55 protein-coding genes and 1 pseudogene (1 of these 56 cut by a window edge) are annotated in these 57671 nt (G+C 60.2%); 31 read left to right on the top strand and 25 right to left on the bottom strand.

Going from position 1 to position 57671, the window contains the following annotated elements; translation table 11 throughout:
- Positions 1-173 precede the first annotated feature (173 nt).
- The 14 genes from DC363_RS14435 to DC363_RS14370 all read left to right on the top strand — a co-directional run bounded on the left by DC363_RS14435 (position 174) and on the right by DC363_RS14370 (position 11947).
- Positions 174-614, top strand: coding sequence for an Hsp20/alpha crystallin family protein (locus DC363_RS14435; RefSeq protein ID WP_108641859.1), 441 nt, complete (start codon positions 174-176; stop codon positions 612-614).
- Between the two features lie 27 nt (positions 615-641).
- Positions 642-1043 carry an Hsp20/alpha crystallin family protein gene (locus DC363_RS14430; protein WP_108641858.1) on the top strand — a complete coding sequence of 134 codons (402 nt, stop codon included), beginning with the start codon at positions 642-644 and terminating at the stop codon, positions 1041-1043.
- Between the two features lie 38 nt (positions 1044-1081).
- Positions 1082-1567: an Hsp20/alpha crystallin family protein gene (locus DC363_RS14425; RefSeq protein WP_108641857.1), complete on the top strand. Its 486-nt coding sequence runs from the start codon at positions 1082-1084 to the stop codon at positions 1565-1567.
- A 54-nt stretch (positions 1568-1621) separates the two neighbouring features.
- A complete protein-coding gene (locus tag DC363_RS14420; RefSeq protein ID WP_108641856.1) occupies positions 1622-2995 on the top strand; it encodes a DegQ family serine endoprotease in 1374 nt (457 codons plus the stop codon).
- 99 nt (positions 2996-3094) lie between these two features.
- Positions 3095-6013, top strand: coding sequence for an ATP-dependent Clp protease ATP-binding subunit (locus DC363_RS14415; RefSeq protein ID WP_108641855.1), 2919 nt, complete (start codon positions 3095-3097; stop codon positions 6011-6013).
- Between the two features lie 77 nt (positions 6014-6090).
- Entirely contained in the window at positions 6091-7263 is a 1173-nt protein-coding gene (locus DC363_RS14410) for a flagellar biosynthesis protein FliA (protein ID WP_108641854.1), read from the top strand.
- Between the two features lie 13 nt (positions 7264-7276).
- On the top strand, positions 7277-7912 hold the full coding sequence (locus DC363_RS14405; RefSeq protein ID WP_108641853.1) for an HdeD family acid-resistance protein: 636 nt from the start codon (positions 7277-7279) through the stop codon (positions 7910-7912).
- Between the two features lie 38 nt (positions 7913-7950).
- Entirely contained in the window at positions 7951-8460 is a 510-nt protein-coding gene (locus tag DC363_RS14400) for an NADH dehydrogenase ubiquinone Fe-S protein 4 (protein WP_108641852.1), read from the top strand.
- A gap of 102 nt (positions 8461-8562) precedes the next feature.
- Positions 8563-9549, top strand: coding sequence for a YfdX family protein (locus DC363_RS14395; protein WP_108641851.1), 987 nt, complete (start codon positions 8563-8565; stop codon positions 9547-9549).
- 126 nt (positions 9550-9675) lie between these two features.
- Positions 9676-10263 carry a nucleotide exchange factor GrpE gene (locus DC363_RS14390; protein ID WP_158270884.1) on the top strand — a complete coding sequence of 196 codons (588 nt, stop codon included), beginning with the start codon at positions 9676-9678 and terminating at the stop codon, positions 10261-10263.
- Positions 10264-10266: 3 nt separating this feature from the next.
- Complete coding sequence (gene htpX / locus DC363_RS14385; RefSeq protein ID WP_108641849.1) at positions 10267-11193, top strand: protease HtpX; 927 nt, start codon at positions 10267-10269, stop codon at positions 11191-11193.
- 43 nt (positions 11194-11236) lie between these two features.
- Positions 11237-11572, top strand: a complete 336-nt coding sequence (rpoZ, locus tag DC363_RS14380; RefSeq protein WP_108641886.1) for a DNA-directed RNA polymerase subunit omega — start codon at positions 11237-11239, stop codon at positions 11570-11572.
- Between the two features lie 18 nt (positions 11573-11590).
- Entirely contained in the window at positions 11591-11698 is a 108-nt protein-coding gene (locus DC363_RS14375; RefSeq protein ID WP_108641848.1) for a CBS domain-containing protein, read from the top strand.
- A 39-nt stretch (positions 11699-11737) separates the two neighbouring features.
- Positions 11738-11947 (top strand): CBS domain-containing protein, encoded by a 210-nt coding sequence (locus DC363_RS14370; RefSeq protein WP_146180798.1) that lies wholly within the window; start codon positions 11738-11740, stop codon positions 11945-11947.
- A 304-nt stretch (positions 11948-12251) separates the two neighbouring features.
- Here the strand turns inward: DC363_RS14370 and DC363_RS14365 are convergent, their stop codons facing one another.
- Genes DC363_RS14365 through DC363_RS14300 form a run of 15 tightly spaced genes read right to left on the bottom strand, consistent with a single transcriptional unit; the run spans position 12252 to position 23730 of the window.
- On the bottom strand, positions 12252-13328 hold the full coding sequence (locus DC363_RS14365; protein ID WP_108641846.1) for a TrbL/VirB6 family protein: 1077 nt from the start codon (positions 13326-13328) through the stop codon (positions 12252-12254).
- A 12-nt stretch (positions 13329-13340) separates the two neighbouring features.
- Positions 13341-13751 (bottom strand): hypothetical protein, encoded by a 411-nt coding sequence (locus DC363_RS14360; RefSeq protein ID WP_108641845.1) that lies wholly within the window; start codon positions 13749-13751, stop codon positions 13341-13343.
- Entirely contained in the window at positions 13748-13942 is a 195-nt protein-coding gene (locus DC363_RS14355; RefSeq protein ID WP_076535516.1) for a DUF4177 domain-containing protein, read from the bottom strand. Before DC363_RS14355 ends, DC363_RS14360 begins: the two co-directional genes overlap by 4 nt.
- Entirely contained in the window at positions 13939-14925 is a 987-nt protein-coding gene (locus DC363_RS14350; protein WP_108641844.1) for an ATPase, T2SS/T4P/T4SS family, read from the bottom strand. The genes DC363_RS14355 and DC363_RS14350 overlap by 4 nt, the downstream gene beginning before the upstream one ends.
- Positions 14926-14929: 4 nt before the next feature.
- Complete coding sequence (locus tag DC363_RS14345) at positions 14930-16309, bottom strand: TraB/TrbI/VirB10 family type IV secretion system protein (RefSeq protein WP_108641843.1); 1380 nt, start codon at positions 16307-16309, stop codon at positions 14930-14932.
- The gene (locus tag DC363_RS14340) at positions 16306-17001 is read right to left on the bottom strand and encodes a TrbG/VirB9 family P-type conjugative transfer protein (protein WP_108641842.1); all 696 of its coding nucleotides are present in this window, start codon (positions 16999-17001) and stop codon (positions 16306-16308) included. Before DC363_RS14340 ends, DC363_RS14345 begins: the two co-directional genes overlap by 4 nt.
- 1 nt (position 17002) lies before the next feature.
- Positions 17003-17656, bottom strand: a complete 654-nt coding sequence (locus DC363_RS14335) for a VirB8 family type IV secretion system protein (RefSeq protein WP_108641841.1) — start codon at positions 17654-17656, stop codon at positions 17003-17005.
- Between the two features lie 16 nt (positions 17657-17672).
- Positions 17673-18482 carry a type IV secretion system protein gene (locus DC363_RS14330; RefSeq protein WP_108641885.1) on the bottom strand — a complete coding sequence of 270 codons (810 nt, stop codon included), beginning with the start codon at positions 18480-18482 and terminating at the stop codon, positions 17673-17675.
- Positions 18482-19636: a lytic transglycosylase domain-containing protein gene (locus DC363_RS14325; RefSeq protein WP_196778434.1), complete on the bottom strand. Its 1155-nt coding sequence runs from the start codon at positions 19634-19636 to the stop codon at positions 18482-18484. Before DC363_RS14325 ends, DC363_RS14330 begins: the two co-directional genes overlap by 1 nt.
- A complete protein-coding gene (locus DC363_RS16990) occupies positions 19626-19793 on the bottom strand; it encodes a hypothetical protein (protein WP_170317860.1) in 168 nt (55 codons plus the stop codon). The genes DC363_RS14325 and DC363_RS16990 overlap by 11 nt, the downstream gene beginning before the upstream one ends.
- Positions 19790-22153: a VirB4 family type IV secretion/conjugal transfer ATPase gene (locus DC363_RS14320; RefSeq protein WP_108641839.1), complete on the bottom strand. Its 2364-nt coding sequence runs from the start codon at positions 22151-22153 to the stop codon at positions 19790-19792. The genes DC363_RS16990 and DC363_RS14320 overlap by 4 nt, the downstream gene beginning before the upstream one ends.
- Positions 22143-22421 carry a VirB3 family type IV secretion system protein gene (locus tag DC363_RS14315; protein WP_008327373.1) on the bottom strand — a complete coding sequence of 93 codons (279 nt, stop codon included), beginning with the start codon at positions 22419-22421 and terminating at the stop codon, positions 22143-22145. Before DC363_RS14315 ends, DC363_RS14320 begins: the two co-directional genes overlap by 11 nt.
- Positions 22414-22707: a TrbC/VirB2 family protein gene (locus DC363_RS14310; RefSeq protein WP_012187323.1), complete on the bottom strand. Its 294-nt coding sequence runs from the start codon at positions 22705-22707 to the stop codon at positions 22414-22416. The genes DC363_RS14315 and DC363_RS14310 overlap by 8 nt, the downstream gene beginning before the upstream one ends.
- Positions 22704-23318 carry a lytic transglycosylase domain-containing protein gene (locus tag DC363_RS14305; protein WP_108641838.1) on the bottom strand — a complete coding sequence of 205 codons (615 nt, stop codon included), beginning with the start codon at positions 23316-23318 and terminating at the stop codon, positions 22704-22706. The genes DC363_RS14310 and DC363_RS14305 overlap by 4 nt, the downstream gene beginning before the upstream one ends.
- A gap of 43 nt (positions 23319-23361) precedes the next feature.
- Positions 23362-23730, bottom strand: coding sequence for a hypothetical protein (locus DC363_RS14300; RefSeq protein ID WP_093363101.1), 369 nt, complete (start codon positions 23728-23730; stop codon positions 23362-23364).
- A 209-nt stretch (positions 23731-23939) separates the two neighbouring features.
- On the opposite strand from DC363_RS14300, the gene DC363_RS14295 reads away from it, so the two are divergent.
- The 3 genes from DC363_RS14295 (at position 23940) to DC363_RS14285 (ending at position 24964) form a co-directional block, all read left to right on the top strand.
- A complete protein-coding gene (locus DC363_RS14295) occupies positions 23940-24191 on the top strand; it encodes a hypothetical protein (protein ID WP_108641884.1) in 252 nt (83 codons plus the stop codon).
- Positions 24192-24315: 124 nt separating this feature from the next.
- On the top strand, positions 24316-24573 hold the full coding sequence (locus DC363_RS14290; RefSeq protein WP_108641837.1) for a helix-turn-helix domain-containing protein: 258 nt from the start codon (positions 24316-24318) through the stop codon (positions 24571-24573).
- 166 nt (positions 24574-24739) lie between these two features.
- Positions 24740-24964 (top strand): hypothetical protein, encoded by a 225-nt coding sequence (locus DC363_RS14285; protein WP_108641836.1) that lies wholly within the window; start codon positions 24740-24742, stop codon positions 24962-24964.
- Positions 24965-25067: 103 nt separating this feature from the next.
- Here DC363_RS14285 and DC363_RS16985 read toward each other — a convergent pair whose 3' ends face one another.
- The 3 genes from DC363_RS16985 to DC363_RS14270 all read right to left on the bottom strand — a co-directional run bounded on the left by DC363_RS16985 (position 25068) and on the right by DC363_RS14270 (position 27864).
- Entirely contained in the window at positions 25068-25823 is a 756-nt protein-coding gene (locus tag DC363_RS16985) for a hypothetical protein (RefSeq protein WP_196778433.1), read from the bottom strand.
- Between the two features lie 121 nt (positions 25824-25944).
- Positions 25945-26424, bottom strand: coding sequence for a thermonuclease family protein (locus DC363_RS14275; RefSeq protein WP_108641835.1), 480 nt, complete (start codon positions 26422-26424; stop codon positions 25945-25947).
- A 141-nt stretch (positions 26425-26565) separates the two neighbouring features.
- Entirely contained in the window at positions 26566-27864 is a 1299-nt protein-coding gene (locus DC363_RS14270) for a peptidoglycan-binding domain-containing protein (RefSeq protein WP_108641834.1), read from the bottom strand.
- A gap of 201 nt (positions 27865-28065) precedes the next feature.
- Here DC363_RS14270 and DC363_RS14265 point away from each other — a divergent pair, with 201 nt between their 5' ends.
- From DC363_RS14265 to DC363_RS14215, 11 genes are all read left to right on the top strand, one after another.
- A complete protein-coding gene (locus DC363_RS14265) occupies positions 28066-28920 on the top strand; it encodes a BrxR family helix-turn-helix transcriptional regulator (protein ID WP_108641833.1) in 855 nt (284 codons plus the stop codon).
- Positions 28917-29561 carry a DUF1819 family protein gene (locus DC363_RS14260; protein ID WP_108641832.1) on the top strand — a complete coding sequence of 215 codons (645 nt, stop codon included), beginning with the start codon at positions 28917-28919 and terminating at the stop codon, positions 29559-29561. The genes DC363_RS14265 and DC363_RS14260 overlap by 4 nt, the downstream gene beginning before the upstream one ends.
- Complete coding sequence (locus tag DC363_RS14255; RefSeq protein ID WP_108641831.1) at positions 29558-30160, top strand: DUF1788 domain-containing protein; 603 nt, start codon at positions 29558-29560, stop codon at positions 30158-30160. The genes DC363_RS14260 and DC363_RS14255 overlap by 4 nt, the downstream gene beginning before the upstream one ends.
- Before the next feature lie 4 nt (positions 30161-30164).
- The gene (gene brxC / locus DC363_RS14250; RefSeq protein WP_108641830.1) at positions 30165-33686 is read left to right on the top strand and encodes a BREX system P-loop protein BrxC; all 3522 of its coding nucleotides are present in this window, start codon (positions 30165-30167) and stop codon (positions 33684-33686) included.
- A complete protein-coding gene (pglX, locus tag DC363_RS14245) occupies positions 33686-37165 on the top strand; it encodes a BREX-1 system adenine-specific DNA-methyltransferase PglX (protein ID WP_108641829.1) in 3480 nt (1159 codons plus the stop codon). Before brxC ends, pglX begins: the two co-directional genes overlap by 1 nt.
- Positions 37158-39659, top strand: coding sequence for a BREX-1 system phosphatase PglZ type A (pglZ, locus tag DC363_RS14240; RefSeq protein ID WP_108641828.1), 2502 nt, complete (start codon positions 37158-37160; stop codon positions 39657-39659). Before pglX ends, pglZ begins: the two co-directional genes overlap by 8 nt.
- An 11-nt stretch (positions 39660-39670) precedes the next feature.
- Positions 39671-41779 carry a BREX system Lon protease-like protein BrxL gene (brxL, locus tag DC363_RS14235; RefSeq protein WP_108641827.1) on the top strand — a complete coding sequence of 703 codons (2109 nt, stop codon included), beginning with the start codon at positions 39671-39673 and terminating at the stop codon, positions 41777-41779.
- Positions 41780-41784: 5 nt separating this feature from the next.
- Positions 41785-42138, top strand: coding sequence for a hypothetical protein (locus tag DC363_RS14230; protein ID WP_108641826.1), 354 nt, complete (start codon positions 41785-41787; stop codon positions 42136-42138).
- Positions 42135-44264: a GmrSD restriction endonuclease domain-containing protein gene (locus DC363_RS14225; RefSeq protein ID WP_108641825.1), complete on the top strand. Its 2130-nt coding sequence runs from the start codon at positions 42135-42137 to the stop codon at positions 44262-44264. The genes DC363_RS14230 and DC363_RS14225 overlap by 4 nt, the downstream gene beginning before the upstream one ends.
- A gap of 234 nt (positions 44265-44498) precedes the next feature.
- Positions 44499-46823: a hypothetical protein gene (locus DC363_RS14220; protein WP_108641824.1), complete on the top strand. Its 2325-nt coding sequence runs from the start codon at positions 44499-44501 to the stop codon at positions 46821-46823.
- Between the two features lie 106 nt (positions 46824-46929).
- On the top strand, positions 46930-50127 hold the full coding sequence (locus DC363_RS14215; RefSeq protein WP_158270883.1) for an RNA-binding domain-containing protein: 3198 nt from the start codon (positions 46930-46932) through the stop codon (positions 50125-50127).
- A gap of 16 nt (positions 50128-50143) precedes the next feature.
- On the opposite strand, the gene DC363_RS14210 is transcribed toward DC363_RS14215, so the two are convergent.
- Entirely contained in the window at positions 50144-50830 is a 687-nt protein-coding gene (locus DC363_RS14210) for a thymidylate synthase (protein WP_158270882.1), read from the bottom strand.
- A 13-nt stretch (positions 50831-50843) separates the two neighbouring features.
- Complete coding sequence (locus DC363_RS14205) at positions 50844-51962, bottom strand: thiamine-phosphate kinase (protein WP_108641821.1); 1119 nt, start codon at positions 51960-51962, stop codon at positions 50844-50846.
- A 179-nt stretch (positions 51963-52141) separates the two neighbouring features.
- On the opposite strand from DC363_RS14205, the gene DC363_RS14200 reads away from it, so the two are divergent.
- Entirely contained in the window at positions 52142-52801 is a 660-nt protein-coding gene (locus DC363_RS14200) for a hypothetical protein (RefSeq protein WP_146180796.1), read from the top strand.
- Positions 52802-52968: 167 nt separating this feature from the next.
- Positions 52969-53298: pseudogene (locus tag DC363_RS14195) on the top strand (transposase); the annotation flags it as partial.
- Positions 53299-53438: 140 nt separating this feature from the next.
- Here DC363_RS14195 and DC363_RS14190 read toward each other — a convergent pair.
- Positions 53439-54404 (bottom strand): calcium/sodium antiporter, encoded by a 966-nt coding sequence (locus DC363_RS14190; protein ID WP_108641819.1) that lies wholly within the window; start codon positions 54402-54404, stop codon positions 53439-53441.
- Between the two features lie 207 nt (positions 54405-54611).
- Between DC363_RS14190 and DC363_RS14185 the strand changes: the two genes are divergently transcribed.
- The gene (locus DC363_RS14185; RefSeq protein WP_108641818.1) at positions 54612-55232 is read left to right on the top strand and encodes an exopolysaccharide biosynthesis protein; all 621 of its coding nucleotides are present in this window, start codon (positions 54612-54614) and stop codon (positions 55230-55232) included.
- Positions 55233-55276: 44 nt separating this feature from the next.
- On the opposite strand, the gene DC363_RS14180 is transcribed toward DC363_RS14185, so the two are convergent.
- The 4 genes in view from DC363_RS14180 to DC363_RS14165 are tightly spaced (at most 59 nt apart) and all read right to left on the bottom strand, a layout consistent with a single transcriptional unit that may run on beyond the window.
- Positions 55277-55603, bottom strand: coding sequence for a pentapeptide repeat-containing protein (locus DC363_RS14180; RefSeq protein ID WP_479685933.1), 327 nt, complete (start codon positions 55601-55603; stop codon positions 55277-55279).
- Between the two features lie 59 nt (positions 55604-55662).
- The gene (locus DC363_RS14175) at positions 55663-56454 is read right to left on the bottom strand and encodes a TniQ family protein (protein WP_108641816.1); all 792 of its coding nucleotides are present in this window, start codon (positions 56452-56454) and stop codon (positions 55663-55665) included.
- Positions 56451-57332, bottom strand: coding sequence for a TniB family NTP-binding protein (locus tag DC363_RS14170; protein WP_108641815.1), 882 nt, complete (start codon positions 57330-57332; stop codon positions 56451-56453). The genes DC363_RS14175 and DC363_RS14170 overlap by 4 nt, the downstream gene beginning before the upstream one ends.
- A 1-nt stretch (position 57333) precedes the next feature.
- Positions 57334-57671 carry the end of a Mu transposase C-terminal domain-containing protein gene (locus tag DC363_RS14165; protein WP_108641814.1) on the bottom strand. It continues 1297 nt past the right edge of the window, so only the last 338 of its 1635 coding nucleotides appear in the window; the start codon falls outside the window, past its right edge; it ends in the stop codon at positions 57334-57336.

Raw genomic sequence — 57671 nt, 5'->3', positions numbered from 1 at the left:
CGTCATCGACCGCGAGGTGCAGTATATGGCCTTGCGTCTCGAAATACGTGGTCGCCATGCGTCTTCGTACCGGATCGTATCCGATCCCCCTCCCTTCGCGACAGTCCCGCAACTCAACCGGTCCGCGCCCCGATGCGGACTTCTGATGTTGTGATCACGAAGAGGAGGAACAGATGTTGAATTATGGACTGGTCCCGGCCCAATGGGACCCCTTCGCAGAATTGCGGCAACTGCAATCGCAGATGAACCGCATGTTCGATACCGGCGCGCGCAGCGGCCGGAACGGCAACTGGCCGCCCGTCAACATGTGGCTGGGCGACGACAGCGTGGTCGTCACCGCCGAGATGCCGGGCGTCGCGCAGGACGATATCGACCTGACGGTGCGCGAAAACACCTTGATCATTGCCGGCAAGCGCAATTCCGCAACCGATGACGAGGAGGCCGCATGGCACCGCCGGGAGCGCCCTTTGGGCGAGTTCTCGCGCAGTATCCGCCTGCCTCTGCGCGTCGATCCGGACAAGGTCGAGGCGCGGGCGAAGAACGGAATCCTTGAGATCGAGATGGGCAGGCCCGATGCCGAGCGCCCCCGCAAGATCAAGGTCAAGGCAAGCTGATCAATCGCAACGAGAGGAGGAAAGACAATGGCTAATGAGATGACAAAAACCGGCGGTGACGTGGCACGGACCGAGAGCGAGGACACCCGCGATACCGGCCCGACCTTCCGCCCCGCAACGGACATTTTTGAAAAAGACGACGTGGTGACGGTGGTCATCGACTTACCGGGTGTGACGCCCGACAGCGTCGACGTCTCGGTCGAGAACCGTTCGCTGACCGTGCGTGGCACGATTGATGCACCCGCGCCCGAAGGCTACCGGCGCATCTATGCGGAATACGCGCCCGGAACGTTCGAGCGGGCCTTCAGCCTACCCGACACGATCGACGCAGGTGCGATCGACGCCGCGCACCGCGACGGCGTGCTGACGCTCACCCTGAAGAAGAGCGAAGCCGCCAAACCGAAACAGATCAAGGTCAAGGCCGCGTAAGCGGCCCATGACCAACCAGTGAAAAGGAGGAAAGAACAATGGTATTCAGTGATCTCATCCCCTGGGGCCGGGACCGCAATCGAGTGGCGGACCGGCGAGGTGACGACGACAACCCCCTGATGTCTCTCCAGCGCGACCTGAACAGCGTTTTCGAGGATTTCTGGGGTCGTTTCGACAACCCGTTCGGCGGGAGCCTGACGGCAGGTGGTCCGCGCACCGACATTTCCGAAACCGATCAGGCAATGCTGGTATCGGTCGATCTGCCGGGCCTCGACGACAAGGATATCGAGGTGAACGTCACCGATGACATGCTGACGATCCGCGGCGAGCGCGAGGAGAAAAGCGAGAAGGACGGCTTCGCCTCGCAGTCACGGCGCAGCTTCCACCGGATGATCCCGGTGCCGCCAGGCGTGGACCCAGAAAAAGCCGAGGCCGAATTCAAGCGCGGCGTGCTGACCGTGACCTTGCCCAAGACCGAAGAGGCCAAGGCGCGGGTCAAGCGTATCGACGTGAAATCCGGCTGACCCGGTGCGGGCCGCAAGGCCCGCGCCCACTGCCTTTGAAAGGAGAGAGCCATCATGCCCGTCATTCGCCGCCTATTTTTTATGCTGCTTGTGTCCGTGCCGCTTGCCGTCGGCCCCGCTGCCGCTCAGCAGAATGTTCTGCCAACTGTCGAAAACGGACTGCCGACGCTGGCGCCGATCCTCGAAGAGCTGACGCCCGCAGTCGTCAACATCTCGGTCACGACACGGTCATCTGTTGAGACGAACCCGCTTTACAACGACCCATTCTTCCGGCGCTTTTTCGACCTGCCGCAAATGCCTCCGGCCCGGCCCAGCCTCAGCGCCGGATCGGGCGTGATCGTCGATGCGCATGAGGGGTATGTTCTGACCAATCATCACGTCGTCGAAAACGGCGAAGAGATCGTCGTCACGCTCAAGGATCGGCGCCGTTTCGATGCCGAACTGGTCGGCAGCGATCCCGGCACCGATATCGCCCTGCTCAGGATCGAGCCCGACAACCTGACCGAGATCGAAATGGGATCATCCGACGCGCTGAGGGTCGGCGATTATGTCGTCGCCATCGGCAATCCCTTCGGCCTTGGTCAGACCGTCACGTCCGGCATTGTCAGCGCTCTGGGCCGAAGCGGGCTGAATGTCGATGGATACGAGGATTTCATCCAGACGGACGCCTCGATCAACCCCGGCAACTCGGGCGGCGCGCTCATCACGCTCGACGGACGGCTGGTGGGCATTAACACCGCGATCATCTCGCCCGCCGGCGGCAATGTCGGCATCGGTTTCGCGGTGCCCATCGACATGACCCGCGTCGTCATGGAGCAGCTGATCGAATACGGCGAGGTCCGGCGCGGCCGTCTGGGCGTGATGATACAGGATTTCACACCCGATCTGGCCGAGGCCCTGGGAACGGATGCCGAACGCGGCGCCATCGTGACCAAGGTCGAGCCGAATTCACCGGCCGAAGAGGCTGGCTTGCAGGCGGGCGATCTGATTGTCGCTGTCGATGGTATCCCGGTCGAGGGATCGGGCGATCTGCGCAACCTCATCGGCCTCAAACGATCCGGCTCCGACGTCGAGATCGCGTTCCTGAGAGACGGCGAACGCCGCGCCCTTACCGCCGAACTTGAGGAAGGGCAGACAGCCCGGACCCCCAGCCTGGACGTTGCAAAGCGTCTGGAGGGTGCCGAGTTGCGTGATCTGACGCCGAACGATCAGTTTTTTGCTGGAACAGAAGGCGTCCTGGTCGAAAGTATCGCGCCCGGCAGCCCTGCGGGCCGATCCGGCCTGGAACCGGGCGATGTCATCGTCGCGGTGAACCGGGAGACTGTAGCGAACCTGGCGGACCTGCGCCAGAAACTGGTCGGCATTGACGGTCCGTTCGCGCTGACCGTGCAACGGGGTGCCGCGCGCCTGTTTCTGGTGATCCAGTGAGGCGTGTCACACATGCGCGTTGGTGCAGATCAAGGCATGTGTAGCCGAAACAATTTATACTGAGAAAAGAGGCACATGACGACTCAGGAGGAAACGACAATGGCAAACGGAATCTGTGACATCTGCAAGCGCCGCCCGGCGTCATTCCGGGCGCAGGTCTCGGTCAACGGTGAACGCCAGTTGATGGAGCTTTGCGACGAGGATTACCGCAAACTGGCACGACAACAACGGCGGTCAAGCTCCCCGCTGGAATCGCTGTTCGGCGGCGGGTCGCTTTTCGACGAGTTCTTCGGCGACAGCCCTTTCGGCAACATGTCGCGCCGCCTCAGTGACGACAGCGACGGAACCGGCGGACAGCGTATCCCGGTTTCGAGCGGCAGCCGCAGGGGAAGCGGCGGCGCGGGTATCGCCGACCGGCTGAGCGAACAAGGCAACAAGCTGTTGCAGGAGGCTGCGCAGAAGGCGGGCGAACTGGGCCGGTCCGAGGTGGATACCGAGCATCTGCTGTTCGCGCTGAGCCACAGCGATGTGGTGAAGACACTGCTCGAGCAGTTCAAGATCGACATCGACGATCTGCGCCGCCAGATCGAGAGCGAGGCGCCGCGCGGCGAAGGCAAGGAAGGCGGAGAAATCGGTGTCAGCCCACGTCTGAAAGACGCGCTCAACCGTGCCTTCATCGCCTCGAACGAGCTGGGCCATTCCTATGTCGGCCCCGAGCACCTGCTGATCGGCCTCGCCGAGGAGGGCGAAGGTCTGGCCGCCGACATCCTGCGCAAATACGGACTCACCCCGCAGGCGCTGCGCCAGCAGGTGACCAAGGTGGTGGGTCGCGGGGCCGAGGAAGGCCGCGTCGATGCCCCGTCGAACACGCCTGACTTGGACGAATTCTCGCGCGATCTGACCAAGCTCGCCCGCGAAGGCAAGCTCGACCCGGTGATCGGTCGCGCGCGCGAAATCGAGACGACGATCGAGGTTCTGGCGCGGCGCAAGAAGAACAACCCGGTGCTCATCGGCGAGCCCGGCGTCGGCAAGACCGCGATCATCGAGGGCCTCGCACAGCGCATCGTTGCGGGCGAGGTGCCCGAGGCCCTGCGCGACAAGCGGCTGGTGGAACTGAACATCAACTCGATGGTCGCGGGATCGAAATATCGCGGCGAGTTCGAGGAACGCATCCAGAAGGTACTGAAAGAGATCGAGGCCAACAAGGACGATCTGGTCCTTTTCATCGACGAGTTGCACACCATCATGGGCGCGGGCCAGGGCGGTGGCGAAGGCGGGCTGGATGTGGCCAACACCTTCAAGCCTGCACTGGCGCGGGGTGAGCTGAACTTGATCGGCGCGACGACGCTCAACGAATACCAGAAACATATCGAGAAGGACGCCGCACTGGAGCGGCGGTTCCAGCCGGTCTATGTCGACGAGCCGAGTGTGGCCCAGACGATCATGATCCTGCGCGGCCTGCGCGACATGCTGGAAAGTCATCACAAGGTGACGATCACCGATGAGGCCATCGTCGCTTCTGCCGAACTGGCCGACCGCTACATCTCGGGCCGCTTCATGCCCGACAAGGCCATCGACCTGATCGACCAGGCCGCGGCACGGGTGAAGATTTCCGCCACCGCGCGACCCGTCGACGTGCAGGAACTGGAAGCCGAGGTCGCCCAGATCAAGCGCGAACAGGATTATGCCGCCGCGCGCAAGCAGTTCGACCGCGCCGCCGATTTGAAGCATGAACTGGAGGAAAAGCAGACCGAACTCGATGCGCTGCTGGAGACCTGGAAACGCGACCGCGCGTCGGCCAGGGCCGAGGTCCGCACCGATCACATCGCGCAGATCGTCTCCAAGCTGACCGGCATCCCGGTCACCGACCTGACCAGCGAGGAGCGCGAGAATCTCCTGAAGCTGGAAGAACGCCTGCACGAGCGTGTCATCGGCCAGAACGAGGCGATCGACGCGGTGGCCGACGCGGTGCGGCTGGCGCGCGCGGGTCTGCGCGACGGCCCGGCGCCGACCGCGACCTTCCTCTTCCTCGGCCCCACCGGCGTGGGCAAGACCGAGCTGGCCAAGGCTTTGGCCGAGGTCGTCTATGGCGACGAGGATGCGATGATCCGCATCGACATGTCGGAATACGGCGAACGCCACACCGTCGCGCGGCTGGTCGGTGCGCCGCCGGGCTATGTCGGCTATGACGAGGGCGGGCAGTTGACCGAGCGGGTGCGTCGCCGGCCCTATTCGGTGGTGCTGCTGGACGAGATCGAGAAGGCGCATGGCGATGTCTACAACATCCTGTTGCAGGTCTTCGACGATGGTCGGCTGACCGACGGCAAGGGGCGGGTGGTGGATTTCACCCACACGATCATCATCGCCACCTCGAACCTCGGCTCGGACATCATCCAGCGCAACCTGAAGAAGCGCGGCACGAAACAGTTCGACGAGACCAAGCAGCACGCCGAGCTGATGGAAGTTTTGCGCAGCCATTTCCGGCCGGAATTCCTCAACCGGATCGACGAGATCATCGTCTTCCATTCGCTCAACCAGTCCGAAATCCGCAAGATCGTCGGGCTGCAACTGGCCCGCGTGGCGCGCACGGCGCTGAACCAAGGGGTTGAACTCGACTTCGACGAATCCGTCACCGATCACTTCGCCGCTGTGGGTTTCCAGCCCGAATTCGGGGCCCGCGAATTGCGCCGCCTGATCCGCTCGGAGCTGGAAACCGAACTGGCACGCGCCATGCTCTCCGGCTCGGTCGAGGACGGCGACCGGGTGCGTGTGGCGTGGTCGGCCGAGGAACAGAAGATCACCTTCGAGAAATTGGAGGCGACCGACGTCACCGACGCGCCAGCGGCAGATGTGGCTGAGGATGCCGCGCCCGCAAAACCCGATGGCGGCGACAGGGACGGCGCGGCCGAGACGCCGGAGCACTCGGCTGACGCCGCCGCCGCCGATGATAAGGCGAAGCCCGGAAAGCCCGCGACTGCCGACGAGACGGACAAGGGAGGCGCCGACGCCACGACATGACGTGGCCGGGGATGCGGGGCGCGCGCGCACACTGCCTCGCATCCCTCGGCACGGATACTGCCTGTGAGGGAAGCCAGATGAACTTGATGACAGCTTTTCGCAATCTCGATTCTTACGGTCGGCGCCGCGCCCCCGAGGTGATCCGCCACGAGGCGGCGCTGCTGGAAAGGCGGCTTGTGCGTTTCCGCCCCGAACTCGTGCGGCTCGAAGTCTCGGTGTCGCAGACGCGCGGCAAGAAGCGCATCCGGGCCGATCTCCGCCTTGGGCTGCCCACGGGCGTGATCGCCGCGCGGGAGGAAGGATTCGGGATCGAACCGGTCCTGCACCGGGCCTTCGCGGCCCTCGGGCGCCGGCTCGACCGGCTCCTGTCACGCCTCGCGCGCGCGCCAGAATGGAAACGCCCGGCGCGGCGCGCCCGGACCGGCCGGCTGCTGCCGCCCGCGCCGGACCGGGCTGAGGCGGACCGGCGGGCGCTCTTTTTCGATCTGATCGAGGATCACCTCGATCACCTCTACAACGTGGTCAGGCGCGAGCTCACCTATCTCGAAGCCAGCGGTGCCGTGCCCGCCGGACGCCTGAGCGTGCGCAGCCTTGTCGCCGCCACGATCTTGAGCGGGCTCGAGCGTTTCGAGCAGCGCCCGACCGAGTTTTCGGTCGGCGACTGGCTGACCGGGCTGGCCTGGCGCACGATCGAGGCCGAGGCGCGCGCCGCCCGCCGCGCCGTCCCCGACGATGCCGCATCGCTGGATGAGACGCCGGACCAGCCGGCCGGCGAGCCGACCGCAGCGGATCAGGAGATGTTCGAGTTCTACCAGCCCGACGATCTTCTCCTACTGGAAGACCTGGTGGCCGACGAGGATGGCGAGGGCGCCGAGACCCTGGCGGTGCGGCGCGAGGCGGCGCTGGCGCTGCACCGGGCGCTGGCCGATCTGCCCGTGCTCTGGCGCAAGGTCGTCCAGCGGCTCCACATCGAGGACGAGACGCCGGAGCAGACGGCCGCGGTTCTGGATCTGTCTGCGCAAGAGGTGGCGCGCATTGCCGAGGCCGGGCGCGCCTTCCTGCACCAGCGCCTGATCGAGGCCGGCCACGCGCCGGACAGCGCCGAAGCCGCGCTGGCGGATGCCGAGACGGAAGTAGCGCAAATCCCGCAGCCACTGGAAGACCGCGACCGTATCGCGACGGCGATGACCGGAAACCGCGATGGCCGCCCGCATGGCACATCCAACACGGCCGAGCACGCCGACCACTGAAAGGAGACGGAAAATGACGACGACAAACACGAACCCACAAACGTCGATCGAGGAATTCCTGTGCAGCCTGTCCGAGAACTGGTGGGCCTTCGTGCTGCGCGGCGTCCTCGCACTCGTCATCGCGGTTCTTGCCTGGCTGATGCCGGCGGAGGCGATCCTGGCGCTGACGCTGGTCTTTGGCGCCTTCGCCTTCGCCGATGGCGTCTTCGGCCTCATCGCCGCGGTGCGTCACATGCGCCGCGAGGAACGCTGGGGCTGGCTGGCCTTCAGCGGCGTGCTCGGCATTCTGACGGGGCTGGTGGTCCTCGTCGCGCCCTTCGTCGCGACCTTCGTGCTCGCGGTCTTCCTCTGGGCCAGCATCGCCTTCTGGTCGGTCTTCTCGGGGCTTTTCGAGCTCGTGACCGCGATCCGGCTGCGCAAGGAGATCGAGGGCGAGATCTGGCTCGGCCTAAGCGGGATCGTGTCGATCCTGCTGGGCGCCCTGATTGTCTGGTTCCTAACGACGAGTCCGGCGGAAACGCTGCTGGCTCTCGGCTGGCTGCTGGCGATCTATGCCGCGATCTTCGGCGTCACGATGATCCTGCTCGGACTGAAGCTGCGCAAGGCGAACGGCGAGACGGATAGCGCCGCGCAGGCGAAGACGGTCTGAAACAGCTGGAAGCAGCCTTTTTGAGAAAGGAGGTCACAATGTTTAACATGAGAGGACATAACCGGCCGCCCTTCCGGCCGAAAATACCCGGTATGGACCTGCGGTCGGCCGGTGTGCCCACGGCGATCATCTATCGTCCCTCGCGCAGTGCGATGCAGTCGGGGCCGCGGCCCCGCCACTGGATACTGGAATTCGAACCTGCCGCATCGCCGGAGATCGAGCCGCTCATGGGCTGGACCGCGACCCGCGATCCCTATCGTCCGATCCGGCTGAGCTTTCCGGATTGTGAGAGTGCCATCGAATATGCCGAGCGGAATGACTGGGATTACATCGTCCGCGATGGCGGCCGTAGCAGGTCCCGCACCGCGCTTGAGCCGATATTCCGCCCCCTTGATCGACTGGATGGACCGCAGCCGCGCGGAAACGTCGAAGCGAGGATGGCCCCGGCGGAAAAGGACGAGACCGATCCGGTGGAACTGGCATCGCTCGAATCCTTCCCGGCCTCCGATCCCCCGGCATGGACCGGCACGACTTTGGCGGGACGCTGAATTTTTCGGGCGCGTGGCAAACGGCCCGGCCACGCGCCCGCCCCGCAACCCGGGCCGAACATAGTAACGCCGTCATGAACTGAAAGGAGAAAGGAGAGACCCATGTTGAATCGCAACCTGCTCACCTCATCGGTCAGCGCCCTGGCGCTGGCGACCATGCTGGCCCTGCCACCGGCCTTAGCTCAGGAAACATCGCAACCCCCGGCCTCCCAGACGAACGAGACGGTGAGCGAACCGGTGCAGGACGAGGCGACCGCGCAGGTCGATGAGAAACGCAAGACGCTTCTCGAAGACGCGACACGCGCCCTGGAGGAAACCGAGGCGGCCGTGAAGGCGCTTGACGAAGGCGATACTCAGGCCGCGCTCGACGCGCTGGCGGTCGCGACCGGCAAGTTGCAAAGCGTCGTTGCCCGCGATCCCGATCTGGCCCTCGCACCTGTTGATGTCCAGCTGCTCCAGCGTGACCTGCTGGCGGATGTGGAAACGATCAACGCGGCCCGCGAGGTGATCGAGGATCTGGTGGACGATGGCAGGCTTCAGGAAGCCCGCCCACTGATGCGCGAGTTCGCCAGCGAGATCGTCGTGGAGACCACCAATCTGCCGCTCGCCACCTATCCTGACGCGCTTCTGCGCGCGACCGCCCAGATCGATGCGGGCGACGTGGAGACGGCGAAACGGACTCTTGCCACCGCGCTCGGCACCGTGGTCGTCACAGAGGAGACGATCGCCCTGCCGGTGTTGCGGGCGCAACTGCTGATCGACGCTGCGGAGAAGGCGCTTGGCGAAGATGAAGGCACTGCTGCGGATACCGACGCAGCGGACTCCGGCTCCACTGAAACCGAGAGTGCAGACGAGGCTGCTGAGACCGTTGAGGCCGAACCGCTTTCGCCCGGCGAATATGTCGCAGCTGCGCGTAACCAGCTCAAGATCGCCGAAGCGCTCGGCTATGGCGACGAGGACGATTTCGAGGAGCTTCACGAGAACCTCGATGAACTGGACGACAAGATCGACGCCGAGCAGGACAGCGGCGGCATCTTCGACAAGATCGGCGACAGCTTCACCAGGCTGAAACAACGCCTGTTCGATTGAGCAGCGCAATCTGATGTGACGCCATGGGCAGCGCGGTCAAACTCATGAATGGTCGCCTGCCCGTTTTCCGGACGGTGAACGACAGTCATGTCGGAAGGAACCAATTTGGCGAAAGGAGGGCAAGGCATGGAGGATACCGACAAGAAGGACCATAGGTCTGTCGTAACGACGGACAGCGAAGCACGGGAAAAGGTAGAGACACCGGCGGAGGAAACGGCCAGTGCAGACGAACCGGCGCTCGACCAAAACGACGAGATCGAGTTCCTGACCGACAAGTGGAAACGCGCGTTGGCGGACGCGGAGAATGCGCGCAAGAGGGCCGATGCCTCCCGCGCGGAAGGTCGCGAACACGGTATCGCGGTGGCCGTCGAGGCTCTCGCGCCTGCCCTTGACGCCCTGTCGCTCGGGATCGAGGCAGCGCGAACAAGCCCGGATGCGGAGGATCCCAGGATCGTTTCGCACCTTGAGGGTCTGCGCAATATCCGGACGGCCTTTGAGACCGGGTTGAAAGCGCTCGGAGTCAGAACCATCGCACCCGAGAACACGCCCTTTGATCCGGCCCTGCACGAGGCGACGCAGACGCAGGAAACGGACAAGGCCAAGCCCGGACAAGTCATGGTCCTGCATCGCCCCGGCTTCGCCATCGGTCAGCGCCTGATCCGGCCTGCCCGTGTCACCGTGAGCGCAGCACCAAGCAAAGTTGAGGAGGAATGAGCCATGCTGCGCCTTAGCCTCTTTCTCGGTGCGAACCTCGCCATCCTTGCCGTCCTGTCGGTCTCGTTCCGGCTGCTCGGCATCGAGGGGCTGCTGCAGGCGAACGGCGTCGATCTCAACCTGACCGCGCTGCTGATCTTCTCGGCAGTGATCGGGTTTGCCGGGTCGCTGATCTCGCTGTTCCTGTCCAAGACGATGGCCAAGGCCGCGATGCGCGTTCAGGTCATCACTGCGCCGCGGACGGCGACCGAGCGCTGGCTGGTCGAGACTGTCCATGCCCAGGCAGATCGGGTCGGGATCGGACGCCCGGAAGTCGGCGTGTTCGATCATCCTTCGCCGAATGCGTTCGCCACCGGATGGAACCGCGACGATGCGTTGATCGCGGTCAGCACCGGCCTTTTGAACACCATGAGCCGTGGCGAGGTCGAGGCGGTTCTGGGCCATGAGGTCAGCCACGCCGCGAATGGCGACATGGTCACGCTGGCGCTGATCCAAGGCGTCGTGAACACTTTCGTTGTCTTCCTGTCGCGGCTCGCCGGATTCCTGTTCGACCGTCTGATCCTGCGGATCGAACGCGGTTACGGGCCGGGGTTCTGGATCGTGTCGCTGGTGACGGAAATGGTGCTCGGCGTGCTGGCAATGGCCATCGTCATGTGGTTCTCGCGCTGGCGCGAGTTTCGCGCCGATGCCGGTGGCGCCGCGCTGGCCGGGCGGCATAACATGATCGCGGCTCTGGAACGGTTGAAGCTGGCGCAGAACGCACCGCCCCTGCCAGAGGAGATGCGCGCCTTCGCGATCAGCGCGGGCCGGGTCCAGACGCTGTTTGCCAGCCACCCGCCGCTGGAACGCAGGATCGCTGCGCTCCGCGCGGGCGATACCAGGCCGCACACTCCGGTCGGCCCTGCCCGGCGCAGAGCCGGGTGGGGATAAAAGCGGGAAAAGACACACCAGTCCATGAAACATGGAGGATATCATGGCACGTATCACAGTTGAGGATTGTCTCGAACGGATTCCCGATCGGTTCGAGTTGGCGGTATTGGCGGCCCACAGGGCACGCCAATATGCGGGTTATGCCGATATCAACCCCGCCGACAAAGGTCACAACCGCGCGGTCGCTGCCCTGCGCGAGATCGCGCGCGGGGATATCGACGTCGGCACATTGCGGCGCGATTACATCCGGTCGCATCAGCTTCAGCTGTCGGATGCGCTACCCGATGATGGAACGATGGATGAGGACACACTGTTGTTGCAACTGATCGAAGCGAGGGTGGCGGAGCGCGACGATAAAGGGAAAGGAGATCAAAAATGACCGTCCGATCATTGCTGAATGAACCAGTTGGAGCTGGACGAGGTTTCCGCCGTTGTCGTGACAGATGAAGACCGCTCGATCCTCGGTATCGTTTCGGGCGGGGATATCCTGCGCGCGCTCAACTAAAGAGGCCCCGCAACCCTCTCCACGCCGCTCACCGAGGTGATGACAGCCGAAGTCCTGACCTGTGAGGTTTCGGAACCGCTGTCGAAGGTTTACGGGTTGATGGACGCCAACCATATCCGGCATGTGCCGATTGTCGAAGACGGTCAGATCAAAGGCATCATCAATACGCTCGATGTCGTCGGGCATCGACTGCGCGAGATCGCGTCGGAAGCCGAGGCGCTCAAGGACTATGTTGCGGGGCGCGCGTGATCGAATTGGATCCAGAAACAAAAGGCAACCGCTTCCTATGCTGTAGAATTCTACATTATTGAATCGTGCTCGACTTTAGCGGCAAAGGTCCATTTTCCAGAATTCATCCGTTTCTGTTATCGGCACGGAAGATAGTTTCTGTCGCGCTATCCGGGAAAGGCCATCGGCACAAACGCAGCGAAGGTGAACTTTGTCCGCTCTGCAGTCACATGATTAGCGAAAATGCTGCATGATGCATGAACGGCTGTTCTGGTGAAGCTGCAATGCAGCGTGGATAGGCCCGGTGAATGTCTCCTGTGGGCCGTCACCGTCGCCCAAGCCGTCCCAGTCTCGCCAGCTGTGCCAGCATTTTTGACCCTGCGTCAGTGGATCCTGTGCCGCCTGTGGAACCCGTCTGACCCATGCCTTGCCTCGCCGGCATCTGCTGCACGCCAAAGAACTGCCGCGCCCTGAGGGCTGCGTATTCCGCACCACTGGCACCGCCGATCAGGTAGCGATTGTAGGCCTGCTGGCTGCCCATCGCTGCGCGAGCGAAGTTGTATCCGCCACCGAGGCCGCCGGAGAGCGCCGGCATCATGATGTTGCCGGAAATCGCGCGGACGATGAAGGGTGTTGCGATTATGAACCCCTTGGCCATGAGCACCATCATGAAGAAAGGTATGAGCGCGCCGATGTTGGAAGCCCCTTCCGGATCACCCAACTCGCCTATGAGAGCCGAGGCCACCCCGGTGACGGTCGCGAAGACCCCTGCGACCACGATAGGGTAGATCGCGAAGGAGATAAGCGCGGATAACCAGCGCGCGAAATAATCCTTGGTCACCTCGAAGAGGGTCAGGAAAATCATCACCGGGGCGATCCCGATCAGAAGCGCGATCATCAGTCGGGAGGCCACGAGGATGAAGGCGGCCAGTCCGCCGAGGATCGAGAGCAGAAGCACACCGACGATGTCGAGCATGGCGCCCGCCATCCAGTTCAGCTCGGACCCGGCGGCATTCAGGTAATCGCCGAGCTCGGCGATCAGCCGGTCGAATTCTTCAGCGAAAGTTCCAGAGGGCCCCGGACTGCCGCCGCCGACCGAGGCCACCAGCGCGCCCGCGATACTGTCGATCCCATAGAGAATGGCAGATGAGAACGCGTTGAACTGCATCCAATTGGTCGCGAATATCCCGATGAGCCCGATCTTGACCGCGAGCCAGAAGGCTGTGTGCCCATCCATGGCCCGATATTGATAGATCATGTTGATGCCGACGAGGATCACCACCAGCGTTGTCCCCAAAACCAGGAGCGTGCCGACTGTTTCCGCAACCGCACCAAACTGGGTTTCGGCAGCGGTGTCGAGATAGGCCTGGGAGGTTTCAACGAAATAGGTGACGACACTCATCGCGGGGCTGCCCTACCAATTGCCTGCGGCGTCGCAGATGGCCTTGGCGGCAGTTCGGGCGGCGTTGGCGCGGCGGTTGTAGCCATCCGAGGCTTCGAGCATTTCCCACCGTTCGTTGCTCGCGTATTTTTCCCGAAACACAGCCTCGGCAGCGTCCCAGGACGGGAACCGGGTCTCGCAGCCGCAGCTGCCGGTCTCGACGATGCGCTCGAGGTTCTGGGCGCGGTAGATGTCCTGTACCAACACGCGCTGATAGGCTTGACGCAGGGAGATATCCTGCATCCAGACGGGTTCAGCGGGCCGGTTCGGACAGACGTCAAAGCTGCGATCGAGGGTTGGCACTAGGTTGCGCTCGGCAACGGCGAGGGTCGGCGTCAAGCTTAGGGCCAGCGCGGCCAAGGCGAGGCAACGCGCCCGCCTCATGTCGTGACTCCAGCGGGTGTGGTCTCACGCTTCAGGAAGACGGTGTGCCCGACATTGGCGAATTCCGAGGAGCTGATCGACACCACCTCCCAGCCGTCTGCGCCCTTCTCGTTCAGGCAGGTCTGCATGTCGGCAAGGCCGGTTTTGCGGGTCATGGGAAAGGACAGGATATTGTATTCAAAGGTCTTCATGGGGAAGTTCCAATATCGGTTGCGCCGGGGAGGTAGAATTCGGTGATGCCGCGTTTGCCGTCATGCCGACCGGCCTGGATGATCACGTCGATGGAATTTTCGATGTACTGGATCATGTCGGCATAGGTCATCGGGATCTCGGTCTTTAGTGCTGCGATCGCGAGGCGCTGCACGGCAAGTTGGGGGGTTTCGGCATGCAGCGTGGTCATCGAGCCGCCATGGCCGGTGTTGATGGCTTCCAGAAAGGTCATGGCCTCCTTGCCGCGCACCTCGCCCAGGATGATCCGGTCGGGGCGCATGCGCAGCGTGGCGGTGAGAAGCACATCGGCGGTCTGGAATTCTGCGTCGCGATTGGCGATGAGGGTCACGGCATTTGGCTGGGTCGGCAGAAGCTCGGCGGCTTCTTCGATGGTCACGATGCGTTCCTCGGCCGGTACGTGAGAGAGGATCTTGCGCGCGGCCACGGTCTTGCCGGTGGAGGTGCCGCCGGACACGATCATGTTGAGTTTGTTCTCGACGCAGAAGGCGAGCGCATCATCGATCAAACCCGCGGCAACCACTGCGCGCAAGGCGCGCTTCTTTTCCACGCGCAGGTCTTCGAGCTTGCGTTCCTTGCCGTAGAGAAAATCGAGCGCGATGCCCTCAAGCGGCAGGCTCGAGAAGAACCGCAAGCTAATCGACATGGCCGAGAGCACGGCGGGCGGGGTGATGACCTGTGCCCGGATCGGGCGGCCCTTGTAGGTGATCGAGACTGAGATGATGGGGCGATCCTTGCTCATCGTCGTGTTGGCCGAGGAGGCGATCTGGTTGCCGAGGTCCCTGACCTGAACGCCGGTCAGCCTCTGGTCCAGCGCGCGCATGAAGTGATCGCCCTGGAATTCGCCCCAGCAGGTCCCGTCGGGGTTGATGCAGATCTCGATGACATCGTCGCGGGCGGCGGCGTCGATCCGGTCAAGCGATGTCTCGAGATAGCTGAGCGACATAGGGCTAAAAGATCTCCAGATCGCGGTCGACCATGACGGTGACGCGCGCGCCCTGGTCGACATAGATGACGGGGCCGATCGAGAGGTAATCGCCCAGGACACTGTCCGTGGCATCGGCCAGATCATCTCCCACATCTTCGAGCGCGTTGGCGGCCGTCTCATTCGGCACCTCGGAGGCGGCTGCACCAGGTGCCGCGGAAATCAGCGAGATCAAGGCGGCCGACCCGAAACGCTCGGCAAAGCGCGTGTCCACGAAACCTGTGACACCGGAACGGCCGAGTTCGTCGCCCCCGAAGGAGCTGATCTGGACGGTCTGGTTGTCGGGCAGGATAATCCGGTCCCAGGCGATCGTGACCCGGCGCTGCGCGATATCGACGCCGGCGCGGTAGCGCCCGATCAGACGCGATCCGCGCGGGATCAGGAGGCGCGTGCCATCGACGCTGTAGACATCTTCGGAGACCACGGCCCGGGTCTGGCCGGGCAGCGAGCTGTCGAGGGCGGTTTCCATGACGGCCTGGAGCATGGTGCCCTGGATGATGGTGTTGGAGGGATTGGCGATCACCTCGGCCTGCGTCACCGTCGAGGGCAGTGCGCCGTTCAGCACGAAATCCGTCACCTCGCCGAAGGTGCGTTCGGTCAGAGCCGTTTCATTCGCTCCGGACGTGCCGCCAAACGCGATGGTGGGCGAGGCGATGCGCCGCTCCTGGAAGGCGCGTTCCTCCGCGGCGCGGCGCTCCAGCTCGGCGATGCGCCGGGCTTCTTCCTCGCGGCGCAGTCGCTCTTCTTCGCGCGCGCGCAGCTCATCTTCCGTGGGGCCCGCTGGGGCGGGTTGGGGCCGGCTGGCCTCGAGTTGGGCCAGTTCCAGATCCATGCGGAGTTGCTCAAGGCTGCGATCCCGCGCCGTCAGTTCGTCCTGGAATCGTTGCTGTGCGGCTTCCGAGGCGGCTTGTAGCGCCGCGATCTGAGCGGTCAGCGCGTCGATCGCCTCTGCGGCGGCGGTGTCTTCCTCGACGACCGGTTCGGGGGCGTTGCGCAATTCCTCGATCTGAGCCTGCAGCGCGGTGATCTGCGCCAGAAGCTCCGCGTTGGGCTCGACTGGATCCGGTCCGACAAACACAACCTCGGGCTCGGGCGGGGGCAAGGTCTCGATGGCGCCAAAGCCGTCCCCCTCGTTTTGGAAGACATCCGGGGTGGCCGTCGGCAAGGCTTCCTCTTCGTCGGGCTGTGAGAGGAGATAAAGCAGGGCACCACCCGCGCCGATGACGAGGACCACGATCAGCGCGAGAAGGGGCGACCGGCGCTGCGCCGCCGTGGGGGCGCGGGCACTGCCTTTCTCAAGGGCGGCGAGGCGTTTTTCCAGCTCGGTGTTCTCAGTATCGCTCATGAGGCGGCCTCCGCGGGCGGGATCGCCTCGATGCAGACCACTTCTTCGCCAAGTCGCAGGACCCATTGGCGGTTTACGCCGCTGACGCGGATCACGCCGTCTTCAGGGGTTTGCGTGTTGACCGTGCGTTCACGCCCGCCCGCGTAGCGGAAGATCGCTGGCACAGGTGCGTTTCTCGGAAAGGCGAAATACGTGAACGTCCCGTCATCCCAGATGCGCGTTGGCGTGAACTCGGTCCGCGCGCTGGCGCCGTAATTGAAGTTCGGCGCTTGGGCGGCGATGGCCCGGGTCGGGCGCGCAGTGTCGTCAGGGTAGCTGAATTGCACCACGTAGAAGGTCGGGCTGCGGACCTCCTCGACGTTGAAATAGTAGCTTCGCCTGTTCGTGTAGACCGTCACATTGGTATGGACACCGCGCGCGACGGGCTTGATTGCAAATGCCTGACCGCCGGGCACGCCATCGATCTCAAACCCTTCCGTGTCGCCCGCGATAATCGAGCGGATGCTTTCGCCCTCACCAAACTCGATGGTGGTGACATGGGTGAGCGAGACGCTGAGGCGGTAGACCTGACCTTCTTGATATGTTGCCAGCCGCACGCGGCTGTCATTTGGACCACCGCGCGGGGTCGCTTCGGCAAAGGCAAGGGCAGGCAGCAAAACAAATATGGCAGCAACAAAGAACTTATTGATCAAACTAATTCTCCAATCTGTCGGAGCGGATGGAATATTCGAGGACGGTGAAGCCGAATGGATTGGTCCAGACCTCATCGATGGAGCGGCGGGTCTCCGGGCGGAACTCGAAGAGAAGCGTCGCAGTGAAGAGGCCGGTCTGGGTGCCGTTAATGGACGTCAGGCGCTTGCGCAGGCGGACCGTCGCGCGGTTGGATCCGATCCGGTTGATGCTGAGAATTTCCACGTCGAGCCGGGCATTGGGGCCATAGACGGTCGGTGGATAGTTTTCATTTGCGCTGTTCCATATCTGGCGCAGCCTGCTCTCGGCGGCCCCGTCCGAGCGGCGCAGGACACTGCGGATGCGCAGATCGTTATCGAGCTGATTGTAGATCTCCCGGTCGGTCACATAGCGGAAGACCTCCGCCTCGATGATCGCCTGGTTGGCCGTCACCGAGGAAGCGCCCACCGAGGCCTCGGGGAGCGCAAAGCCGGTGGCGGGATCATAGGGGACCACCACGGGCGGCGGGTCGACATCGAGGATCGCGACTGCTGCGGCGCTCAGACAGCCGATGATGCCGAAGACAAGGCCTATCAGGCCAAGACGCTGCCAAAGCCGTTCACGGCGCAGGGCACCGTAGACCAGCTCTTCCTCGATGATCTCTTGTTCACTCGCCACGCGTCACACCCCGCACTCACTCGGCCCGCAGCTCGGGCAGCGTGAAATCCATGAAGCGCTGCTCCTCGGCGATGGTGGCGGCATCGATCACGCCGCCGGTGCCATCGCCCACCGTTTGAATCGCTTCCAGCTGCCACATCGCCACGAGGGCGATGGCCAATTCAGCTGTCACGCGCGTGTTGAGATCGACGCTTTGCTTGAGTTCTTCCATGTCGTCGATGAGCCCGACGAGGCGGTCTACCCGCTCGAGCGATTGGCCGGCATCTTCATAGCTGTTCTGGGCGGCGGCTGAGACGAGTGCGCCGGTTGTGGCCTGCGTGGCCACACGGTTGGCCCCGGGATTGCCGCTGGTGGCCATTTCCGAGAGCGTGTCTTCATCGAAGCCGAGATCGGCCAGCACCCGGTCCATCTGGGTTTCGATTTCGCCTGCGCCGGAGCCCGAGAGGCCCGAGAAATCCCCAGTCTTGATCGCCTCAATCGTGGCGAGGATGTCCCCGAACTCCTGGTCGAGCAGACCGTTCAACTCGTCTTCCATTTCCGTCCGGATGATTTCGGGAAGCTCGGCAAGTCGGGTGAGCGCTTCATAGGTTCTTTGCAGCTCCGCGAGTTGATCCGTGAGAAGGCCGAGCTGTTCACGGAGCTGCGTCAGCTGCTCGTTTTGCAGGATCTCGTCTTCGATCATCTGCCGTAGCTGCTGGATGTTTTGCGCGATGTTCTGGGTATCGACGACGGGCACGCCTTGCGCGAGGGCAGGGGATAGGGCGCCAAGATGCAGACTAACCCCAAGTGTCGTGGCCAAAGCTGTCCTCAAGAGCAGATGTCCCATCATTCAATCTCCCTGATCGTAAAATCCATGAACGCGCCTTCGGCCATGCGGGCGCTGGCCTGGGCCAGCTCCTCGGCAGAAAGGACGCGGGTTCGTGCCGCCTGAAGCCGGATGCGTGCAGCGACGAGGCGCACGAGTTCGGCGCGGGCATAGGTGTTGAGTGCGATGCTTTCCTGCACATCCTCGGTCTCGGAAATCCGTTCGACGATATCGCGGATGCGCATGGCGGCTTGCCTGATCGCGGCGGGTGAGTTGCTGCCATAAAAGGCCGCGCCGTGCCCAGTGAGCGAGAGGTTGGCATTGGCCAGAAGCGCGGGGTCGATCGTGCCAAGCGCTTCGATCCCGCCGATACGGGTCAAATAGAGGTTATAGCGTTCGGGGATCACCTGGACGTAATGCTGGGTCTCGCGGAAGGGTGGCACGCCGCCATACTCGAAAACCCGGCCGGGTCCGGCGTTATAGGCCGCAAGGGCGTTGATGATGTTGCCATCGAAGGTGTTAAGCTGTGTCGCGAGATAGCGTGCACCGCCATGCACCTGCAGGTAGGGGCTGTCATAGTATTCCGGATTGATGCCCAGATCGCTGGCGGTACCGGGCATGATCTGGGTGAGGCCAAAGGCGCCGACGGGTGAGCGGGCGCCAATCGTGAACCGGCTTTCCTGCCAGATGAGCGCCTGTAGGAGTGCGCGCCATTGGACCGGGGAGAGGCCCGCGCGGCCAACGCCGGCAAAGCCGCTGGTCTCCTGAGCCACGCGGATAATGAGCTGCTCGATGTTTTCCGCCGCATCCCCGAACATCTGCGCACCGCCGGGATTGGGATCAATGTCACCCGTGCCATAGACCGCCTCGACAGAGCGGGCTGGATCGCCACTGCCGCTTTCCAGGCCCGAGACCATCGCCGGCAGTCCTTGACCGCCGAAGCTGGTTTGGGCATCGAGGATGCGTTGCAGGGTTTCCAGCTGCTCCCGTTCGATCTCGGCGATGAGTTCGCGCACGGCAAGCTTGTCCGCCTGAACAGCCAAGTCTGCCTCGCGATCGCCGGTCTCGACGATGTCACGCGCGGTCAGCCCACTGTCATTGGTCGGCACGCCTTGAGACAAGGCGAGACCGGGCAGCAGGCAAAACGCCAGGATATGAGGCAGGCTAGACTTCAATGTCGCCCTCCGGGGTGCCAAGGGGCGTGAAGTCACAATCAGGCGCGACAGGTGCTGTGGACGCAAGGAATGTGAAGCAGTTCGCCTGCGGCTCCCGGTACTGAGTGCAGGAGGCCAGCGCGCCGAGCGCAGCCAAAGCGACAAGAATACGGATCATGAAAGCCTCCAAAAATCTGGGCGGTCGCGGTAATCGGCGCCGACAAGCGCTTCTCCCTTTTCCATGCCGCCAAGGATCGTGAGATTGGGTCCAAGCGCGCTCAGATCGGCATCGACGACGATTGAGCCCTGATCGTCGCGGATCAGTGCCAAGCGACTATTGCTGCCGGTGTTGAGAAGGACGTCGAGTTCCTTCTCCGTCAGGTTCAGCATGGCGTAATCGGACGCATTGGCGCGGATATTGGGGAGCAGGATCTGCGTCGGAACGGCCTCGACGATGGTCTTGCCGGTCCGGGTGCGCTCGAGCTGGCTTGCGTATTGCGTCATCATCACGGCAACCGTGTTCTGCTTGCGCGCGGTCACCAGCCAGTTCGACAGCCGCTCGGCGAAATATGCGTTGTCGAGCGCCTTCCAGGCCTCGTCGATCACGATGATGGTGGGGCGGCGGTCCTCGATCTCGCGCTCGACCCGGCGGAAGAGATAGGAGAGGACCGCCATCCGTTCCTTGTCGGCCTCGCTGTCGAGAATGCCGGTCAGATCGAAGCCCACGACATCGCCCTTGAGCGAGAACGTGTCCTCGAGGCTCTGCCCGAAGATCCAGCCGTAGCGGCCGTCCTCAGACCACTCGAGCAGGCGCTGGTGCAGATCGCCGCCATCGTCGGTCGACACAAAGAGCGATGCGAAATCCCGCCAGTTCCGCAGGGCCGGGTTGGTGGCCTGGGCATTCTGGCGCACGACTTCCTGGATGCGGTTGATCTGTGCGGGCGTCAGGGGCTTGTCGGCGCGGTAGAGCAGGGTTGTGAGCCAATCCGAGAGCCAGGCGGTGCCCCGCGCATCGGTCTCGGTCCAGAGCGGGTTGAGCCCCGTGGGCTGGCCTGCGTTCAGGGAGGCGTAGCGCCCGCCATTGGCGCGGACCGCCATCTCCATACCAAGACGGTAATCGAAGACGAAGATCCGCGCCCCTGCGCGACGGGCTTGGGTCATCAGAAAGGCCGAGAGCACCGATTTGCCGGACCCGGGCCGCCCCATGATCAGGGTATGGCCGCTGGTCGGTTCTTTGTCGGGCGAGCCTTGCTCGTGATAGGAAAACCGATAGGCGCTCTGCTCGGGCGTGGGCAGATAGGTGATGACGCGGCCCCAAGGGGTTTTCGTGTCGGGTTTGCCGAGTTGGGTCCGGTGGAAGGCCGCGAAATCTGCGAAGTTTCGATTGGTGATCGCACTGGCACGCACGCGCTTGGGCTGGTTGCCGGGATGCTGGCTGAGGTAATGCGCCTTGGCCGCGACCCGCTCGCCGATCATCTTCACGCCTTCGGCGGCAGCGGCGTTCACGATCTCGGCGCTCAAGCTTTGCAACTCGTCCAGCGTATCGCAGAAAATCGTCACGACCATGTGGTGCTCGCCGAAGCTCTGCCGCTTGGCCTCCAGATCATCGGCAGCGATATCGAGGGCTTCCATGAGCGAGAGGGCCGCGTCCTGGCTGGCCTGCATCTGGCGCTTTTGCCGCTTGATGCGGCCTGCCATGAGGTTCGAATTGATCGGCGTGAAGGAATGGGTGACGATCATGTCGACCGGCAGGTTCAGCATGTCGAACATGGTGCAGGAGGTGCCTTCCGAGTATTCCCCGATGGTAAAACTCTTGCCGTAGCGGTGTCCCACGACGCCTTCGGAGAGTTCGAAGTGATCGCCTTGAAACGTCACTCGCGTGTTGGCGACGTTGAAGGACAGGAAGCCATAGGTGTTCGCCGGATAGAGCGGCAGTTCCTGGCCAGTGTTGAGGGCCCCTAGGAAGCCAATCAACTCGCCGGACTTGGCCGAAAGCACACGTGGGTTAAGCTCCGTCAGGCCAGACAGGAACACGTTCACGGCCTCGCCCAATCGGCGAAGGCGCTTCTCGGTCGCTTCCTTGAGGCGATCCGGCGCGCTGCGGTTCAGGAATGGCAGGACGCTTTTTGGAGGCGGGCGATGGATGATCGTAAGGGTGAGCGTCTTGTCGCGCAGCCCGCTGGTCTCTAGCTTCTTGCGCCAGAGCCGGTCGACTTCTCCCGCGAAACTGTCCTCGCGCAGCGGCTCGAGGTCCGGCGTGATCGCCTTCGAGACCTTATGGACGTAATAGCTGAACTCCGGCCCCAATTGCGCAATGATCCGGGCAAAGAGCGCGGTCACCTTGTCGAGATAGGCGTCATCGGTCGTGTAGCTATTGACCCCGTCGAGCCGGATGCACTGGAAAAGCTCGTTGACCCGAGTCCGCACGGTCTGGTCATCGACGAGGCTCACATAGGGCAGCATGTGCGCGAGGCGGGTCTCGTGCGCGTACCAGTCCGGCGTCATCGTGCGGAGATCAAGCGCGGCTTCACGGGGCATAGCTGTCCCCGCCGTGGATGGAGCGGTTCCGCGTGGGCGGCGTCTCTTGCAGCGCCGTCATCATCACGTCGATGAAACGCGGATCCCAGTCCGCGGCCTTCCAGAGAACCGGGTAGAGCAGGGCGGCCACGCCCAGCACCGCAATGTGCTGGACCCAGACGAACAAGAGCACCGAGCCGAAAAGCCAGACCATCGCGTACATGATGGGCAGGCCCAGAAGCTTCGGCGGGCGTACGAGGCCCAGAAAGAGAGGCGAGCGCTCAGCCACCGGCGAAAACCGCGGCGACGATGGTGGGGGCGGCCGCAACACCAGCGATCCCGACGAGGACCCAAAGCGCCTGACGCAGATCGATGATATTGAAGAACCAGCTCAAGAAAACGCCAAGGACCGCGAGTGTGGCGATCACGACGCCGAGCGGGCCGGTTAGAGCATCGACAATGCCCTGCAACAAGCTTTGGATCGGGGATAGATCGATGCTTTGGGCAAGGGCGGGCTCGGCAATGAGCAGGAATAGCGCCAGTGAGGCGACAAAGAGGTTTGAAATCTGTCTCATAAATTTGATCCTTCCAATCGGGCCACGACGGCCATGACGCGGGCCACGTGGTTCTGGGTTTCTCGGTAGGGGGGAATGCCGCCGTACTGGCGGACCGCATCGGGTCCGGCGTTGTAGGCTGCGAGGGCAAGGCGTGGATCGCCAAACGTGTCCAACATCATCGCGAGGTAGCGGGCGGCCCCGTCGAGGTTCTGCAGCGGATCACGCGGGTCGACGCCCAGATCACGCGCCGTCGCTGGCATCAATTGACCAAGGCCAATGGCACCTGCACTTGAAATCGCATTCTGCCGATAGGCGCTCTCAACCTCGATATTGGCTCGATAGAGAGCCAGCCAATCCGTCACGGAAAGCCCGGCGCGACGCAGGCCGGGATGGCCGGCATAGCGCAAGGCCGTGGTCTGAATCCCAGAGAGGACATCGGCGCGGGGCAGGGGAGTCGGGCGGGCAAGGGCCGCGACTTGGACGCCCTCTTGCTCGGCCTCTACCTCGCCGTAGATCGCGATCCCATCGGAGGCCGAACCCTGACCAATGCCGTCATTGTAGTTCCGGGTAAAACCGCTCTGAGACCGCGACGGGATCAGAGAGCCGTCGCCTTCCATGATAAGAACCATTTGCGCTGAAGCTGGCGCTGTGACCAGCCAGAGACAGACGAGGCTAGCTGCCAGTGCCCTTTTCTGATGGGGCTTTGTCTGGCGGGGCGAGTTTGTGCGTACGGCTTGTCCCCGCCTCAAGCGGCAGATCGACGTGCGCAAAACCAAGGCCAATGAAGAAAGACACCACGCCGGAGATCGTCTTGAACTCGCGGATCTTGATGTCGTTATAGGTCGTCCGAGTACGGGCTGTGACCAGCAGCTTCTCCACGCCTTCGTTGGAGACCACACGCATGATCCAGACCCCGTAATAGCTGGGGCCTTTCTTGTGTGCCGATTCTTGGCACAGGATTTCTGCGCTATAGCCGCTTTCCACGAGTTCGCGGAAACGTGCTTCCGTAACCACATTTGGTGCTTCGATGTCCCAGTTCATGGCCCGGCTCACGCTTTCTCCAATGGCGCGACCCTAGGCATTCCCACTTGAAGCCCAGAGTTACGATAGTATATTATCAACCGCAAGATGTAATATCGTGCTTTAGCTGTAGTTTGGTTCACGGACACTAGTCACGGCATATGTCCGCGATCAAGGAGATAACGGACTTGCAAAACCTCAGGTTGAAAGGTCTGCGCTTATTGCAGACAATGGTTCTTATGATCTGCGTTTCTGGGCCGGTTTTGGCGGAATCCTGCTTCGCTCCACCCCGTCCCTTCCTGCCGAGTGATTCGCAGGCCGCGCGGGACTATGCGGCTATCATCCGCAGCGATTTCGAAAATTACATCCAGGATATCCAGAGCTATTTCCGTTGCCTCGACAGCGAACGCGCCCGCGCGTTCGAAGAAGCGCGCGAAGTCAGCGAGGACTATGGTCGATTTCTGCAATTGGTAGGGGATTGATGGGCAACCTCGGGAGCATCAGACTTGCAGCCCATGGAAACCAGACGCCGATAACACCCTCATATATCTACTTTTTAGATAACAGATTTCATCCGCTAGCGACGTCACAAAAGGTATGTGACGCGTGGCAAAGACAATCAGAAGCAAAGGGCAGGTGGCACTCTGCCAGGCGTTGGTCGACGCGCGTAAAAGCGCAGGCTTGGGCCAGGACGACTTGGCGGACAGGCTCAAGTGCCATCAATCACTTGTGGCGCGCATTGAAAGCGGCCAGCGCCGGGTCGACGTCGTCGAGCTGGTCGTCCTTGCGCGCGCCATCGGCTTTGACCCCTTCGAGGTTTTGGCGATCGTCGAAGCCGCCACGGAGCCCGACCACCGAATTTGAGCCATTTCATCTTTCGAGAGCACGGGAGCTGACTTCTCCCGGTGTGAATTCGTTACCGCGAGGACGAACAGTTACCGATTTTAACTAGGCCCGGCATACGGTTGCAGCAAATGTTTTGGATCTGAGCTGCTATCCGCAACGCCAAATTGCAGAAAGTCAGTAAACAGTGAACGAAAATGAGGTCGAAGGCGTCGCGATCGCCAGTTTGATTGCAGCCGATGAAGAAACCATTGTCGGCTGGGTATATCGCTGGAACACAGGTGCTCTGGCAATCCGGTGGGACATGCATGGCCCACAGCGCGTCTCAAAGATTTTCCCGGATCTCTGCGATGCGGATAAAGCTGAAATCGACTTCCTGTCTCTCACGCAGCTGCCCTGTCGCAAAGGCTGACATGATAGAATACGGCCTTTATGGCCGTCGATTGTGTGGTTTTTCCTGCATTCCAGGTTTGATTTCGTACAGGACTCTGCGCGACATCGCTGCGGCTCAACAGTCAGTAATTGACCTGCTCGAAGCCGTAATTCCCGCTATAATCACGCCACTCCACGAAGACGGATCTGTGATAAATGCTCGGGCAGTGCTCGCCCCACCGCTCGAGACCGGCATGTGCAGCAGGAAGCGCTGCGGGTGACGACGCCCTCCAAGAAAAATCGCCCTGGATCCCGTAGGTGCCGAGGACAACGACGGCGCTGCGGTTGCAGTCGCCATCTCGCCCGGATTCGTGCTGGCGGGCATAACGAACGTCAAAGACGCGAATGGAGCGCACGAAATTGAATTCCGGCCCGCTGATATCGATGTCGGCGCGGTCTTCTACGAGCTGGAGAGCGTAATCAGCCCGCACGAGGTTCCCCCAGACAGCGTCGGACCCTTTCAGCCCGAGCATTCCGCCTGCCTCGGCAGCCTGATCGAAGAGCGGGGCTAAAGAGTTTGGTGGGGTTCCTGAACCACCATATAGGGCATCGAAGATCCGGTCGGTGGGGCGCGACCTGGCAGGCCCATCGTAAGACGCACCCATGGGGCAGCGCCAAATCTGAAGCGGCGGCTCCACCGGCCAGGGTGTGATGCGCCGGATGAACTCGGCCCGCGCGCGTGCGCATGGCACAGAAGCCGGCCAGCCACCGGACAAACACAGCAAGATGGCGCAGTCGATCGGATAGGTTTGGGCGCGGGCTTGCGTGGGAACTGTTGGGCCGGACAAGGCGAGAGCTAAAAAGGCCGCCAGAGCGAGGTTTTTGAATTCGAAGCGCATGGCAAGGACCCTTGACGATCTTCACCCAGCATACATACGAAAATATACTATTGCAACATTGGTGATGCGTATTGCGGTTGCGGTGGTAGGCAAGATCGCGAGCCGACAGCCTCGCACTTCATCATCCGCCACGTTGCGCGCGGCGCCAGTCCCACGGCATGTCAAAGCGTCCGGACCAGATATTGCGCCGTGCGGATCTGGCTTCGGTCTCATCGCGGATGTAGTCGCGGCTGTATCGGCGATAAGCCACGGCCCACCCTTCACGCACAAGCCAAGCGTTCAGATCGGTACCGTCTTGATGACAGACCGCAATGAAGCGGCCATAGCGGTCGATATCGCGCACGGTGCAGCTGACCTTCCGGCGGCCGATCCTGTCGGCGAGGGACAGTGCCGCTTGTTGTCCGCAGCGCCAGCGCTGACCCTCGGCCGTGGCGCAAACTTGTCGGCTTTCCGGGGCATCGATCCCATGCAACCGGATGCGCTGTCCACGAATTTCCAGTGTATCGCCGTCGATCACGCTGGCAACGCCGGTCAAGCGATCGGCATGGGCCTGCGAGGCGGCAACAAACGAGAACAGAAGGAGGGCGAGCAGAAAGCGCATAGGGCGGACCAATCTTTTTGCAGAGGTGACCAGACATAAACGGATCATCCTGCAGTGAACACTAAAGCCCTGTGAAGCCGCCGGTTGGCCACTGCAACAAGACAGGGAGGATTTTGAGCCAGGGCTGTGTGGGCAAGGTTGCTATTCGCCGGGCTGGACGCCCAATGCCTCGAGGGTTGCGCGATCTGGCGCGCCAGAGGCTGGCAAGCCCCTTTGCTCCTGGAATGCGCGCATCGCATTCCGCGAGCCGTTACCCCAGACCCCGTCCGGGGTGCCCGCTTCAAACCCGCCGGCGTTCAGGAGAGTCTGGATCGCGCGGTAGTCGTCGGGCGAGAGATCGAGCGTCGACCACCCGCAGGCGCCTGCTACGGCTTCAATCGCATCCTCGATTCCAGCGAGATCAAATTCTGCATCGTACCGTCGGCCATTGCCGTCCGTGAGACGGATGAAGAAGGCTTCAGCATCGTAAAGGCCGCGCAGGAACCCCTCCGAGCCAGAGCCGAAGAGCCCGGCCCCCTTGTTATTGGTCAACTCGTTCCAGCGCGTAGATTGCGCAGGATTGCTGTCGATCCGGTAGGTGATGTCGAACGAATCCCGTCGGATGGCACTCATCAAGAAATCGTCTTGGATAAACACCACCGACGTCACGCCCTCACGGCATTGCGCGAGTAGGGCTGTAGGACCCCCAAAGCTGCGCGCGTCATAGGCAGAGTAATTGACGGCCACCACCGACGGGCTGTCGTCGATTGCTGCACGCTCTTCATTGATCACCCACCAGCCTGCGATCCGGTCCCCTTCATTATGCGCCTGCTCGAAAGGCGTGAGGCTGTAGTCGATGTCCGGGTGGTCCGGGTCGGCCCAAGGTAGTGCGGTCTCAGCGACCTCGTCGCCTTGGATCAAGGCAGCGGGCGCAGTTGGGTCGGTTATGGGCGGCGCTGAATTCGTACCGGTCGGTGTCACCGGGAAGGCGATGCCGTAACGGGCCTGCAGATAGGCCATTTGCAGTTGAGCGAGCGTGAGCTTTTCCGTTTCCACACGGCTGAGGGCCACCGCCTGAATCAATCCCCCTGCCGAGGCCGCTTCTCGCTCCGCGGTCTCGACACGATTCTGTTGTGCGGCCATTTCTCCTAGAAGCTGCTCGGCGCGCTCTGGATCTGGCTCTACCGCCGGTACGGTGACCTCGATCATCGCGCCAGCGGCTTCCGCCGCCTGTCGTGCCTCCACGACCGTGCGCAAGAGAAGCAGAGCCTCGCGGCGGCTCTCGGCCAGCATACGGATCAATCCCCCATCATAGCGGGAGATCGTCGCATCGACTTCGGAAATCTGGCTGTCGATCGCTGCAATTTCTGCGTCCAGCGGAGAGCTTTCTTGTGCGACGGCGCCTGCCGTCAGGCAGGTGCTGATCAACAGGGATGCGGTGAGCGTACGAATTTTCGTCATGCAAAAGCTCCTTTTCCCTTCCAGTGAGCGGTGCGGGAGGGTAATGCTGGGGCGAGCCCCCAAGTTTGTGATACGTCTAATAACGCGACGGGCTTGTCACGAATCGACTTCCTGACATTTCAAGAGTCATATGGTCTGATTTGTGAGTCAATCTAAAAACTGGACGCGTGTAATTTTGCGACATATATATGAGGGCACTAAGTGACTCGCAAGAAGGGCAAGCAGCTGAACTGGGGTGTCGAACGTCGATATGAGTTCATCGAGTTTCGCCTGTTCTGGCAGGGGCGGATAAACCGAGGGGATTTGATGGACGCGTTCGGGGTTTCAACACAGCAGGCATCGCTGGACCTGAACGCCTATACCGATCAGGCCAAGCGGAACCTCGTCTATGACAAGAGCCTGCGCACCTACCTGCGCGGCAAACAATTCAAGCCCAAATATCTCAAGCCCGATGCGGAGGAGTACTTCGCGCAGCTGCGGGCCGTCGATCAGGGGTTGGTGAGCGCGGAGCAAAGCTGGATCAGCGTCTTTCCGGGCTTTGGAGCAACGCCGACACCTGCCCGAGGCGTGGCACCTGAAACGCTGCGCGATGTTCTCGCGGCGATCCGTTTGCCGGCCGCCTTGCAGGTGACCTATCAGTCGATGTCGCGCCCTGAGCCAAGCGCGCGCTGGATCGAGCCCCATGCTCTTGCCTTTGACGGCTTCCGTTGGCATGCCCGCGCGTTTTGCCAGAATGACCAGGTTTTCAAGGATTTCCTGCTCTCTCGCATCGTGGAGGTCGGGGACCAAGGGCCTGTTACATCGGACCCTAGCTCTGATGGCGCTTGGCACACAGACGTCTTGCTCGAGATTGGGCCGCATCCGGACCTCTCCGACAACCAACGCCGCGCGATAGAGATGGATTATGGCATGGAGGCGGGCCACGCGCAGATCGTAGTCCGCCGCGCGCTGTTGTTCTACGCGCTCAAGAGGCTGGGGCTTGATACCGACCCCGCCGCTCGAAAACCGCAGGACCAGCAGATCGTGCTGTTGAATCGAGACGAGGTCGTTGGATGACCATGGCAGCACGGAAAGCAGACTTCGGAGCAAACCACCAGCCCTACAAAATGTCCTTCACCTCTGGGGGGCTGTTTCTGAACGAGAGCGTGATCGTCGCCGAACTGCACGTAGCTGGTGAAGATTGGAAAGTAACGCTTTCACGCGCGCTCGAAGAGGGGGCGACGTCTTTGCCGAAGGCGGCTTCAAACCGGCGCACCCTCCGCGAAATCGTCAACCGCCTGATGACGCTGACCGAAGACGAAATCCGGTTTTTCGTCAGTGAGCCCGGTCGACAAGAACAACAGCACCTACTGTGGATCGCCACATGTCGGGCTTACAGGTTCGTGCGTGAGTTCGCTGTTGAGGTCATTTGTGATCGGTATCTCGCCTATCAGCTGGACCTGCCGCTCGAGAGCTTCGACATATTCTTTGATGCCAAAGCCGATTGGAATGAGGGGCTGGCCTCGATCAGCGACAGCACCCGCAACAAGCTTCGGCAGATCCTATTCCGCATGATGCGGGAAGCTGGCGTTATCTCTGGCGATAACCGGATCCAGTCGACGTATCTCTCGGCGCAGTTGCGGCAGATAATCGAGGCGACCGACCCCACCGATCTTGCGGTGTTCCCTAGCGTTTCGATCGAGGGAGGCTCATCATGATCCCGCAGTTGTCACGCAAGGAACGCGCCGAGCACCTCTACCGGGTCATCACCAGCGAACGGTTCCTGACCAAGCAAGGCCTCGGCAACGAAGTGCCATTTTTCATCTGCCCGTTCCCGGCGGAAGAAGGCGTCACCATGATCGAGGACCGACGCGACCTGATCGAGCGGATCGCGCATGCGGGCGTGACAGCGCTCGACCTGAGCCTCTACGATATCTCCCTTGGGCTTCTCGAGGAACGTGGCATCCTCGAAGACATCCTTGCCGCAGAGCCTGACATGGAGAAGTCAGAGCTGCGCGAGCTCTTGCAGGGCGTTCTTGATGTCCACGAGCACCTGATCCCAAAGATTGGTGCGGCCATCGCCGCTCAGCCGCATGACGTGATCTTTCTCTCCGGTGTGGGCGAGGTCTATCCGTATATCCGCTCGCACAATGTGCTCAACAATCTCCAGAGTACGGCCAAGGACAGGCCGACCGTCCTGTTCTTCCCGGGCAGCTATACGCACTCCACGGCAACCGGAGGGTCCCTTGATCTCTTCGGGCTGCTGCATGACGACAAGTATTACCGTGCATTCAACATTTTGAACTACGAGGTCTGATCCGATGACCACCGCTCTGAGAAGCATTTTTGCAAAGCCTGTCGACCGCCCGATTGATGGTGTGATCAAAGCGGACGACGAGGCGAGCCTGCGCGTCGAACTCGACGAGTATGTTATCACCGATGAAATCGGAAAACGTCTTGAGACCTTCCTCGACGCCTATAACAACTACGACACCGCCAATGGGGTCTGGATCTCGGGCTTCTTCGGATCGGGTAAGTCGCACCTCTTGAAGATGCTCGCCCTTCTCATGGAAAACCGGGAAGTGGATGGGGTCCGGGCATTCGACATCTTCGAAGAGAAGCTGGCCGATCAGCCCATGCTTCAAGGATCTCTGCGCAAGGCTGTTTCCGTGCCATCGAGATCGATCCTGTTCAATATCGACCAGAAGGCCGACGTCATTTCCAAAGCCGACGTCGACGCGCTTCTCTCAGTGTTCCAGAAGGTCTTCGACGAAGCCTGCGGATACTATGGAAAGCTGCCACATATAGCGCAGTTTGAACGAGACCTCGATGATCGCGGCCAGCTGGCTGCGTTCAAGGACGCTTATGAGACCGCTGCAGGCAAACCCTGGGAGCGAGGCCGTGAGCAAGCAGCGCTTGAGCGGAAGAACATTGCGACCGCATTTGCCGTGGTCACGGGCGGGGACCCGGCGGATGCCGCGGATATTCTGGGCCAGTACCGGGCGGATACGCGCGTCTCAATCGAGGATTTTGCGATCAAGGTGAAGGCCTGGATCGACAAACAGGGGCCAAAGTTCCGGTTGAACTTCTTCGTGGACGAGGTCGGCCAGTACATCGCCGAGAACGTCAAATTGATGACGAACCTGCAGACCATCGCCGAAAGCCTGAATACGAAATGCAAGGGTCAGGCCTGGGTCATCGTCACGTCGCAACAGGACATGGAAGCCATCATCGGGGACGGTAAAGCATTCCAGTCGCAGGACTTCTCAAAGATTATGGCGCGCTTCGGCGTGAAGATGCCGCTGAACTCGGCCGACGTGGCCGAGGTCATCCAGCGTCGCCTATTATCCAAGACCGACGAAGGTCAGGTCAGGCTTGGCAACCTGCATGATCGCGAAGAAAACAACCTCAAGACCCTTTTCGATTTCACGGACGGGTCGATCAAGCTGAAAAATTTTGACGGGCGCGCCCACTTCGTCTCAAGCTACCCGTTCCCGCCCTACCAATACATGCTGTTCCAGATGGCAATCACGTCGCTGTCTCAGCACAACGCTTTCGAGGGCAAGCACAGCTCAGTCGGCGAACGCTCAATGCTGGGTGTGTTCCAGGAGGTCGCCAAAAAGATGGCAGACCAGCCCGTGGGCGACCTTGCTACGTTCGATCTTATGTTCGAGGGCATCCGCACCGCTCTGAAGTCGGCCGTCCAACAGTCGATCCAGATTGCCGAAAAAGAAATCCAGGACATCGACCCTTTTGCGATCCGGGTGCTGAAAGCGCTCTTCCTTGTCAAATACGTCAAGGAGTTCAAGCCAACGGTGCGCAACATCAGCGTACTTTTGCTCTCTGAGTTCGATACTGATCAGATCAAACAACGCCGCAAGATTGAAGAGGCGCTGTCCTTCCTCGAACGAAACACGCTTATCCAGCGCAATGGCGAGGTCTACGAGTTCCTGACAAACGAGGAGAAGGATGTCGAGGCCGAGATCAAGGCGCTCGATGTCGACCCGTCCGAGCTGTCGAAGGAAATGGAGACGCTGGCATTTGATACGATCCTGCGCCATCGCAAGATCAAGCATCTGACCACCGGCAATGAATACAGCTTCAGCCGTAAACTGGACGATCACCTCTTGGGCCGGGAGCATGAGCTCTCGATCAATCTGATCAGCCCTTTCAACGACGATGTCGCCTCGCCCGAGGCTGTGCGAATGCGGAATGTGAGCCGCGAGGAACTAGCGGTCGTGTTGCAAGCTGATGTGCGGTTCATTCGTGATCTGACGCTCTTCAAGCAGACCGACAAGTTCATCCGGCAAGCCCGAGCGGGCTCGGAGCAGCCGGGGCGCGACCGCATTGTCGCGGAGAAAGGGGATCAGAACAGCCGCCGCTACAAGGACCTCGAACTGCGTTTGCGCAAGCTCATGGCAGAGGCGCGGATGTTCGTGCGCGGCGATGAGCTTGATATCGGCGGCGAAGAGCCACAAGAGCGGATCGTGAAAGGCTTCCAGGGCCTCGTCGACAAAGTCTATGTCAACCTCCCGATGTTGCGGGGGGTGACCTATTCCGAGGCCGACATTCTGAAGGCCGCGACGCCCGAAAGCGGGCTATTTGGCGACAACGGCGAAGGTCTGACCGAGGCCGAGCAGGACGTGTTGAACTACGTCCAGTCTCAGGCCCGGATCGGCGTAAAGGTCTCCGTCAAGTACCTTACAGAACGGTTTGGCGGTAAACCTTATGGGTGGCCTGTCACCGCAGTTCTATGCCTCGCCGCCAGCCTATCCGGTAAAGGGAAGCTGGAGGCTCGCTCGGACAGCATGGTACTTGAGCGCGCCGAACTCGCGAAGGCGCTCAATAACAGCCATGCCTTGGCCAATGTCCTTCTGACTCCGCAGACCGAGTTCACCTCCGCCCAAATTCGGAAGGCGAAGGAGCTCTACAAAGAGCTGTTTGACCTCCCCGCGGACGGCACCGACGCCCGCACGATTGGGGCGGAATGGCTGGAAAGCACTCGGACACTGTCGGAAGAACTGGGAAAGCTGCTGGCCCAAAAAGCCCAGTATCCTTTTGTCGTGGCGCTTGAGCCGTTGGCGGCGAAAATCTCGGCTATGGTGGGCAAACCCGCCACTTGGTACATAACTGAACCTGCGGCGCAGGAAGACGACTTGCTCGACGCCAAGGAAGACGTGCTCGACAAGGTCCGCAGTTTCATGGGCGGCGCACAGCGCGAGATCTATGACGATGCGCGCGATTTTCTGCGCGATCAGGAAGCGAATATTTCCTACGTCGATGCTGTTGCGGGCGAGGCCTTGGCCCGCACGCTGGCAGATCCTGCTTGTTACAGGGGCACGGCCATTCAATCCCTCAAGACGGAACTTTACGGACTGAAAGACCGCGTGGAATTGACCGTGCTCGAGGAGCGCAAGGCCGTGATCACGGCCATCGATGAGTGTTCGGCCAAAGTTGCGCAGACGCCAGAGTTCCAGGCACTCTCAGCAGATGAGCAAGCGCACATCAAGCGTAACATCGACAGCCACAAAGCCGGGCTCGACAGCGTCAAGATGATCCCGATCCTGCGCGACAGGGCAAACGGTGCGAAACTCGATCTGCTGCCGCGCATTCTGGCGGAGGTCGAACGGCTCAGCCGACCGGCCACGCAGCCGCAGCCCAACCCCGGTATGAATGAGCCCCCGGCGGCCGCCCCGCAGCCAACTTACGTTAACGCTTCGGAAATCAAGGTCGGCTTCGCCAAGCCCTACCTGACAGAAGAGACGGACGTCGAACAATATGTCGACGCAATGAAGAAGACCCTGCTGGAGCAGATCCGCGCGGGCAAGAAGGTGATCGTCTGATGGACACGAACGCGCTCAAGAAATTTGCCCAAGCGGCTCGGAACCTACTGATCGATCAGGTCACCTCAAAGCTCGACCTCGTGCTCGATCCGGCCTCCCCGGTGCAGCGCGAGCATCCCGCGGCGATGAAGGCGCTCAACGCCGCCATCGCGCGGGACGGCAAGCGGCAAGTGATCGAACAGGTCGCCTATACCTGGTTCAACCGCTTCACCGCCCTGCGCTTCATGGATGTGAACGGCTACACGACCGTTGGCGTTGTGTCGCCGACCGGAGATCAGACGCGGCCCGAACTTCTGGCCGAGGCGATGGCTGGCAACCTGCCCGAGGGCGCGCCGGGCAGCATCGCGGCGCTGCTTGATGGCCGCACCCCGTCGTCTGACCCGCAGGCCGAGGCCTATCGCCAACTGCTGGTCCATACCTGCAACCAGTGGCACGGGCCTATGCCGTTCCTGTTCGAGGAAATCGACGACTACACCGAACTGCTGATGCCCGAGGATCTGCTGTCGCAGACCTCCATCCTCGCTGAGTTGCGCAAGGTCATGACCGAAGACGCCTGCCAGGACGTCGAGATCATCGGCTGGCTCTACCAGTTCTACATCTCGGAGAAGAAGGATCAGGTCTTCGCGGGCCTCAAGAAGAACCAAAAGATCACAGCCGAGAACATCCCCGCCGCGACGCAGCTGTTCACCCCGCACTGGATCGTCCGCTACCTGGTGGAAAATTCGCTGGGGCGGCTCTGGCTGCTGAACCGGCCGGGGTCGAAACTGGCGGAGCGGATGGACTATTACATCGCGCCGGAAGAGCCCGAGACAGACTTCCTGAAGATCGGCAAGCCCGAAGAAATCAAGGTCTGCGATCCGGCCTGTGGCTCGGGGCACATGCTGACCTATGCCTTCGACCTGCTCTACGCGATCTATGAGGAAGAGGGGTATGAGGCCGACAGGATCCCCGCGCTGATCCTGACGCACAACCTGACGGGGGTGGAGATTGACGACCGCGCAGGGGCGCTGGCGGCCTTTGCGCTGGCGATGAAGGCGGCGGCGCGGCTGGGGCGGCGGCGGTTCCTGCGGATGGAGGCGAAGCCCGACATCGTCGTGCTGCAGAACGTCACCTTCACCCCGGCCGAGATGCAGGACGTGGCCGCGGTCGTGGGCAAGGATCTGTTCACCGACGAGCTGCGCGAGACGCTGCTGCAGTTCGAGCAGGCCAAGAACTTCGGCTCGCTGATCGTGCCGAAACTGCGCGACCCGGCCGAGACGCTGCGGGTGGTGGAGGCGCGGGATTTCGGCGGCGACCTGCTGCTGAAGGAGGTGCAGGAGCGCGTCGTTTCCGTGCTGCGCATGGCCGAGGCGCTGTCGCCGAAGTATCACGTGGTGGTGGCCAACCCGCCGTATATGGGCGCATCTGGCATGAATGCACCTTTGCAAGACTACGCAAAGGAAAGGTTCCCAAACAGCAAATCTGATCTTTTTGCCATGTTCATGGAGCGATCTCTGTGGCTCTCAAGATCGAATGCCATGACCGCCATGATCAACATGCAGGCGTGGATGTTCCAATCATCCTACGAGCAATTGAGAAGCAAGCTTCTTTCAGAAGCCACCATCCTTACAATGGCCCATCAAGGCCCGAGGGGTTTTGACACAATTGGCGGCGAGGTCGTAACAACAACAGCCTTCGTGCTCGCAAAATTCAGAGATGACCTGTTTGAAGGCTCCTACTTGCGGCTCGTGGATGGAAATAGCGAAGCTGAAAAGGCTGCGATGGCCCAAAATGCGATCGCGGCCCGAGACAAGCATTACTACCGGGCGGCATCAAAGGACTTTGAAAAAGTTCCCGGCGAGCCGATCGCATACTGGATAAATTCTTTCGACATTTTTTCGGAGAACCCATCTCTTGCTGACGTCGCGGATCTTAAAGTTGGCCTGCAAACCGGCGACAATGATCGCTTTCTGAAGCAGTGGTTTGAGGTTTCGAGCTCGCAGACAAAGATGTTCAACGAGTCTGTGGACCACTACTACCCATACAGCAAAGGTGGGGAGTTCAGGAAATGGTATGGAAACCGAGAGTTCGTAATTGACTGGCGCAATGATGGATTCGAGATCAAGAACTTCCGCGATGCACGCGGTAAGTTGCGGTCTCGTCCTCAGAATGTCGGCTTCTACTTCCGAGAAGCAGCGGAATGGTCTGACATCGGGCAGGCAAAAATCGGTTCAAGATTGCGGCCAGAGGGCTCACATTTCGATGTTGTGGCAATGAGTATTTTTGCTCGCCCCGAGGTCAAGATCGAGCACCACCTTGCGTTCCTTAACTCGACTGTATCAGACTACTTCGCGGACATTGTCGTGCCTGGCATGCACTGCAACACCGGTTATGTCGGCAAAATCCCATTTGTGAAAGCACAAACGGACATCGCCGCGTATGCCAATCAGGCCGTTTCAGTCGCCCGTTCCGACTGGGACGCCTACGAAACCTCCTGGGATTTCACCACGCTCCCGCTGCTCTCGCCCGATCACCGGGCCGACACGCTGAAGGCCAGCTATACCCGCCTGCGCGCCCACTGGCAGGCCATGACCGACGAGATGCAGCGGCTGGAGGAAGAGAACAACCGCATCTTCATCGACGCTTACGGCTTGCAAGACGAGTTGACCCCCGAGGTGCCGATCGAGGAGATCACCCTCACCTGCAACCCCGCCTATCGTTATGGCGTGAAGGGCACTGAAGACGACCGCGAAAGCCGCCTGCGCGCCGACACCATGGCCGAGTTCCTCAGCTACGCCGTGGGCTGCATGTTCGGCCGCTACAGCCTCGACGCGCCGGGCCTGATCCTCGCCAATCAGGGCGAGCGGTTGGAGGATTACCTCGCCCGCATCCCCGAGCCGAGTTTCATGCCGGACGAAGACAACGTCATCCCCGTGCTCGACGCCGACTGGTTCGCCGACGACATCACAGAACGCTTCCGCCTGTTCCTGCGCGTGACCTTCGGCGAGGCGCATTTCCGCGAGAACCTGCGCTATATCGAGGATGCCCTTGGCAAGGACATCCGCAAGTATTTCACCAAGGATTTCTACGCCGACCATGTGAAGCGCTACAAGAAGCGCCCGATTTACTGGATGTTCTCCAGCCCCAAGGGGACGTTCAACGCGCTGATCTACATGCACCGCTATCGGGGCGATACGGTGTCGGTGCTGCTCAACGACTACCTGCGCGAGTTCATCAGCAAGCTGGAAGGGGAGCGTGGGCGGCTGGAAAAGCTGTCCGATGACCCGAGCGCCAGCCAAGGCCAGCGTACCAAGGCGCTGAAAGACATGGCCGTCATCGCCAAGCAGATCGACGAGCTGAACGAATGGGAGCGCGATGTCGCTTTCCCGCTGGCGCAGGCCAAGATCGAGATCGACCTCGATGACGGTGTGAAGGCGAACTATCCGAAATTCGGCGCAGCGCTTAAGAAGATCCCCGGACTAGAGGCCAAGGATGACTGACCGGATCACCGCCAGCCTAAGACGCCTCTTCGACGAGCATCGCATCGTCTTCTGGTATGACGCCGCGCGCGACATGCGGGGAGAGTTCGATGCGCTCGATCTGGCGGGCGTCACCAAGGTGGAGATCACCAACAACCAGTTCGGGCTGAAATACCGTATGCTGCGGCAGGAGCCGAAGGCGAAGTTTCTGGTGTTCCACGACGGGCCAGAGCCTGGGAACGCGGCGAACTGGCTGCTGGACCTGCAGTTGGCGACCGCAGTGTTCAAGGCGGATCAGGCGGCGAGCTGGCTGGGTGAGCTGGGCCTGCCGCCGCAGTTTGAGAACGTCGTGCGCGACCATATGGAGTTCTACCGCTCCAAGGCGCGGGTGGCTGAACTGAAACGGCTTTTGCATGCCGCCGACACCCAATCGCAGGTTCGGCTGCGCATGCTTGCCGTCTGTGCTGGCGCCGAAGGTGGGCTTGATACTGTGGTCGAGGCGCTGTTGGGCGAGCTTGCGGAGGGTCGCGATGATGCAATGCGGCTCATCGAGCGTTCGGGCCTGATGGAGGTGTTCTGGAAGCAGGTCGGAAATGCCTATGGTTATCAGCCGGACGAGCCCGATTTCGAGGACTTTGCGATCGCGCTCTTCCAGTCGGCGTATCTGCGGGCGCTCGGCGAAGATGGCAAGCTGAACGCCGAGGCACTGCTGGTCTTCCGCCGCTGGAAGAACAACCGCCACTGGGAAGCAGCCTTCGAAATGCTGGCCGCACGCTATCAGGGCCTGCTGAAGATCCCGGAAGATCTGTCCAAGCGCGATTTCCGGTCGGTAATGGCGGTCGACCATTTCGAGGAAATCGATCGCCACGTCATCCGACAGCTTGTTCATGCGATGTCGACCCAGACCGTGAGCGCATCCGAGGTGCTGAAATGGGTCCGCGAGCGCCGGCAGAGCCATTGGTATGGCACCTACGAGGATATCTATCAGGCGATCGGCTTTGCGACCGAATTCCAGCAGGCGCTGGCCGAAGCCAATCTGGGGATGACGAGCCCTGCCGAAGGGGTGAAGCGATATGTCAGCAGCTGGTACAAGCTTGACCAGCTCTATCGCAAATTCGTCTACCACATGCAGCGCAGCGGCCATGCCTCACTACTCTCGGAACTCTACGAGGCAGTCGAGAACAGATATACCAACAGCTACCTCTTGAAGCTGAACGATGCCTGGCAGGATCAGGTCGCAGGGCTGACCGATTGGGCCATTCCGGGATACGCACGCCAAAGCGCCTTCTATTTCGAACAGGCCGCAGAGTTCCGCCGCAAGGACCAGAAGGTCGCGGTCATCGTTTCGGATGCTTTGCGCTTTGAGGTAGCCGAGGAATGCCTGCGCCGCATACGAGCGCTGAACCGATTTGATGCCGAGCTGAAACCCATGATCAGCGCGCTTCCGAGCTATACACAGCTCGGTATGGCAGCGCTTCTGCCAAACCGGGACCTGTGCTTTGCGACCGATGGGCAGGGTTCAATCCTATCAGGTGGGGAGAGTACCCAAGGCCTCGCCGCGCGCGAAAAGCTTCTGGCAACTGGACGCGCAGGGGATCGTACCAAGGCCCTATTGGCGCGCGATGTACTGGATATGCGTGTCGATGAGGGCAAAGAGCTCTTCCGCGACAACGACGTGGTCTACATCTATCACAACCTGATCGACGCGATCGGGGACAAGCTACAGACCGAGGATCAGCTGCCCAAGGCTGCCGAAGACGCGATCGAAGAGCTGACCAAGCTCGTTCGAAAACTGACCTCGGCAAACTTTTCGAACATCCTGATCACGGCGGATCATGGCTTCCTCTACCAGCACCGAGCGCTTGACGAGAGCGACTTCGCAGTTGCGGATCCAAAAGGCGACGAGATCCTGATGCGGAACCGTCGGTTCGTCGTCGGTCGTGGCCTTCATGAGACCGCAGGCATGAAGAAGTTCTCTTCGGTCAACCTGGGCCTCACTGGCGACCTCGATGTCCTGATCCCGAACTCTATCAACCGTCTTCGGGTCAAAGGAGCGGGAAGTCGGTTTGTCCATGGTGGCGCGTCGCTGCAGGAAATCGTCATCCCTGTCATCCGTGTTGGCAAACAACGCGAGGCGGATGTGAACCAGGTCGAGGTGCAGATCATTGTGTCCGGCCGGAGCCAGATCACCTCCGGGCAGACCGCGGTGATCTTCTACCAAGCGCAAACCGTCTCCGAGAAAATGCAGGCCCGCGAGTTGGTCGCGGGAATCTACGCCGCCGACGGCACGCTAATTTCAGACGAGCATGTTCTGCAGTTCGACTTCACCTCGGACAATGCCCGGGAACGTGAAATGCCGCGAAAATTCCTGCTGTCGCGTCAGGCGGATAACTTCAACAATCAGGACGTATTCCTGAAACTGCGCGAGCGGGTTGGCAAAACCAGCCATTACCAGGACTACACAAGCCACCGCTTCCAGTTGAAACGTGGCATCACAACAGATTTTGACTTTTGAGGAGCGGCCCCATGAGTGATCTCGACGCCAGGATCAATGAACACTTCGCGGGTTTCGTCGTGCGCAAGGACTTGGTCAAGGCGGTCAAGGGAAACGCCATTGTTCCAACCTATGTGCTCGAGTACCTCCTCGGCCAGTATTGCGCCACCGATGACGAAGCATCGATCGCCACGGGCATCGAAACCGTCAAAGAAATCCTGCGCAAGCATTACGTCCACCGTAGCGAAGCCGGGCTCATTCAGTCGACGATCAAGGAAAAGGGGCGCTACAAGGTCATCGACCAGATCAGCGTGTCGCTGAATGAGAAGACCGACAGCTACGAAGCCACCTTCGACAACCTCGGCATCAAGAAGGTCGCGGTCGACAGCGGCACGATCAAGGCGCACCCCAAGCTTCTTGTGACGGGCGTCTGGTGCATCGCGGATGTGCAATACGAGTTTTCCGAGGATGCCCGCATCTCGCCCTGGATCCTCGAAACCATCAAGCCCATTCAGATCGCCAAGGTCGACTATGAGAGTTACCGCGCAGCGCGTGAGAATTTCGGCACTGACGATTGGATCGACCTGCTGATGCAGAGTATCGGCTTCAACCCGGAAGCCTTTGGGCGTCGTGCCAAGCTGTTGCAGCTCATGCGCCTGATTCCCTTCGTGGAGCGTAACTACAACATCATCGAGCTTGGGCCCAAAGGGACGGGCAAGTCGCACATCTACTCCGAGTTCTCCCCGCATGGCCAGCTGATCTCTGGCGGTGAGGTATCGATCCCGAAACTCTTCGTGAACAACTCGAACGGCCGCATTGGCCTTGTAGGCTACTGGGACGTCGTGGCCTTCGATGAGTTTGCCGGTCGTGAAAAGACCGCGAACAAGGCTCTCGTCGACATCATGAAAAACTACATGGCCAACAAAACCTTCTCCAGGGGGGTGAACCCCATGGGGGCGGAGGCCAGTTTCGCCTTCGTCGGCAACACCGACCACAATGTGCCTTTCATGCTAAAAAACAGCGACCTCTTTGAGGCACTGCCACCCCAGTTCCATGACTCGGCCTTCATCGACCGCCTGCATGCCTACTTGCCCGGCTGGGAAATCGACGTGATCCGCGGCGAGATGTTCACCAAGGGGTACGGCTTCATTGTCGACTATCTGGCCGAAATCTTGCGTCACCTGCGGCAGGAGGATTTTTCACATCGGCCAGACCTGCATTTCAAGATCAGCGAGAAAATTTCGACGCGAGATCGGGATGCAATCTACAAGACCATGTCCGGGCTTCTAAAGCTGATCTTCCCAAATGGCGGCGAGACAGCGGAAGATGTCGAAGAACTACTTCGGCTTGCCATGGAAAGCCGCAAGCGCGTGAAAGACCAGCTAGCTCGCATCGACAGCACCTATCCCGAGGTCGATTTTTACTACCTCGGATCCGACGGCACCAAGCGGCGTGTAACAACGGTCGAGGAAGAAGAATACCCGCAGTTCTACTATCTCAAGCCAGCGCTGGATCCCAAGGAACAGGAACAGACCGAGACGTCGACTGATGGTGGCGATGCCGCTTCGGACGCTGGTGGAGCGGGATCAGCTTCCGGCACCGCGGCAGAGCCCATTCTTGCGGCCAAGACAGACGTAAAACCTGCTCTGGAAGAAGGGCATCACGTCTTCACTGAGGATCGCAAGGGGATCAGCTACGATCGCCTCTTTGGCCCATACATTGCGGGCGCATCCAAGATTATCGTGACGGACCCCTATGTGCGGTTCTTCTACCAGATCCGAAACATGATGGAATTCGTCGAAATGGTCATTCGGCGCAAGTCGCCCGAGGACCAGATCAGCGTTCATCTCGTAACCGGTCCTGATGATGGCAACGTCGCGAAACAACGTGAATTGCTGGATTCAATCGCGGACGCCTGCGTCGGCTCTGGCGTTGCGTTCACATGGGCCTTTGATGGCACAGGGACCGCGCATGCGCGCGATATCGTTACCGACACCGGCTGGAAAATCGTTCTGGATCGCGGTCTCGATATTTTCCAGGCACCCATCAGAAAGGACGGGTTTTCACTTGGGGACCGTTTGCAGGAGCACCGGGTCATCAAGGGCTTCTATGTGACCTATGTGCGAAATGGTGAGGGGTAAGGCCTATGTTTCGTATTGATAAAGATGACAACTCGATCAAGCCCCTCAAGGCACTTTGCTTTTCCGAATTGGGCTTCAAGGAACGCCAGCATCTGCAGGAATGGATCGCGAACTATCCGTCTTGCTTGGACGAAGACCAGTTGATCATCCAGAAGGAGCTCGCGGGATTTTCTGACATCAATGACGAAGGCACCTTTCTAAGGCTTCATAGGTATCAGGCCCCTAGGAGCGGCGTTAAGAGCAAGGTCCGCAGAGAGGTGATAGCACTTGAAAGCATAAAGGAGGCCTTGGAGTATATTCGATATGACCAGACTGCCTCTGGCAAAATACTAGCTATTGAGAAATCGGGTAACCAATGAATAACCAACCTAAACCAGACTCCAAGACCTATGATGACCTGATCTCTGATGTGAAAAAGGGGATCATAAAGGTTCCAAAGTTTCAGCGAGATTTTGTTTGGGATTTGAAGGCGACCGCCAAGCTTTTAGACTCAATCCTGAAGGGCTATCCCATTGGGACATTTATTCTTTGGGAAACCGATCAGCGTATCAACGATATCAAAAATATTGGTGGCTTTGACCTTCCGGAAACTCCACTTGGGCGAAATGTTCAATATGTCCTTGATGGACAGCAACGGATCACCTCGCTTTTTGCAGCCTATCTCGGCGCCAAGATCAAAAAACCAGGTGAAAAGAAAGTCACAGACTATAACGATATCGTGGTGAACCTTGAGGAAAACCTCGAGGAAAAGGAAAAAGATATTGTTACCGTCAAGGATGAAGCCGAGATCGCTATTCCTCTACATGATGTGCTGAACTTCGATTATCAGATGGGCAACGAGCTGGAACAGCGTGGGTTTGACAAAGCCCAGATCAACCAGATCAGTGCCTACTCAAGCGCCTTCAAGACCTATGCCTTCTCCACAGTCACCTTGCGCCAGAATGACATCGAATCCGCAATCGAGGTCTTCACTCGCATTAACACGGGTGGCAAGGTCTTAACCCTGTTCGAAATCATGTCGGCAAAGACCTATGACGAAGCCAATGACTTCGACATGCAAGCTCGCTGGGAGCAGTTCCAGAAGAAATTGAATGATCGCAAGTATGAGAACATCTCGCCGTCTGTCATCTTACAGATCCTGAGCCTTATCATCAGTGAAACACGAGAATGCAAGCGTAAGACTATCTTGGGGCTTGAGAAGGCTGATATCCTCGAAAAATGGGATGACGCTATCTCTGCCATCGAGAAGACGATTGACTATTTCCGCACCGTCTTGCGCATCCCTGTGTCGCAACTCCTGCCCTATGACACGCTCATCGTGCCGTTTGCTTACTTTTTCCTGAAAACGGGCAAGGCACCCAATGGACAGCAGCGTAAGTACCTTGAAGAACTGTTTTGGCGGTCGAGCCTGTCCCTGCGATACTCATCCGCCACAGAGTCAAAGCTGGCAGCGGACATCAAAAAAGTTGACCTCATCATCGATGGTCAGCGCCCGCCCTACCCTGAGTTCAAGCTCTACATCAATTCCGCACAGGATCTCAAGGAGACCGATTTCTCGACCGGCAATGCAATCTGTAAGTCGATCCTTTGTATCCTAGCCTATTACGAACCCAAGGATTTCGACAGCAACGGGAAAGTGCTTCTGGATAACTCGTACCTGAAAATTGCCAGCAGCAAGAACTACCACCACTTCTTCCCTAGGGCCTATGTCCGCAAGCATGGAAGTGATGCTGAGACACCCTATGCAAACTCGATTGTGAACATCACCTTGGTCAGCGCAGAGTTGAACAAGAAACGCATCGGAGCCAAGGCACCCTCCGTCTATCTGGCAGATTTCGCAGACGAAAATTCAGAGCTGAAACATGCGCTGAAGAGCCATCTCATCGAATTGGATGATGCCTCTATTATCCAGAATGACTTCACCGCTTTCCTGAAAAAGCGCTCCGAGGCTCTCTATGCCGAGATACTGAAGCGGATAGAACCCTCAGAGGCTTCCACCAAGATTGACCCTGTGCATGAGATGATCCTGGAAGGCGAAGGTCAGCTGGTCGAGTTCAAGTCTACCCTGCGCTATGACATGCGCACCGGCGAGGTAAACAAGAAGCTCGAACATGTGATCGCTAAGACAGTGGCCGCCTTTATGAATTCAGATGGTGGCAGCTTGTTCATCGGAGTGGATGACCATGGCAACGCCATTGGTCTAGACTTGGATTACGGCACGCTGAAAAAAGCAGACAGAGATGGCTTCCAGCTTCACCTGGGCAACATTCTGGACTCTTACCTTGGCAAGGATGTGATGAAGCTCTGGAAACTCGACTGGCCCCTCTATGATGACAGGCAGATCTGCCACGTGCAGGTCACACGAGCGAATAAGCCCGTCCATGTGAGCCATGAAGGCAAGGAAGAATTCTTCGTGCGGAAGGAGGGCTCGTCCCAGCCTTTGAGCCGGGCTGACGAGCATGAGTGGAATAAGGGCCGATTCTAAGACTATGAGAGAGGTTAGTGTCAGTCCTTACGCAACACTCCTGAGGATACCTCACCATGAGCGGCACGCGCTGTAGCGGCTATTGGGTCAGATCAGTTAGCACTCGATCTGGCTAGGCTGGGGATCAAGGGAGCCGACATTACCGAACTGGCCGCGGCGGTTTCGACCACAAGGGCGATCATCGCGGTGCACGGAGGATCGGCGATACGACAATTAAGGAAAGAAGCCCGCGAAATGAAAGACAATGACCCGCTTTGGTTAGCCTATCTCTGGGAATCTTGGGGTCCCTCCCCCGAGCGACAAAGGAACCTGCAGGATCTCGAGGACAGGGTTCGCGCCGAGGGCCCTTCCGGCATGGTCGATGAATTCCTGACTGAGCGCGCCAGAGGTAGGAAGGCGCACGAAGCGGCGCTGGCTCTCGAGCAAGTGTTTAGAACTGGTGGGAAGCGAGGGGAGCAAGATGCTCGACGATGGCTCGACGAGGCAAAGGGGGCGCGGCTGAACGACCCCAAGATCCTGCAAAGCCTTGAGCGGAAGCTCGAGAAACTGATAGAGCGCAAGAACAATCTTCATAGCCGCCATAGCCAGCCCAAGCAACAGTCGACGGTCCGAACGATTATTAGGGATGGTCGACACCCGAACTGTCTGCGCGCACTACAACCTACCCACTCCTGGACAATCTATCTCGACGAGACTGGCGCCGATTTCGATAGCACGGAGCGCCCCGCCAACCCGAACCGAACGGGGCGCGTGGTAGCACTGGCCGTTCCCGACAGCGTCGAACTGGCCGATTGCGGCGGCTTTCACGCCGCAGACCGGAGCTTCGCCGAGGTCGACAAGGTGCTGCAACAGGTTCTCGACGCGCCGGTCGGGGTTCTCGGATTCAGTATTCTTGATGAAACTGCAAGACATCGGTACTGGATCGGTCACATCCTACATCTCGTGCGCTGGACGCTCCTGCAACTGCCGGTACCAAGTGATGGCCAAGGAAGCCGTGTTCGGATCCTGATCGAGCAGCGTGACGCCTACAATCCCCAGACGGATCTGAAGGCTCTGGCCCAGTCGCTTGAAAGCGAATTGGCCGCCCTTGACCCTCAGCGTTTCAAGGGGCTCGCGCTTGAGATGGGCTTCATGGGCAAGGACCACCCCATGAATGGATACGTCGATGTCATCGCATTTACTTGGGGCAGCTCGGACTGGTCGAACAAGGATCGGTTGCGGAAATCCCAGCTACTCGGCCATTGCTTCGTCAAGGCCAACGAAAGCAGTCTGCACCATCTCTATTTGGCAGTGACAAGTGGGGGACCGCTGGCACCAGCCGATTGGTATGCGCTTTGTACCGCGACGGCGGATGAGCACGAAGGCAGCTTCCTGCGCCGCGAACTCGACCGCCTCGGCAAGGCGATTGCGCGCCGCCCTCGGCAATGGGAGCTTTACCTCGAAGAAGTACAGATGCGCCTTTCAAGCAAGCGGTACTCCCTTGCCGAGCTGGGCAGTGCCATCGCTTGGCTGCAGCAATATGCCGACCAGTCGCAGATCATTCCAGGCACGTTGAGGCTGCAACTCGACAGCAGCAACCTATCGTTGGCCAATCATCGCGGGCAGATCCAGGACGAGCTGGTCTTCCGCTGCCTCGAGTGGGTCAACAAGCTTGAGGACGAGGCGCCGCAACTGGTAGCCGAGGCGCTGTTGCGAATGGCAAGTACAATGACAAATAATTTTCAATTCAACGCGCTTGAGGAGATCGTCGAAACATGGCTTGCTAAGCCCATCGCGGTGGCCGGACTGCTGAACTATGCCAAACTTCAATCCACGCGCGGCCAGATGCATGCCTTCTCACATGATCCTGCCACAGCCGTTTCCTTTTTCGAGGCAGCCGCGGAGAGTTTCGCCCGACTGAGCGATCCACGGCAGGTTGCACGAGAGACGCATCAAACCGGCATCTACGAGATGATCGCTCGGATGGACGCTGTGCCTTACGGTGCCGACGGCGAAGGGGCGAGCGCCGAAGTGGGAATAGTAGTGGAAGCCATTCGTCAACTGCTCGGCAACCGCGAACCAGAAGCAATCAGTCGGTCTCTGTCCGCGTCAGATCAGGCAAAGCGCTTCGAAAACCATCTATGGCTGCGTACGCTGAACCGCTTTCCCCAGCAGATGGCCAATGCCCGCGCGGCCTATCTCGGCAACCGAAACAAGTGGAAGATTGGTAGCGATCACCCTTGGCCGCTAATTCTGGCCTATCGGGCCTGGCTTCTGCAGGACGCGGGCGAAACTGAGGAGGCGCACTCCCACCTAGATGCGGCCATTCGCACCTGCCTCGACGATGACCACGGTGTGACGCTCGAGTGGATGGCGCTGGTACTTAGCACTATGGCGCAGGCGATTGGCGCGCCGCTAGCAAGCTCTGATTTTGCGGCGGAGGACGGACTGCGAAGGCGCCTGCAGCATGCGCCTTGGGAGGCGTTGGCCGAGTTCGCGGCTGAGGCTTCACACGGCAGAATACCTCCCGCCCGGATCTGGGTACATCTCGCGAAATGCCTTCCCTTCAACTTTCACTGAGCCGCGTACCGGTCCACTCTTGAGCACAGAATAGATGTCTTCTCCCAAAGCCCCCATTTCCGCTCCTGAACTAGCACGCCGAGTTCTGCTGCATCCTCGTGGGGGCGTGAATACATTGATGGAATTGGTCAGGAACAGTGAAACTGAGTGGCTGGAGCTTAAGGCCTCATTCTATCCTGAAGGTGGCAATTTCGAGCAGGGAACGAATGCAGACGACTATCGATGGAATGTTGCGAAGGCGGTCATTGCGCTGGCCAACTCGATCGGTGGAGTGGTGCTGCTGGGGGTCGCCGACGATAACGGCGTAATCGGTATCGAGGCCAGCGACCCCGACGGTCGGCGGCGATCCAAGGGGGCGGAGGCGTTTCGTCGCGAGGTGGTCATGCCGCAGGTTCTATGCCCAGCCAAGGGCTGGAAAACGGGCCGCCAAGGCAATTTCCGACTTGCGAATGCAGCGTTGCTCGAGCGACTGGTCGCGCTGGAAGAGATTCCGCAAGGCGAGCAGAGCGTTCTAGCTATTTTTGTCGATCCCGCGCCTGAGGGCTACGGCTTTGTCGAAGTCGAGGCATCAAAGGATGTCACCCGGCAGATCTACCTGCGCAAACGCGGGGCAGTTGGGCAGGTCTTGGCGCTGGACGGAGATCAAGCGGATGTGTTGTCAACACATGAAGCGCAGCGCCGGAAGCTTGCAGCTGAAATTCCACTGCTCTGGAAACAGTTCGAGGAAGGTGGCCTGCTTGCGCGCTCGACTGAGGAACTCGTGCCCGATGTACGCCGCCATGTCGCCGCGCTTGAGACGCGTCTGGCGCCGGTCGCGGATCAGTTCATCCCTCTTGTCGCGGTTCAGCGACGCACGACTAGGCCGAACGCCAGCCGCAAGGCTAAGGTGCTCGATGACGGCGACAATTGGGTCCGGAGCGAAGCGACGCGCTCCGGCGAGGACTGCGATCTGCTGCCGACCGCCCCCGAGCCGCGTAGGGGGCCGGCTACCGAATTGCTCGGACGGACCAACCAAGCGCTGCTGATCGGGGAAGGTGGCTCAGGAAAGAGCAGATGCCTTGCTGCGCTCGCGTTCGAAGCGGTCCGCGAATGGAAGCCCGGCCAGCCTTGGCCGCTTCTGGTATCTCTTTCCGCCTATTCCGCCGAGGGCTTGGCGGGCTTGCTTGCAACCGAAAGCGGCATCGACTGGCAAGATCTGGCGCCACGGGTTGGTGCAGGCGAGTTAACTCTCTGTCTTGATGGGCTGAATGAATGCCCGGACTTGTTCTATGATCAATGCTTGACGGAGATCGCAGGGATCTTGCGCGAGTATCCCGCCGCGCGCGTGCTGCTGACCAGCCGGAGCGCACAGCTTCCGCCAGAGCTCAAGTTGGAGGTATTCGAGCTCGAGGCAATGGATCGGGCATGTCAAAGCAAGTTTCTGGCAACCTATCTCGAGCAACCGCAGAAGGCCGAGTCGATCCTTGAGCAGCTGCACCTTCATGACGGTGGCAGCGCGATAGCTGGCAGCCCGATACTGCTACGCATCGTGGCTGAGGTCGCCCGTGAAACTGACGAAATCCCGAACGAGCGCTCGAAGCTGTATTGTAGCTTTCTCGATGCCTGGTTCCGGCGCGAGATCGAAACGTCAAGGCACGGTGGCGAGACGCTGCCATGGGATCACGAGCTGACCATCACCGCGCTGGCAGAGTTGGCCTTTCGGGCGCGGCAGAAGGGTAGCAGCCGGATTCCTCGGCCGCAGGCCCACGCCCTGCTGATCCATCGCCTTGGCGAAGATACCGAGCGGTTCATCGACTGGGCGTCGCAGGGCACCGTTCTGGTTCGTAACGAAGGTCGCGGAGAGCTAGCTTTCGAGCACGAGACGATCCAAGAATATCTCTGTGCCAGGTATTTAGCGGCTCGGAATGAGGACTTGCATCCCGATGTGTTGGCCGTGCGGGCTGATGCCAAGCCAGGAATATGGGCGATGCCGCTAGCCTTCACGTTCGAGATGCTAGCGCAGCCATCGCCGGCGCTTGTGGACTCAGCGTGGAGGGTTGAGCCGCTGATCGTTGCTGCCGGAACTCGAAGCGAACTGCACCATCATGCCAAAGATGTGGCCGATGACCTTTGGGAAGAGGCAGTATTGAATGTCCTGCTTGGGAAGGATGCTGCCGCACAGGCCCGCGCTATCTCGATCATGGCCCGCTTGCCGCCGAAATATCCAATCTCGCAATATCTGCTGAGCAGCCTAAACAGCCAGGCTTTCTGGTACACGGCGCTAACACATGCCACTGGCGTTGCCAGAGTCGACCGGCTGCGCGGTCTGGTCTGCGGACCAGATTTCCCGTGGATTGAATTGCTGGCTGATACGCTGATCGGCTGCAAAGCTTGGGCCGCGGGCCTCTCTCCGGCGCTCCGCGCCATCGCGGGGGTCAGTCCCACTCCAACCCTGCGTGAAGTGTTGTCCTCATGCTCGGTCTCTGAATTCTGTGCTCTCCGGCGGCGCAAGATGATCTCTGCCGAGACCTTCGTCTCCTCATGGAAGACAGCGCTCGACCGCTCATCAGCGGATCGACTGGATCTTGACCTTCTGGACATTCTGCGCACCGAGAAGGAGCAGGTGGATGATGTCTTGCAAGACATGCTCCCGCGCTACCGAGCCCAGCTTCGCCGGATTGCCGTCGAACCAGAACTTTCACTGCGGGTGCTCAGCATCCTGCTTCGGGGAGGGGTAGTCCAAGCCGAGGAACTTCGTGAGCGGAGAGGTTTTCTGGCAAATGTGCGCGCCCGGATGTCCATGATGAATGCTATCCGCCTGGCCAAGCAAGGCCTTCTGCGCCCTGCAGATATCGATGCCGGAACGCGGGCACGTCTTGTCTATGACCGCAAAACCACAGTGCGTAACATTGACGATGCAATCAGGAGCGAACTCCTGAACCCGGAGGATCTGCCAACGCAGTTGCGTGAGCGAATTGTGGCCGCCGCCCCATCGCCACACAGAAAGCAGCGTGCAAGATCTGGAGAGGCAAAGTTTTCGGTTGCCATGCTGAGTGATGCCAAATCCCGGATGAAGGTTAACGCGGAGCTTGCGAAGATACGTTGGACAGTTGAGCTGAAGCGGACCATCCCCGAGCGAGGTTACGGCTTCGTCCGGCACCCGGATTTCGGGGAGGACATCTTCTGCCTGTTGTCAAAGATTGCCGCAACGGACCGGAATGGGCTTCGCGAGGGCAAGGTGCTCAATGTGAGGATAACCACTAGTTACGACAGGGCACGGCAGCACTGGAGCTTTGCAGTCGAGTCGGGGCACACCGTAGAGTAGCAGAGAGCTGGCGCTGTCACTCCCCCGTCGCCTGCGGGCCGAGTTCATAGTATCTGTCCTTAATCCTTACCGGGGCTCCGGCGAGTAGCTTTCGTGCCTCGTCCGTATCGAAAGCATAAATGTGGGCTGAGGCGACATAGCCGCGGAGTGTCCCGCTGACCGTGTTGCAGCGCCGCGCGAGATCGCTTTGCAGCTGCGCCAGTGCGGCCAGATTGGCGTATTGGCGCCCGAAGATGTTCTGACTGCGGAAGAAGAACTGCAGGTCCAGTCTTCCTTGGCGAATTTTGGCGTCAAGCGTCGTCAGGCAAGGCAGGCTGGCCGCAGAGCTGCCGGGAACGAGTAGGTTGATCGTCGCAGACTTGGTTTCGGGTTTGCGTCGTAGCCGCTCGACCATCCAATCAAACTGATTGATCCCCTCCATGTCGAAAATTCGCTGCCCATAGGTGAAGGGGCGATCAGGCATACAGGCATCTCGCGCAAACTTGGCAAGGGTCCGAGCCAGGACGGTCGGGTCGCCGTGGGCGGATAGCAACGGATCGGATACGCTTGGCGCCGAAATCTCGACCGTCAGACCAAGCACCTCAAGCAGCCCCACCTCTCCATCGTGATGGGGCTCGCCATGGCTTAGCACATGGTTGATGCTCTCGATCCAGCACTCTCCGATAGTTTGCGCACGGATGGCCAATGGCAGGTCTGCCATCATAATTATCCCCACTTCATAAAAATTTGCGCCAGAGCGCCTCGAAGTATCGTCCTTCGAGCGCCGCGCCGCGTTGCGAAGGGGCCGCCCCAGTGCGCGAGAAATGGCCGGTTCCATTCCCGTCATCAGCAAAACTGTCGTGCTCGAGGCGCTCGAGCTGGTGCCAAGCGCCATCGAAATGACGGATGGCAATCTCTTCGCGCTCAGTTATGCCGCCGATGACCGTCACCTTTGCATCCTGCGATGCGGCCAGCTGATGCATGGCCGGCAAGTGCATTGGCGGGACGGCATAGAGAAACTGCCAGTCGCCGCCCGCGGTGCTGAGCTGTAGCGGCGAGAGACCCGATTCCAAAATGAGTTCGTCAAGGTCGGGATGCAACGGGATGCGCTGCTCATCGACAACGGCGCCGCAGGCGCTAGCACCGCATAGAGCGTGAATTGCGCCGGGCAGGCCATCGCTGATGTCGGTTCCGGCATGCGGTATGCCAGCCTCGGCAATGGCACAGCCGAGGGTGAAAGGCGGGCGCTGCTCGATGATCGCCTGCTCAACTATGCGGCGGGCGCGGACACCGATCGGGAGCGCGCGCTTTAAGGCAATTAGCCCTAGCAGCATCGAGCCGAGGAAGCCTGTAACCACCAGCGCATCGCCCGGGCGGGCACCCGAGCGGCAAATGCGTTTATCGCGCGGCACCGTGCCGAGCGCAGTGGCGACCAACGCGAATTTTGGATTCTGCTTGGTGTCACCGGCAACGATCTCCGCACCATAGCGTCTAGCGGCCTCGGCAGCGCCCTGCATTACACCACGGACGAACCCAAGTGTAGTGTCAGGGGGAAGCAGCAAGGCCACAGTGACTGCCCGCGGAATGCCCCCTGAGACCACGATGTCGCTAATGGCATGTGAAACGCCGAAGTCCCCAACACATTCTGGGCCGGCAAGCCCGAGACCGTAGGCCGCATTGAGCCCGGATCGGTCGGTGTTCAGCACGAGCAGCTCATTGTCCTTTTGACGGAGGTCGACGAAGGCGGCGTCGTGACCAAATCCATCGACCAGCATGCTCGGAGCGGCCATCATGCCAGCGATCTCGGCCACGAGGCGACGCTCTCCTGCCTCTCGAACAGTCAAATCCTCGTCCATCAACTATCCCATTGCTCGTTATCGAGGGACATGACCCCCGCTGCCCGTGTGACGTAGCTGCAATAGTTTATAGGGAGAATCAATGTCTGCCGATCGTCCGCGTCCCTTGTTGATCACGGATACTTGAATGAGACCAAGGTTGCTCCTATGTCGACTTCGAAGAAATGGGGGGGCGTGCCATGATGAAAGTGTCTGCTCTGGCTGTTTTTGTGGCAGCGAACTTGTCCTTTTCAGGAAACATGGCAAATGCCGGGGCGTGTGACTACCGCCCGAGTCAGTTGATCGGCGGATCCGGCGCGGGAGTAGTAGCGACGACGGGCCTTGGAACCGCTGCGGCGGGTATCGCTGCAAAAGGCGCAGGATTTTACACTCTCACTCATGCTATTACGGGTGCGACCATGCTTGGTTCGACCGCCGGGGGAGCTTCCGCAGCGGGTACGGTTGGCATAATGGGCGGCACCGCGGGCCTTGTCGGAACCGCGGCTGGTGTGCTCATGGCCCCCGCAACGATCATTGCCGGTGCCGTAACTGCCGTTGGAGTAGGTGGGTATGAAGGTGTCTGCTACTTCTACGACGAACGCGTCACCGATTATACGGAAGTAACGAGGATTCTAGAATCAATCGCGGTGAACGCTGATCCGGCGTACCTCCGCTTGGAGATCGATCCGATGAATCGTGAGAGCGCCGTGCTTGTTCTAAGTGATGGCGCAGAAATCACTCAGCGATATTCGGTCGAGGATCTCTATGTCGTGAACGGCGTTTTGAAACACCGAGACTGGGGACTGAACACGGTTATCGGTAACGTTGGTTTCATTGCGCAGTCTGCGCCCGCTCAATAGGCGCTCGAGAGCCTTGACCGAGGCGAGTGTGCCTTGGTTGTCATGCCTATGCTTTGGTTGACAAGAGCCCTTCGGAGCACGGTTTTTGCAGTTGCGCTCATTGCCGTACTCGCCTCGTCGGTCATCGGGACGACCCTTTGGGCGCTTCAGCTTTCAGCTGCGGTTGCTCCCCGGGTTCGACCCGACGTCTCACTCTCGGTGCCGACAAGGGATATGACAGTGCGGACTTCATCTCCGACCTTCGTCAGATGTACGTCACGCCGCACGTCGCCCGCAAATCGCGCCATTCCGCAATCGACGGGCGAACGACCCGTCATTCAGGCTACGCCGTGTCGCAGAAACGGCGGAAGAAGATCGAGGAGCCCTTCGGCTGGGCCAAAACCGTGGGCTCGATGGCCCAGACAATGCTGCGCGGCACCGAAAGGCTCGGCGCGCAGTTCACGATGACCATGGCCGCCTGCAATCTGGCGAGACTGCCGAAGTTGCTGACGACATGACCCAGAACAACGAGGAAGATTGGCAAAATGTGCCCTGAGCCACGAGATCGGAGCTGGTTCCCTCCCGCCTGACCAGAACAACGTTCTTGGCAGCCGACTATTTCAGCGACCTGCTAATGGGAGTATTTATCATTGGCCTCTCAGGCTGACATTCCGCTGGAGAACAAGAACACCATATAGGCTGCATAGGCGACCAGCATGAGAATGCCCCAAAGCCGCCCGACCTTCGTCGTTGCGAACAGCAACGTCAACAGTAGCAAGGCAGCCCCCAGCATTACGGGCGTGTCGATGGTGCGAAACCGTGCACTCACTTCGATTGGCTGAATCACGACGGTTACGCCAAGAATGGCGAGAATGTTGAAGATATTTGACCCGATGACGTTGCCCAGTACGACGTCAGATTGGCGCCTGATCGCGGCGACAATGGCGGTGGCAAGCTCGGGCAGCGAGGTGCCAATGGCGACCAGCGAAAGCCCAATCACGGCATCCGGCACTCCGAAAGTCCGCGCGATGTTCACGGCTCCATCGACCAGCAGGTCCGCTCCGAACACAAGCGCCGCGATTCCGCCAAGCGCGAGGACAGGCGCCAGCCAGGGGCGCCGCAAGGGAATGTCCTCGAACGCCTCTGCCTCATGTTGAAACGTCTTGGCGGCGCGGTTCCTCCGCTCCAGCCAATAGGTGGAGAAAAGATAGCCCGCCAGCACCATCAGCATCGCAATCCCTTCGATGCGGGTGATGATTTCCCCTTGTACCAAGACGAACGCCGCAAGCGAAACGAGGGTTGCCACGAGTGCCTCGCGCACCGCCGTGCGCTCCCAGCCCATAATGGGTGCAATGAGCGCAGCCACGCCTACTATGAGCAGGATATTCGCGATGTTCGAGCCGACAACGTTTCCGAGGGCGATTTCGGATGCGCCGTCGAGAGCGGCGTTCACTGACACCAGCAACTCGGGCGTGGACGTGCCGAAGCCGACAATGACAAGCCCGATCAGGAGCTTCGATATGCCGAGCCGCTCAGCGATGGCAACCGAGCCGCGCACAAGCCCTTCGCCGCCGACAAAAAGTAGGACGAGGCCAGCGGCCACGAAGAGAAGATCATGAAGCATTCGTGGTCCTGTCGGTTAATAGTCGGCTTCGGCATGGCAGCATTCTGATTGTCATGTCGGGATTTAAGGTGTTGATCAAAGAAAAGGAACTGCAAGCCATCTCCCTGTTCGTAATTTTTTGCGTGTCTTCTTCATTGAAATGCGCCCGGCGATTGTAAACAGGTGCTGGCGATCTGATATCGTAGTGACCCACCCGGAAGGAACCAGATGCAGCGCAACGACGGTGAAATACGGCGACCCTCGCTGTCGCTCCCGATCCTGCGCACGGCACGCCGCCAGCATCGTGCTGGTACGCTCACTCTCGGCAGTCTCCTGTCGGCTCTCGGCGAGGCGTCCTTTGGATGGGCGATCGTGGTGTTCTCGCTGCTGACGCTGCTGCCACTGCCACCTGGGTCTTCCCTGATCACGGCGCTGCCTCTTCTGGTGACCACAGCCCAGATGATGTTGGGTTACCCCCATGTGAAACTTCCAGGGCGCTTGGCCCGTCTGCGGATTGACCCTTTGAAGCTGAGGCGGACGGTCCTGCGCCTCCGGCCGGTGACACGAAGGCTCGAACGCATCCTCGTGCCTCGCTACAAGACGCTGTTTTCCCGGCGCAATGAACGACCTCTCGGCCTGTTCATGTTCGTGATCGCATTCGCTCTTTTCTTGCCAGTTCCCCTGAGCGGTTGGTTCCCGGCCATCTCGCTCTTCATCATTGGCGTCGGCATTGTGGAGCAAGACGGCCTTGTCAGCAGTGTGGGTCTGGTCCTTGGTGCGGCATCGGTCTTGTTGACCGCAACAATCCTCACCTCCCTCGCTGCGGGCGCGGAGGCCCTTATCCACTGAAGACGGGCTCAAGCCCCCTGAGAATGGACGAGCACCAGCGCCGATCAATCGCAATCGGAATTATCCATGAGCCCATCTTGCATCTGAGTGTTGCACTGCATCCCAGATTGAAGATGCGTATCTTTCAAAATGACGTCATCAAACACCGCACCAGTCAGGTCCGAGCGATCGAACGAAACGTTCTTCAGTGTTGCGTCCGTAAAGCTTGCTCCACCTAAATCTGCGCCTTCAAATGACACGTTCTCCAGTACGGCGTTGTCGAAGATCGCGATGCCGAGGCCAGCACCAGTGAAATCAACATTCCGAAAAGTGGACCCCCTGAGATCAACCCCCGTCATCTTGCGCCCAGACAGATCGAGGTCTTCAAATATGCAGCTGTCGCGTTGCCCTTAAATCTGAGACGTGACGCGTTTGGCGACAATTTTTGCCCTTAATTGCGAGATGCGGCTGTCATGGGGCCTGCACTTCTCGCGCGCCTTTGCGCGATGTGATCAACCGCGGCAAGCAGACGTGGCTCCTTCTCGAAGGCGCGCAAGAGAGCAACCCTTGCATAGTCGTCGATGCTGTGGCTGACGATGGCTGCCTTAGCCAAGGGACGAGATCGAGCGGCGGCGATTGCGGCGAGGCAGAACAGCCTAACTTCCGATCTGGGGTTCTGAACAGCGAACGACGGATCCCCACGGAAAGTTTTGAGTGACATGGCAAAGGCGACTGCACGCATTGCGCGCCTTAGTTGCTTGGGGCTTCGTGATCGCGCGGCGCACTCAAGCATCCCTGCCCCGCGGCGCGCTCGGTAAATCAGTTTTTCAGATATTTGTTCGTCACCGGGTTTGCCAAGGGTCTGCACAAGTCTCGTCCCGCAAACTTGGCAGTCAAATGCCCAGGCCCGCCTCCAATGCCTGAGCGAAAGACCCTCTCTGGAGCATTGCAGGCAATGCTGGAATGGCATCTGAGCCGTCAGCGAGGCTTCTCGTGGCGTCATTGCCGGAAAGGTCAAAGATCGCACAACATCTGGGTCGACTCGTGCGGCGTTGGCAATCTTCTCCGCCGTAGCCGCGTCGACGCTGAAGTCCAAGGCGGTGCCATGCGCGGTATCGATTTTGATATGAGCCAGCAGTTCCGCGTCATCGCAGTAGTTGGCCGCCGCCAGCCGAGAAAACCAACCTGACAACAACTCGTCTGGCAGCGGCGCGACAGTTTTCGGCAGCGGGTGCGGCTTCACACCCCGGACTTCTCGAGTCGCCGATGGGCGTTCGCATGGCGCGACCAAACCGGCGTCCATTTTGCGATCGCGCCATCAGTGATGCATTCATTACCTGTGACAATGGCGTCGATGGAAAGATCCTTGATCAGGGCGAAGATGCGCGAGGTCACCCCGCCGGTCAACGCAAGTATCTGCTTGAGTGACTTGACCTTCAGGTTGGATTTTTTCTCGAGGGGCATTGCCGCGATGAGTGTCTGGATCATGTCCGAGAACTCGGCATCGTCGCGCCAGTTTGGCAGGTGATGTTCATCCAACCGCCTGGCAAGCTGGATGTCACCACGGATCGCATCGACGGCCTCGCTGACCCCGAGGCAGACCAGCGACACTTCGAGTTCATTGCTAAGATATCGAAGAACATTGAGAAAGCGGCGCTGTTCGCGGTGGGTCCCGGCCAAAAGGTTGTGAACCTCGTCGATCATGATCATCCGCAGGCCAAGGTCGCGCAAGAGCGCGATGACACGGACTTCGAGGGAAGCCACATTTTGAGCGCGTGCGCTCAGTGCCGTCGCCGGGGCGCCGACGGCGGCCAAAATGTGCAGATAGAACCGCCGTTCGTCGGGTGCGGGCGGCGCTTGCAGCAGCAGCAGCGGTGTGCGGGTGATGCCTGACGTTGGATCGTATTCTGGTGCGTACTTACGCGACAGGTTTCGGGCGATCATCGTCTTTCCGATCCCGGAAGCGCCATGCACAAGAAGCCCGGGCATACGAGTTTGCCGTGGCGCTTCGATCATGCCTTGCAAACGCTCCAACACCTGTTCGGCCCGCGGAAAGCCGATCCAGATATCTGATTGAATGAGGGCGATCCGACCGTCTTCCTCAGTTGTCCTTGCCCTCAATTCACCATCTCTCCACCTTGAACAATGGGCGCGATGTATCACCCGTATCGATCGCGCGCAGCCCTTCGGTTGTCGCGACAGCCGAGTTGGTGCCCTCCAATGTCCCTTTTCTTTCACGGGATCGGCGTTCAGCCTTCGTCAGGCCCCGGCTTTCAGCTTCGATCTGGCGTTGCTGTCGGATCAGCTCAGCCAGCACCAGCTCATTGGACCCTGACTTGCCAAGGGCACGGGCCTTCCTCATCGCATCGCGATATTCCCAGAGAGACACGGGCGGCATTTCCAGGTTTCGATAGCGCGCCTCAACATATCGGCCATCGTCCAGTTCGACCCAGATCATTG

This window comes from Thalassorhabdomicrobium marinisediminis, from assembly GCF_003072065.1.
In the GTDB taxonomy this organism is placed as follows: domain Bacteria; phylum Pseudomonadota; class Alphaproteobacteria; order Rhodobacterales; family Rhodobacteraceae; genus Octadecabacter; species Octadecabacter marinisediminis.
The sequence above is the reverse complement of the archived record's forward strand: the minus strand, read 5'-3'. Positions and strand labels throughout refer to the sequence as shown.

What these genes read in the sequence shown, in the direction of transcription:
- DC363_RS14435 (WP_108641859.1), top strand. Translation starts at nt 174, where the DNA reads ATGTTGAATTATGGACTGGTCCCGGCCCAATGGGACCCCTTCGCAGAA.
- DC363_RS14430 (WP_108641858.1), top strand. Translation starts at nt 642, where the DNA reads ATGGCTAATGAGATGACAAAAACCGGCGGTGACGTGGCACGGACCGAG.
- DC363_RS14425 (WP_108641857.1), top strand. Translation starts at nt 1,082, where the DNA reads ATGGTATTCAGTGATCTCATCCCCTGGGGCCGGGACCGCAATCGAGTG.
- DC363_RS14420 (WP_108641856.1), top strand. Translation starts at nt 1,622, where the DNA reads ATGCCCGTCATTCGCCGCCTATTTTTTATGCTGCTTGTGTCCGTGCCG.
- DC363_RS14415 (WP_108641855.1), top strand. Translation starts at nt 3,095, where the DNA reads ATGGCAAACGGAATCTGTGACATCTGCAAGCGCCGCCCGGCGTCATTC.
- DC363_RS14410 (WP_108641854.1), top strand. Translation starts at nt 6,091, where the DNA reads ATGAACTTGATGACAGCTTTTCGCAATCTCGATTCTTACGGTCGGCGC.
- DC363_RS14405 (WP_108641853.1), top strand. Translation starts at nt 7,277, where the DNA reads ATGACGACGACAAACACGAACCCACAAACGTCGATCGAGGAATTCCTG.
- DC363_RS14400 (WP_108641852.1), top strand. Translation starts at nt 7,951, where the DNA reads ATGTTTAACATGAGAGGACATAACCGGCCGCCCTTCCGGCCGAAAATA.
- DC363_RS14395 (WP_108641851.1), top strand. Translation starts at nt 8,563, where the DNA reads ATGTTGAATCGCAACCTGCTCACCTCATCGGTCAGCGCCCTGGCGCTG.
- DC363_RS14390 (WP_158270884.1), top strand. Translation starts at nt 9,676, where the DNA reads ATGGAGGATACCGACAAGAAGGACCATAGGTCTGTCGTAACGACGGAC.
- htpX (WP_108641849.1), top strand. Translation starts at nt 10,267, where the DNA reads ATGCTGCGCCTTAGCCTCTTTCTCGGTGCGAACCTCGCCATCCTTGCC.
- rpoZ (WP_108641886.1), top strand. Translation starts at nt 11,237, where the DNA reads ATGGCACGTATCACAGTTGAGGATTGTCTCGAACGGATTCCCGATCGG.
- DC363_RS14375 (WP_108641848.1), top strand. Translation starts at nt 11,591, where the DNA reads ATGAACCAGTTGGAGCTGGACGAGGTTTCCGCCGTTGTCGTGACAGAT.
- DC363_RS14370 (WP_146180798.1), top strand. Translation starts at nt 11,738, where the DNA reads ATGACAGCCGAAGTCCTGACCTGTGAGGTTTCGGAACCGCTGTCGAAG.
- DC363_RS14365 (WP_108641846.1), bottom strand. Translation starts at nt 13,328, where the DNA reads ATGAGTGTCGTCACCTATTTCGTTGAAACCTCCCAGGCCTATCTCGAC.
- DC363_RS14360 (WP_108641845.1), bottom strand. Translation starts at nt 13,751, where the DNA reads ATGAGGCGGGCGCGTTGCCTCGCCTTGGCCGCGCTGGCCCTAAGCTTG.
- DC363_RS14355 (WP_076535516.1), bottom strand. Translation starts at nt 13,942, where the DNA reads ATGAAGACCTTTGAATACAATATCCTGTCCTTTCCCATGACCCGCAAA.
- DC363_RS14350 (WP_108641844.1), bottom strand. Translation starts at nt 14,925, where the DNA reads ATGTCGCTCAGCTATCTCGAGACATCGCTTGACCGGATCGACGCCGCC.
- DC363_RS14345 (WP_108641843.1), bottom strand. Translation starts at nt 16,309, where the DNA reads ATGAGCGATACTGAGAACACCGAGCTGGAAAAACGCCTCGCCGCCCTT.
- DC363_RS14330 (WP_108641885.1), bottom strand. Translation starts at nt 18,482, where the DNA reads ATGGGACATCTGCTCTTGAGGACAGCTTTGGCCACGACACTTGGGGTT.
- DC363_RS16990 (WP_170317860.1), bottom strand. Translation starts at nt 19,793, where the DNA reads ATGATCCGTATTCTTGTCGCTTTGGCTGCGCTCGGCGCGCTGGCCTCC.
- DC363_RS14320 (WP_108641839.1), bottom strand. Translation starts at nt 22,153, where the DNA reads ATGCCCCGTGAAGCCGCGCTTGATCTCCGCACGATGACGCCGGACTGG.
- DC363_RS14310 (WP_012187323.1), bottom strand. Translation starts at nt 22,707, where the DNA reads ATGAGACAGATTTCAAACCTCTTTGTCGCCTCACTGGCGCTATTCCTG.
- DC363_RS14305 (WP_108641838.1), bottom strand. Translation starts at nt 23,318, where the DNA reads ATGGTTCTTATCATGGAAGGCGACGGCTCTCTGATCCCGTCGCGGTCT.
- DC363_RS14300 (WP_093363101.1), bottom strand. Translation starts at nt 23,730, where the DNA reads ATGAACTGGGACATCGAAGCACCAAATGTGGTTACGGAAGCACGTTTC.
- DC363_RS14295 (WP_108641884.1), top strand. Translation starts at nt 23,940, where the DNA reads ATGGTTCTTATGATCTGCGTTTCTGGGCCGGTTTTGGCGGAATCCTGC.
- DC363_RS16985 (WP_196778433.1), bottom strand. Translation starts at nt 25,823, where the DNA reads ATGCGCTTCGAATTCAAAAACCTCGCTCTGGCGGCCTTTTTAGCTCTC.
- DC363_RS14275 (WP_108641835.1), bottom strand. Translation starts at nt 26,424, where the DNA reads ATGCGCTTTCTGCTCGCCCTCCTTCTGTTCTCGTTTGTTGCCGCCTCG.
- DC363_RS14270 (WP_108641834.1), bottom strand. Translation starts at nt 27,864, where the DNA reads ATGACGAAAATTCGTACGCTCACCGCATCCCTGTTGATCAGCACCTGC.
- DC363_RS14260 (WP_108641832.1), top strand. Translation starts at nt 28,917, where the DNA reads ATGACCATGGCAGCACGGAAAGCAGACTTCGGAGCAAACCACCAGCCC.
- DC363_RS14255 (WP_108641831.1), top strand. Translation starts at nt 29,558, where the DNA reads ATGATCCCGCAGTTGTCACGCAAGGAACGCGCCGAGCACCTCTACCGG.
- brxC (WP_108641830.1), top strand. Translation starts at nt 30,165, where the DNA reads ATGACCACCGCTCTGAGAAGCATTTTTGCAAAGCCTGTCGACCGCCCG.
- pglX (WP_108641829.1), top strand. Translation starts at nt 33,686, where the DNA reads ATGGACACGAACGCGCTCAAGAAATTTGCCCAAGCGGCTCGGAACCTA.
- pglZ (WP_108641828.1), top strand. Translation starts at nt 37,158, where the DNA reads ATGACTGACCGGATCACCGCCAGCCTAAGACGCCTCTTCGACGAGCAT.
- brxL (WP_108641827.1), top strand. Translation starts at nt 39,671, where the DNA reads ATGAGTGATCTCGACGCCAGGATCAATGAACACTTCGCGGGTTTCGTC.
- DC363_RS14230 (WP_108641826.1), top strand. Translation starts at nt 41,785, where the DNA reads ATGTTTCGTATTGATAAAGATGACAACTCGATCAAGCCCCTCAAGGCA.
- DC363_RS14225 (WP_108641825.1), top strand. Translation starts at nt 42,135, where the DNA reads ATGAATAACCAACCTAAACCAGACTCCAAGACCTATGATGACCTGATC.
- DC363_RS14220 (WP_108641824.1), top strand. Translation starts at nt 44,499, where the DNA reads ATGAAAGACAATGACCCGCTTTGGTTAGCCTATCTCTGGGAATCTTGG.
- DC363_RS14210 (WP_158270882.1), bottom strand. Translation starts at nt 50,830, where the DNA reads ATGATGGCAGACCTGCCATTGGCCATCCGTGCGCAAACTATCGGAGAG.
- DC363_RS14205 (WP_108641821.1), bottom strand. Translation starts at nt 51,962, where the DNA reads ATGGACGAGGATTTGACTGTTCGAGAGGCAGGAGAGCGTCGCCTCGTG.
- DC363_RS14200 (WP_146180796.1), top strand. Translation starts at nt 52,142, where the DNA reads ATGATGAAAGTGTCTGCTCTGGCTGTTTTTGTGGCAGCGAACTTGTCC.
- DC363_RS14190 (WP_108641819.1), bottom strand. Translation starts at nt 54,404, where the DNA reads ATGCTTCATGATCTTCTCTTCGTGGCCGCTGGCCTCGTCCTACTTTTT.
- DC363_RS14185 (WP_108641818.1), top strand. Translation starts at nt 54,612, where the DNA reads ATGCAGCGCAACGACGGTGAAATACGGCGACCCTCGCTGTCGCTCCCG.